The following is a 55669-nucleotide window of genomic DNA, read 5'->3' on the forward strand; positions in this document are numbered from 1 at the left end:
GGCCGGAGATTCCGGAGTAGAGCGAGCGGAGCATGGGTGGTTCCTTTCGTGAGGAAGAGCGTGAGGATCAGGCGGTCGGCGCGGGTGTCGGCGCCGGGGTGCTTGCGGGGGTGACGACGCCGAGGATGGCGTCGAGCGCGATCTTCTGATCGCCGATGCTGACGATCGGGACGGATCCCGCGTACGAGACGGAGGAGGCGACGCCGGTCTGGGTGTCGCCGTTCTTGTCGAGGTAGCTCACGGTGTGGCCGATGAGGGCCGCCGCGGCCTGCCGCATCTGCAGGGCGAAGCCCTCCTGCGCGGTGGTGTCCATGTTGGTGAGCTTCTCCATCATGGCGAGCTGCGTCGTCTGCGAGATCATCTGGTTGGTGTCCATCGGCGAGCTCGGGTCCTGGTTGCGCAGCTGCGTCACAAGCAGCTGCATGAACGCCTCGCTGTCGAGCGACTGCTTCGGCGTGCGCGTGGGTGCGGTGGAGTAGATGCCGCCCGTGGAGGCGGTATCGGCTCCGGTGATGGGGTCGACGGCCACGGTGGCTCCCTTCTAGACGATCAGGTCGATGGTGTGCGGGGACCCGTCCGCGGTCGCGGCCGGGGTGGGGCGGGTGGATGCGGTTGACGCGGAACGCCGACGCGGCTCGTCGGACGAGGGGCCGGGGTAGCCCCGTCCGTCGCCGGGCGCCTCGCGCTGGGGCGACGGCTGGTTCTGCGACGACAGGTCGAGCGAGCCGCTGAGGCCCGCGCCGGTCAGATCGCGGCGCAGGTCGGGGAGGATCGCGCGCAGCGCGTCCCGCCCCGCGTCGGTCGGGGCGAACAGCTCGACGCGGACCCCCTCGCCGCCGACATGCGCGCGGACCGTGACCGGGCCGAGGGTGTCGGGCGTCACGTGCACCGTCATGACGTGCTCCCCCGCACCGGCAGCGGCGAGGGTGAAGACGGGCCGGGCGAGCTGACCGGCGAGCGGCGGTGCGGATGCGGCGGGTGCCGGCGGCGACGCGGGCTGCGATGGGAGGGTGCGGTCGACGGCCACTGGGGCCGGCGGCTGCGCGGGGGTCGTAGCGACGGTCGCGGTGATCGGTTCCGCGAGCGGCTGCCGGGGGCGCGATGCCGGGGTGGCATCTGCCGGCTGGGGCTGAGCGGTGACCGGCACCGTCGTGGCCGTTGCCCCACTCGGGGTGGCGGAGGCCCGGGCCGCTGTGTCGGCCGCACGGGCCGACTCCCGCGGTGCGACCGGAAGCCGGGGCTCGGCGGGCGCCGTCGGGAGGGTGGTGGCACCGCCGGCTGCCGGCGCGGCGGGGACGGCGGGCTCCTGCGCCCACCCGGAGCCGCCGGACGTCGGCGCCGCTGGGGCGGCAGCGGGCGTCGCGGCCGTTTCGACGACGGGCTCGGGTGCTGCGGCGGCGGCCGGTCGAGCCGACGTGGCTGACGCATCCATCGCCCCGGCGACCTTCGGCGTCGCGACGGACGCCGCTGCCTCTGCCGTCGCCGCGGTCTGCATGGGGGCAGCCGGTGCCGCCGAGGCGACCGTCGCGACCTGGACCGCCGGCGTCATCGGAGCAGCCGTCTCCTGCGCGGGCACGTCTCCCACCGGCGCCGTCGCGGTCAGGACGGCCTGCGCGGTCGCCGCCGCAGCACCCGGTTCAGGAGTCGGCGCAGCTGCCACCGGGGTCGACAGCGCCTCCACCGTCACCGGAGCCGCCACATCCGGCTTCCCGTCCGCCGCGACCGACGATGCTCCGCCCGCCGGAGCCTCCGGGACAGGGGCCTCCTTCGTCGGATGCGCCTTCGCCGGCCGCCCGCGGTCGTGTCGCGTCTCGTGCGCGCGGTCTCCCTCCGCCTTTGGAGCGGGCGCGGCATCCTGCGCCGCCGCATCCGTCGCCCCGCGCAGGAACGCGCCGAAAGCGTCCCCCGATCCCTTCACGGGACCCGCGCTGCGCACGGCCGGCTGCGCGGTCGGCGCCGCACCAGCGACCGCCGCCGGGCTCACAGCGAGCCTCCCTGCGCGAGGGACGCGAACAGGGACCGCAGCATGTCGGCCTGCGCCGACGACGTCGATCCCCCGAGCCCGCTCAGCGCTGACGCGTACGGCGAGAGCGGGGAGCTGGTGGCCGGCGCCGCCTGCGGCACCAGGCGGCGGATCGTGACGATGTCGGAGTCGCTCATCCAGTTGTCCACGAGGCTGACGTTGCGTCCCTCGCTCGGCGCGTGGATGACCTTGCCGTCCCCGGCGTAGATGACGATGTGCTCGCCGCCGTTGGTCACGATGATGTCGCCCGGCTGCGCCTGCGCGAGCGACGGGATCTCCGTGCCGACCTTCGACTGGCCGGAGACCAGCCGCGGCACGTCGATCCCGAGATCCTTGAACACGCGCTGCACCAGGCCGGAGCAGTCGAGCCCGGAGGCGCTGGTGCCGCCGAAGACGTAGGGCACGCCGAGGTACTTCTTGGCGTCGGCGACGACGTCCGCGCCGGTCACCGTCCCGGTGGCCGGGCTGTCCAGCGCGCCCGAGAGGGCCGACGCGAAGTCGGTCGCCGACGTGCTCGACACCGCGGGCGCGGACGTCGACGAGGATGTTGCCGACGTCTTCCCGCCGTCCAGCTGCACCAGCGTCGCCTGGATCTGAGCGATCCGTCCGATCGCATCCGTGACGGTCATGCCTCTCCCCCTTCGCGGGCGCGCTGCCACGCGCCCGTCGCGATCTCGTCGATGGCGGCCTGCTCGGCACTGAGGTCGCCGGCCACGACACCTTCGCGGTGCCGGGTCTCGAGCTTCTCCAGGCCGACCGCGCGCTTCTTCGCCTCGGTGAACGCCTCCTGCGCGACCTCGGCCTGCGCGTCCGCCTGTGCGGCGAGCGCGGACAGGTCGGCCAGCATGCTGCGGCTGGATGCGCGGGCCGCCGCCATCGCGAACAGCGTGCTCGCATCCGTCGCTTCGACGGGCACCGCGTGCAGTGCGGCGATGGCGCGAGCCTGCCGCTCCCCCGCGTCGCGCCGCAGCGCGTTGGCCGCGGCGAGGTCGCTCGCCGCGTGCTCCTTCTCGATCTGCCGCAGTCGCAGCAGTCCCGCCAGTGCGAACGCCCGTGCCATCACGCGCCTCCCAGCATCCCGATCAGCGCCTCCAGGCGCGCCCACGACTCGGCCGGCAGGGCCGGCTCGCCGATTCCCTGACGCAGGAACGCGTCGATCGCGTCCGCGTGCGCGACCGCCGCATCCACCTTCGGGTTGGTGCCCGGCTTGTACGCCCCGACGTCGAGCAGGTCCTGAGCGGCGACCTTGGCGGCGAGGATGCTGCGCAACGCCACAGCCGTGGCGCGCTGCTGCGGCGTGGTCACCCGCGACGCGAGCCGGGAAACCGAGCCGAGCACGTCCACGGAGGGGAAATGCCCGATCACCGAGAGTTTCCGGTCGAGCACGACGTGCCCGTCGAGGATGGAGCGCGCCGCGTCCGCGATGGGCTCGTTGTGGTCGTCGCCGTCCACCAGGACGGTGTAGAGGCCGGTGATGGAGCCGGTCTCGCCCGTCCCCGCGCGCTCCAGCAGTTGCGCCAGCAGGGAGAACGTCGACGGCGGGTAGCCGCGGGTGGCCGGAGGCTCGCCCGCCGACAGGCCGATCTCGCGCTGCGCCATGGCGACGCGGGTCAGGGAGTCCATCATCAGGACGACGTCGGCCCCCTGGTCGCGGAAGGCCTCCGCGATGCGCGTCGCGGCGAACGCGGCGCGGAGACGCATCACCGCGGGCTCGTCGGAGGTCGCGACGACCACGACCGAGCGCGCGAGCCCGGCGGGACCCAGGTCGTCCTCGAGGAACTCCCGCACCTCGCGGCCCCGCTCCCCGACCAACGCGATCACCGAGACCTGCGCGTCGGTGCCGCGGGCGATCATCGACAGCAGCGACGACTTGCCGACGCCGGATCCGGCGAAGAGGCCGAGTCGCTGCCCGCGTCCGGCGGTCACCATGGTGTCGAGTACGCGGACCCCGAGGCCGAGGGGCTGCAGGATGCGCGCGCGGCGCATCGCGTCGGGCGCGCGGTTGCCGAGGTCGACGAAGCCGTCCGGCTCGATCGGTCCGCGCCCGTCGACGGGACGGCCGAGCGCGTCGATCACGCGTCCCAGCATCCCGCGCCCGGTCGGCACGAGGAGCGGCGCACGGACCGCTCGCGCCGGCGCACCCGCGGCCACCCCGGTCAACGGGCCGTACGGCATGACGCGCACGCGATCGGCCGTCGTCGCGACCACCTCCGCGTGCACACCGGGTTCCTCGCCGATGACGACCACGTCGCCGATCGCCGCGCGAAGACCCTCGAGCTCGGCGCCGAGACCCACCACGCCGGTCACGCGGCCGACGCGCTCGACGCCGGCGGCCGCGACGGCGGCGTCCCAGCCGGTCAGCACGGCGCTCACGAGAGCACCTCGCGAGCGCGTGCGAGCGCCTCGCCGACACGCGCATCCAGCCAGCCGCCGGGCAGTTCTCCGATCGCGTCGCCACGGGCCAGCGTCGGATCGGCGACCAGGCGCACGTCCTCCGGTGCGAGCCCGGCCGCGCGCAGCTCCTCGGCATCCGCGGGGTTCAGCCGGACGACCGGCACCGCTCCCCCGTCCGCCGCCGCCACGACGCGCTCGACCGCCGCGCGCGCAGCCGCGACGCGGTCGCCCAGGGCCACGCCGACCACAGCGGTCGCGAGCTCGAACGCCGCCTCCACGAGAGCGGACTCCGCCTCCGCGAGAAGCGGCACGGTCGCCTCCCGCAGCTCCACCGCGGCACCGCGCAGCGCCCGAGCGAGCACGGCGATGTGGTCGGACGCCTCGGCGCTCTCGGCCGCGCGCGCGTCCTCCGCGCCGGCCAGCCAGCGCTCCTGCTCCTCCGCCGCCGCACGGCGCCCCTCGGCGAAGCCGGCGGCGTACCCGCGGGAGCGGGCGGCCGCCATCGCGGCACGCTCCTGCTCCGTCTCGGCGAGCACCGGGACGGCGAACGGCTCGAAGGCGAGCGCGGCGTCACTCGACATACGCGTCCTCGTCCCCGCGCTGCACGGTGATCGCGCCGGTGGCCTCCAGGTCGCGGATTGAGCGCACGATCTCGGCGCGCGCGTCCTCCACCTGCGAGACCCGAACCGGGCCCAGGATGCGGACCTCGTCCTCCAGGATCTCCCGATTGCGCTCCGACAGGTTCATGGTGATGACCTCGGTGACCGCCTCGGTGGCGCCCTTCATCGCGACCGCCAGCACCGCCGCGTCCACACCGCGCAGCACCTGCTGCACGTCGCGGGACTCGAGCCGGACGAGGTCGTCGAACGTCAGCATCCGCGAGCGGACCTCCTCGGCAAGCTGCGGGTCACGCTGCTCGAGTGCCTCCAGCAGGGCCTTCTCGGTCGCCGCGTCCGAGCGGTTGATGATGTCGACCAGGGGCTGCACTCCCCCGACGGCGTCGGACGCCGTGCGCGAGGAGACGACGGCGCTCGCCCGCTGCTTGAGCGTCTCGGCGACGACCCGGACGGCGTCCGGGCTCGGCGATCCCATGGTCGCGATGGCGTGCGCGACCTCGGTGCGCGTGCCCTCCGGCAGGCCGGCGAGGATGCGGGAGGCGTGGTCCGAGCGCAGATGCGCCAGCACGAGGGCGCAGGTCTGCGGCAGCTCGCCGGAGAGCAGCATCTGCACCTGCGCCGGCTCGACCGCGTCCAGGAACTCGAACTGCTTGCCGGCGAGGTTCGACGCGACGCGGTTCAGCACGCCGGTGGCACGCTCGGCGCCGAACGACGCCTCCAGCAGGCCGACCGCGATGTCCCGGCCGCCGCGGGTGGTCGTCGCGCCGCGGGTCGCCAGGTCGTGGAACTCGTTGAGGGCCTTCTCGGCGACGGTCGGGTCCACGCGGCGCAGACGGAGGATCTCCGCGGTGATCTCGTCGGCCTCCTCGTCGGAGAACTGCTTCATCACCTGGGCCGCGCGCTGCTGGTCCATGTTCATGAGCACCACGGCGACCTTCTGCGCGCCGGTCAGCGTGGCGTTCATACGCCGGCCCGATCATCCATGAGGCTGCGGAGGAACTCGGCCGTGCGCTGCGGGTCGCGCTCGGCGAGGGCCTCGATCTCCGCCTTGCGCCGGGTGGCCTCAAGCTCGCCCGGGTCCGGGATGTCCGGCACCGGGTCGAGCTGCATCGGGACGGTCGGCGCGGCCTGCTCGAGCGCGATCGGGAACAGTCCGCCCTCCAGGGCGAGCGTGTCCGCGTCCTGCGCCAGCTCGGCGTTCTCCGCGGCACGGCGGCGACCGCGGCGGATGAGGATGAAGGCGATGATCGCGACGGCGACGACGGCCGCGGCGATGACGGTGGTGCGGATGATGCTGGTCAGCTGGTCGGCCGCCGCCGCATCCTTCGCCTCCTGCAGCGCCTTGGCCGCCTCGGTGGCGCCGGCCTTGCTGAACGGCACCATCTCGACGCTGACGGAGTCGCCGCGCTTGATGTCGATCCCGGCCGCCGCGTTGACGAGGCTGCGGACCTCGTTCGCGCTGACGCCGCTCACCGCGTCGGAGTTCAGTGCGACCGAGACCGTCTGCCGGTTGATGGCGCCGGCCGGGATGGTGCGCTGCTCGGTGACCTTGTCGACCGCGTTGTCCTTCGTGTTCGACTCGGAGTTGAAGGTGCCGTTGCCGTTGCCGCCGTTCGGGACGGCGATGTTGTCGGGGCCGAGGACGCCGGCGCTCGTACCGCTCCCGGAGCCCGTGTAGGTCTCCTTCTGGGTGGACTCGCTCAGCGACGGCGCGTTGGTCGGCGTCGTGTACGACTCCTCGGTCCGCTGCGCCGACTCGGTGCTGACGTCGGCCGCCACGGCGACCGTCGCGTTGCCGGCGCCGACCACCTTGTCGAGCATCTCCTGCACGGCCGACTTCACGCGGGTCTCGTAGTCGCTCGCCTGCTTGTCCGCTCCCCCGGTCGCACCTCCGCCGACCGTGCTGAGCACGGTTCCGTCGGCGTCGACGACGGCCACATCGGTCGGCTTCATGCCGGGCACGGCGGCGCTGGTGAGGTGGACGATCGCCTGCACCTGGTCGGCGCTCAGCGTCACGCCGCTCTGCGGCTCCACGAACACGGAGGCCGTCGGGTCCTTCTTCTCGGCCGCGAAGACCGTCTCCTCCGGGATGGCCAGGCGCACGGAGGCGGTCTTGACGCCCTTCATGGCGCCGATGGTGTTCGAGAGCTCGCCCTCCATCGCCCGCTTGTACGTGACGTTCTGCTGGAACTCGGAGGACGTGACGCCCATCTTGTCGAGCAGCGAGTAGCCGCCCGTGTTCGTCGCGGGCAGGCCGGCCGAGGCGGCCTTGATCCGCTCGTCGTACACCTTCTCCTGCGGCACGAGGATGGTCGAGCCGCCGTCGGTCAGCTGGTACGGCACCCCGTCGGTGCGCAGCTGGTCGACGATGGCCGAGGCGTCGGACGCGGCCACGCCCGAGAACAGCGGGGTGTACGACGGCTGGGACGCCCACATCGCGATCCCGGTCGCGCCGAGGGCCACCACGGCGATGCCGATGATCGCGATGACCCGCTGGGCCACGCTGAAGCCGCGGATCGTGTCGCCGAGCCGCCGGAAGAAACTGGTCACCTGCTGGGGCATCAGGCCTGCATCCGCATGATCTCGTTGAACGCGTCGACGGCCTTGTTGCGCACGCCGGCGACGAGTTCGAGAGTGACCTGGGCACGGGTGGACGCGAGGGTCGCGTCGTGGATGTCGTCGAGGTTGCCGGTGACCGCCTTGATGGCGAGGGTGTCACTCGTGCTCTGCAGCTTCTGAAGGTTGTCGACGGCGCCCGTGAGCGCGTTGCCGAACGACGCGGCGCCCGTCCCGGTCGTCGCCTGGGTCGCGGCGAGTCCGCTCGCGGCGCTGACGCCGGAGACGGCTCCGATGGCGGGGATGGGCATCAGTTCCTCCCGATCTGGAGCGCTGCCTGGTAGGTCTCTTTGGCGCGGTCCACGACGCCGGCGTTGGCCTGGTAGCCGCGCTGCGCCATGATCAGCGCGCCCATCTGCTCGGACAGGTCGATGTCGGGGTACCGCACGTACCCCTTCGCGTCTGCGATCGGGTTGTCGGGCTCGTAGACCATCCGCCCCTCGGCGCTGCCGTATGCGGCACCCGCGACGTAGGCGCCCGAGACGCCCTCCCCCTCCTGGGCCACGATGTACCGGGCCTGGAAGGCGGCGCCGTCGGTCGGCTTCGCGGTGTTGATGTTGGCGAGGTTGTCCGAGATGGCGTCCAGCCACTTGCGGTGCAGGGTCAGGCCGGTTCCGGCGATCCCGATGGCGTCGAAGGTCACGTTCAGCTCCTTGTGGGGATCGGTCAGGTGGTCTTGAGGGCCGCGCGGACGGCGGAGAACTGGTTGCCGGCCGCCTGGGAGGCGAACTGGAAGCGCAGAACGGTGTCGACGTTCGACAGCGTCTCGGTGTCGAGGTTGACGTTGTTGCCGTCGAGGCGCGTCGGCTCGAGGGAGCGCGCTGTCGTCGCGCTGACGTGCCCGTCGTGATCGGCGACGGAGGCGGCGAGGGCGTCCTCGAACGAGACGCGCTCGGCCGTGTAGCCCGGCGTGTTGACGTTGGCGATGTTGTTCGCGATGGCGCGTTGGCGCGCGGCGAGGCCGTCGAGGGCGCTCGCGAGGGCGGCACTGGTCACGGATTCGAGCACAGCTGCACTCCAGGGTCGGGGGCGGCCCATCCGTGGCCAGTCGATGAGCGATCCGTGCTCAGGAAGAGCTATCGGCCGCTTCTCCCCCGCCGTTAGCGCCCTAGTTCGGGGGACGTTCGGTGCGCGGTTCTCACAACGTCATCCACAGCTTGTACCCCGGTGTGAATTACAACCGTGTGTTTTCGAAGAGACCTTCGAACGAGCTACCACGCCGGTAAAATGCCCGGCCAGAGCGCTAATTCGAAACCTGAGAATCTGAGAATGCACACATCCCGCGCGTGTCCTCCACACGAGAACGGCATTCATCCACGCCTTCTCAACAGGGTTATCCACAGGTGGAGAACGTGTGGGGGAGTCAGCCGATCAGATCGAAGTAGACGGGATGCGGCCCGACCTCCGACCGGGGTACAGCGCGGACCGCGGCAAGGTGCCGAGCGGTCGTCTGACGCACGTCCTCCAGATACCGGATGGTGTGCAGCTGAGCCTCGAGCAGACGGGCCGCGCGCTCCTGCAGCTCCGGCGGGATCGGGCCCAGCGCGATCGGCGGACGCCAGGGGACCGGGTCGACGTGCGCGAGGGCGCCGTGCAGCTCGCTCTCCATCCGGTCGAGCGCATCCGACCAGCCGAGGCTGTCGTCGCGCACCGCCTCAGGCGACACCGAGGTCCCGTCCCGTGTCCGTCGCACCGGCCGCCGGCAGCAGCCCCGCGGCCTCGTGCCAGGTCTGCCGAAGCGGCTCGGCCAGCTCGATGGCCTCGCGCACCTTCGCCGGGTCGCGCTCGATCATCCCGCCCACGATGAGGTCAGCGAGGTAGCCGTACAGCTGGAGGAGACCTTCGGCGCCGTCCCACAGGTCGACCCGAAGGCTGCCCGCGAGCTCGGCGACGATCTGGTCGGCGTGGCGGAGGTTCTCCCACGCGGTCGGCCACTGCTGGGCCGAGAGGGCGGCCTCGCCGCGGCTGAGGTCGAGCAGCAGGCGGTCGTAGAGCATGGTGAGCAGTCGCGCCGGGCTGGCCGACAGGATGCTGTCGCGGTTGTAGGCGGAGAGCTTGGCCGCCGCCGAGGTGAGGACGTTCATCATGCGCTCGCAGAGGGAAGAGACGAAAGCTGGCCGGTCAGCCACGAGGACTGGGACTGCAGCTGCTGCAGCTGGACTTCGAGGTTGGCATAGGTCTTCTCGAGGGTGGAGCGCCGATCGGCGAGGCGCGTGTCCCAGTCGGTGATCTGGTCGTTGAGGTCTTTGACGGTCGACTGCTCGCCCTTGATGCGCAGCGAGAGCGAGCCGGTGTAGGTGTCGCTGGCTGCGGTGGAGGCGTCGGCGACGCGCTGGGCGATCGTGGTCAGGGCGCCCTTCACCGCATCCGGATTCGCGGCCATCGCGGCCGTGAAGACGTCCTGGTCGAACGTCACCGTGCCGTCCCGCTGGATGCTGATGCCGTAGGTCGACGGCGAGACGCCGTTCACGGGGCCGCTGATCGCATCCACCAGCTTCTGGTTGACGTCGCGCGTGGTCGAGTCGCCGGTGAACGCGCCGCCGGTGACGACCGTGCCGCCCGCGGAGTCGGTGGTGGTGGCGACGGCCTGCTTGGAGGCGATCAGCGTGAAGATGTCGTTCACGCTGGAGACGAGCGACTTGGCGGCCGCCGCGAGGCTCGCGTCATCGCGCGCCACCGTCAGCGTGACGGGGGATGTGGATGCCGCGGTCACCGTGACGGAGACGCCCGGGAGCACATCCGTGAACGTGTTGGTCGAGCTGGTGACGGTCTGCGCGGCGCCGGTGCCGGCCCACAGCGTGAGCTGCGCATCCTGGGCGGCACGCACCTGGGCCGCTCCGGGGTCGGAGAGGAGGTTCGTCGCGGTGCCGGCGGTCACATCCGCCGGGGTCCCGCGGTAGGCGGTGAAGGCGCCGGCGGCTCCGGTCTTCGTCGAGCTGAGCTGCAGGCGGTAGAGCTGCTGACCGGTCGCCGGGTCCAGACCGGCAGCGACCTGGGTGGCGCTGACGCCGACACCCGCCTGGTTGATCGCGGCGGCGACGTCGGCCAGCGAGGAGCTCCCGGCCGTCACCTGCTTCACGGTGCCGTCGGCGGCGACGAAGGTGAGCGTCGGCGGCTGGTCCGGCCACTGGGTGAGCGGGCCGGTCACCGTGACCTGGGACTGGGCCAGCTTGTCCACGGTGAAGTCGATGGTGCCGTCCACGGCGCCGGTCCCGGCGGTCGCGGTGACGGAGGTGGAGGTGGTGGTCGCGGTGTGCAGATCCGTTCCGGCCGGCTTCGCCAGCTTGGCGGCGGAATCGGCCAGGGCGGCGACCTTGCCGTTCAGGGTCTGCATCGCCGTGATGTAGGTCTGGGAGTCGGTGACCTTGTTCTTCAGCAGGGTCTGCGGAATCGCCTCCGCCTGCATGAGGCTGTTGATGAGGTCGGTGGTCTGCAGGCCGCTGATGAGCCCGTCGACGGCCATTCCCATGCGGTGGTCTCCCTCCTACGACGTGGTGCGGTGTGGTGCGGCGGCCGGGCGCGCTTTGGGGTCAGCGCCCGGCCGCCGTGCCTATCAGCGGAGCAGCTGCAGGACGCCCTGGTTGGACTGGTTCGCCTGAGCGAGCATCGCCGTGCCGGCCTGCGACAGGATGTTGGAGCGGGTGTACTTCACCATCTCCTCGGCCATGTCGGTGTCGGTGATGCGGCTGGACGCGGCCGAGAGGTTCTCCTTCGAGACGTTCAGGCTGCGCACGGCCGACTCGAAGCGGTTCTGCGAGGCACCGAGCTCCGAGCGGGCGGTCGAGATCGCGGTGATCGCGGTGTCGATCGCGGTGATGGTGGTGTTCGCCGTGGTGTTGTCGGTGACGACGAAGCCCGTGGCGCCGGTGGCGCCGGACAGCGTGCCGACCGAGGTGGCCACGTCGGCCAGGTTGACCGAGATGGTGTCGTTCGCCGTCGAGCCCGCGCCGACCTGGAAGTTCAGCGAGCCGCCCTTGAGGAGGTCGATCCCGTTGAAGTTCGTGCCGTTGGTGATGCGGTTGAGCTCCTTGCCCAGCTCGTCGGCCTCCGTCTTGATCGCCGCGCGCGAGGTCGCGTTGTTCGAGTCGTTGCCGCCCTGCACCGCGAGGTCGCGCATGCGCTGCAGGATGGAGTGGACCTCGGTGAGCGAACCTTCAGCGGTCTGCACGACGCTGATGCCGTCCTGGGCGTTGCGGGCGGCGACGGTCAGACCGCCGACCTGCGACTTCAGGCCCTCCGAGATGGCGAGGCCGGCCGCGTCGTCCGCCGCACGGTTGATGCGGAGGCCGCTGGACAGCTTCTCGAGCGACTTCGAGAGGTCGCCCTGCGTGTTGTTCAGGTTGCGGTAGGCGTTGTTCGCCGCGATGTTGGTGTTGATCTGCATACCCATGATGTTTCCTCCATGACTGGGTGGTGGTCCGCGGCCCTTCCGTGGTCCGCATCAGCCTCTATCGGCTGTCGCTGCCGTCCCGTTAGCGATGCGTCTCAGGACGCCTTCGCCGAGGTCGGCGACGTGGGGGAGAGGCGCGACACGTTCGCGACCGCGTGCTGCGCGAGACGCGCGAGATACGCGCTGCGCCGGGCCTGCGAGGTCTTCGCCTCGATGACGACGGGGTCGCCCTCGTCGGAGTAGTGGGTGGCCATCCCCTCGCGCATGAGGCGGATGGCCTCGGAGCGCTGCTGGGAGACGGCGGAGTGGGTGATGCCGAGCTCCTCGGCGATCTCGGTGACCGTGCGGTCGTCGAAGTAGATGGCTTCGACGATCATGCGCATCCGGTCGGGGAGCGCGGCGACGGCGGCGCGGACGTAGGCGGTCTGCTCGTCGGCGAGGAGCGCGTCCGCGGGGCCGGGGGTGTCGGCCACCAGCAGCGGCTCGATGGTCTCGTCGAGGGCGCTGACCGTGCGCGACGCGTCGGCCAGGCCGGCGGCGGCGGTCTCGCGGTCGACGCCGAGCGCGTCGGCGATCTCGTCGACGCTCGGGGCGCGGCCGAGGGAGGCGGTCAGGCTCTCCTGCACCGCCAGCGTCTCCTTGATGCGCTTGCGCGCACCACGGGTGGCCCAATCGGAGGCGCGGAGCTCGTCGGCGAGCGCCCCCACGATCCGGGTGCGGGCGTAGGCGCCGAACGGGACGCCGGTGCTCGCGTCGTAGGCGTCGGCCGCCTGGACGAGGGCGACCGCTCCGGCGGAGGCCAGGTCGTCACGGGACAGGTGCGTGGCGCGGGAGCACAGGTCGGAGACCAGGTAGCCGACGAGCGGCAGGTTCTCGACGACGAGCGCGTTGCGTTCGTTCCGGTTCACGCTGGGCGACCCCTCTTCATCGGACGGATACGTTGCGACGACCTCTTTCGGGAAGGACGTCTCTCGGTACTCGGGCGGTGCGGTGGACGCTCGGGCTTAGTCGGGTGCCGAGCGAGGTGCTAGGGGTCTTTCGTTGTTCACGGTAACAACTGGGGTTCGCTCAGATTGCATGCTTTCTGCCCCCATTACGGGGCAGCACGTACCCCCAGTACGGGGAATGCTGACAGTGTTCGCCATGCGGTAGGTCGTGATCGCCACGGGCCCGCGGCCGCGCCTAACATCGGGCGCAAGCGTGCCGATGGTCTGAAGAGGCGGGGACGACATCCACCGCACTTCAGACCCGAGGAGACCAGGTGCGCACATCGACTCACGAGGAAGTTGGTAGCGACATGGCCGCGAGCGAGCTCTCTGCCCAGCTGTGGAAGGAGCGCGAGCTGCTTGAGCTCCTGCTCTTCAAGCTGGAGGAGGAGCAGCTGCTGCTGATCGCCGGCAAGTCCCGGTGGATCTCGCACGCCACCCGTGAGGTCGAGCAGGTCATCGAGCGCATGCGCGCGGTCGGCCTGGCACGCACCATCGAGGTCGCCGCCGTCGCCGAGGAGTGGGGGATGGGTCCGGATGCGACCCTGCGCGAGCTCGCCACCGCCGCGCCCGACGGCATCTGGTCCGACATCTTCGGCTCCCACCTCGCCGCCATGACCGAGCTCACCGCCCAGATCGCCGAGGTGCGCGACACCAACGAGCGCCTGCTGCGCGAGGCCGCCCGCTCGACGCAGGAGACCCTGAGCTCGCTCTCGGGCGCCGGCGACGACCCCGGCGTGTACGGCGCGGGCGGCACCGGCAGCCTGGGCGACACCGCGCGCTTCTTCGACACGGAGGCCTGATGAGCACGTTCAGCGGCCTCAATACCGCCTACACCGGGCTCGTCGCCGCCAAGGCCGGGCTGGATGTGGTGGGCCAGAACCTGGTCAACGCCAACACCGCGGGCTACACCCGTCAGCGCGTCACCACCTCCGGCGTCCCCGCCCTGAACACGGTCGGGTTGTTCAGCGGGGGAGTCCGCCCCGGTCAGGGCGTCAACGTGGACGGCATCCAGCGGCTGGACGACGCCGCGGTCGACGCGCGCGTACGCAGCACCACCGCGCTCTCGGGGTATACGAACACCCGCGCGGCTGCGCTCGACGCGCTCGAGACGTCGCTGAACGAGCCGGGCACCAACGGCCTCTCCGCGTCGCTGCAGAAGTTCTGGTCGGCCTGGGGCGACGTCGCCAACCAGGCCGGGGAGCAGGCGCCCGCGGGCGTGCTGCTCGGGCAGGCGGGCAGCCTGGTCACCCAGCTGCAGACCGGCTACCGCGCCGTCGACGACCAGTGGACGGCACTCCGGTCGAACGTCGAGGGCATGGTGAACGACCTGAACAGCGCCGCGACCGAGGTCGCCGACCTCAACGGTCGCATCCGCTCCGCCCTCAACGCCGGCCAGTCGGCCAACGAGTTGATGGACCGCCGCGACCTGCTCACCACCTCCATCGCCAAGCTGGCCGGGGGAGTGGTGCGGCCGAACGACGACGGCACCGTGGATGTGCTGGTCGGCGGCAACGCGCTCGTCTCCGGCACCACGGCGAACGCCGTGAAGGCCGCCGGCGCGAATCGGATGGCCGACGCCGCAGGCGACCCGCCGCGGCTCGAGTGGGCCTACCGTCCGGGCGCCGCGATCGCCATGGAGGGCGGCTCGATCGGGGGCGCGCTCTCGACGCTCGCACCCGCGGACGCGAACGGGACCGGTGGCGTGCTGGCCGAGGCGGCCGCGAGCTACAACGCGTTCGCCGTCACGTTGGCGCAACGCGTGAACGCGGTCCACCAGACCGGCACGACGCCGACGGGCGCCACCGGCCTCGACTTCTTCGCCATCGACCCGACCAAGCCCGCCGCGCTCGGCCTCTCCGTCGTCCCGACGGGTGTCGGGCAGATCGCCACCGGCGCCGCGGGGGCCGGTGGAGCGGACGGCAGCGTCGCGGATGCGATCAGCCAGCTCGGCACCGGTGCGAACGCCGTCGACAAGCAGTGGTCGGCCTTCGTCGTCCGCGTCGGCGTGGCCAGCAAGACCGAGCAGCAGCAGTCCGACCTCGCTGACATGGCCACCAGTTCCGCCGTGAACGCGCAGCTGGCCGGAGCCTCCGTCGATCTGGACGAGGAGAACATGAACATGCTGTCCTTCCAGCACGCCTACCAGGGCGCCGCGCGCGTGATGACCGCCGTGGACGAGGCCCTCGATGTGCTCATCAACCACACCGGACTCGTCGGGAGATAGCCGTGATCAGCCGAGTGACGAACGCCACCCAGACCCTCAACGCGCAGCGCAACCTGCAGCTCAGCCTGCAGCGCCAGGCGCAGCTCTACGACCAGGCGACCAGCCGCCGACTGCTCAACAAGCCGTCGGACGACCCGACGGCCACGGCGAGCGCCATGGGCGTCCGCTCCGACGCGGCGGCCACGTCCCAGTACCAGCGCAACGTGAGCAACGGCGACGCGTGGCTGACGACCGCCGATTCCGCACTGACGTCCGTCGAGACGCTCATGCACCGCTTCCGCGACCTCACCGTCCAGGGCGCCAACGACGGCTCGATGTCGACCGAGGCCAAGGAGTCGATCGCGACCGAGCTCGACGGCATCAAGAAGAGCCTCCTGTCGCTCGCCAACACCACCTACCTGGGACGCACGGTCTTCGCCGGCAACTCGGACGCGGGCGTCGCCTTCCAGCCCGACTACTCGTTCACGGGAACCGCGGGAAGTACAGTGGAGCGCAGGATCGGCCCCGACACCACGGTGCGGGTGGATGCGGACGGAGCGGCGGCCTTCGGAACCGGCGCCTCCTCGGTGTTCGCGCTGATCGACAATGTAGCCAGCGATCTGCGGAACGGCGTCAATGTCACTCCGCGGCTGGCGCAGATCGACGACAGGATGAAGGCGATCGTGGGAGAGCACGCGGAGGTCGGCGGACGCCAGACCCGCATCGACAAGGCGAAGGACGCCCTCGCCGTCGGCGCGAACGCTCTTGAGGGCCAGCGCTCGTCGTTGGAGGATGTGGACCTCAGCAAGGTCATCCTCGACCTCAAGACGCAGGACGTGAACTACCAGACCGCGATCGCCGTCACGGCCCGCGTGCTGCAGCCGACCCTGATGGACTTCCTCCGATGAGCGCGGTCCGCTTCCTCGCGCCGCCGCCCGGCCTGGAGCCGCTCGATGACTTCACCCTCGACGCGGTCGCCGGCGCCGACGGCCTCTACACCCTCGCGTCGACCGAGCGCCCGGAGATCCGGCTGTTCACGATCGACGCCTCCCGCCACCTGCCCGGCTACTCGCCCGAGCTGCCGGACGATCGCGCTGCCGAGCTCGGCATCACGACGCCGGAGGAGGCCCTGCTCCTCGTCGTCGTGACGCCGTCGCACGAGGGCAGCACGGTCAATCTGCTCGCGCCGGTCATCGTCAACCGGGCGACGGGATCCGCCCTGCAGCTCGTGCTGGAGGACGACGCGTTCCCGGTGCGCGCCGAGCTCGCGTCGCTGGCGGGCGCGTAGCCCCCGACCGGCCCGGACTCAGCCGGCCTTCTTGGCGGGGCACGGCGCCGTCTTCTTCATGGCGTCGACCGTCTGCTGCTCCGACCAGGGCAGCGATGCCACGGCCTTGAGGCCCTTCTGCTTCGGCGGGAGCTTGGAGGCGATGGAGGCCAGGCGCTGCGCCAGCGACTGGGCGAACGGCGCACCGGGAGTCGAGTTGTTCAGGGCGACGACGACGGTCAGCCCCGACTTCGGGTCCGAGAAGACGGCCGACAGGTAGCCGGGCACCGCGCCGCTGCTCCCGCGCAGCGGGCCGAGCAGCTGGACGCCGAGACCGTAGCGCTGCCACGACTCGCCGTTGACCACCGCATCCACCTGCGCGGTGCGCGACTTCTCGCTCAGGAGGCTGCCGGTCGCCAGCGCCTGGCCGAACGTCTTGAGGTCGGCGAGGTCCGAGACCAGGCCCCGGAGGTCCAGCCGAGCGACGGCGACATCTTCGTGACGTCCCGCATCGGCTCGCAGACCACGGCGCCAGAGCCGTCGAGCCCCACCGAGTAGCCGACCGCATGGGGCCCGGGAGGCGTGAGCGAGCCGTTGTCGGGCAGAACGCTCTTGGTCATGCCCAGTCGATCGAACACGTACTCCTTGTAGAGCTGCTGCCAGCTCTTGCTCGTCGCGTTCTGCAGCGCCATGCCGACCAGGATCGCGTTGGTCGCCGAGGGACCGTACTTCTCGCCGGGCGTGCCGTACCGCTGCATCGCGATACCGTCGCTGGCGAGCTCCAGCGGGGGCCACTGGCGGGTCGGGTTCATCAGGAACTTCGGGTTCAGCGCCCCCGTGTGGTCGTTGATGCCGGAGGTGTTCTGGCACAGTTCGCGCATCGTCACGCCGTCGACGCCGACCATGCCGGGCAGCCACTTGGTGAGCGCGTCGTCCAGATCGATCCGGCCCTCGTCCACCAGCTCCAGGAGGACCGTGCAGGTCATCGGGGTCGTGTTCTGCCCGATGCGGAACGTCATGTCGGTCGTCACCGGCGTCGCACCCGAGCGGGTCGTCGTGCCCTGCGCCGTCGTCCAGCTGCCCGCCCAGGGCGCCCACACGCCCGCGAAACCGGCGGAGGCGTCGGCCAGGGTCATCGCGTCCGTCACGGCCGTCTCGAGCCGCTTCTCGACGTCCTTCGAGAATCCGCCGGGCTGCTGGGAGGGCGCGTCGGCACTTCCCGCGGACGACGTGCAGCCCGCCAGGACGAGAGCCACCAGCCCCGCGGTCGCCGCGAGCGCGAGCCGCCCGAACCTGGTGTCTCGTCGCATCCGTACTCCCCGCCTTCGGTGCTGCGTGTCCAGCGATTGTAACGTGCGGCAGATTCCTTGCCGTCGCGCAAGGGGCTGTGGCCGCAATCCGATTGGGACGACGCTTCGAAGGGAAAGTGAGGCGCGCGTCCGTGCGCCGTCCTACGGAAGGAACGACACAATGCGCAACTCACCGAATCGTCTGGTGGCCACCATCTTCGGTGCGGTCTACCTGCTCGTCGGTCTCCTCGGCTTCGCCGTCACCGGCGGCGTCGGCTTCGTCGCCACCAAGGGCGGCCTGCTGCTCGGCATCTTCGAGGTGAACCCGCTGCACAACATCGCGCACCTGCTCATCGGCGCCGCCCTGCTGATCGCGGGCCTGACGCGAGTAGCGGCGGCCAAGGCCGTCAACATCACCGTCGGAGCCGTCTACCTGCTGCTCGGCATCGTCGGCTTCTTCCTCGTGGGGACCGGCGCCAACATCCTGGCGCTGAACACCCCCGACCACTTCCTCCACCTCGTGAGCGCGATCGTCCTGCTCGGCACCGGCCTCGGCGCCGACCGCGGGACCCGCGCCACCACGGCCGCCGCCTGATCGGCGGGGCCACGGCTCCCATGAGCAGGATCACGGAGACGCTGCGCGTCGCCCCCGCCGCCTCGGCCCCTCGGGCCGTCGCAGTGGGCCCGGCGACGCGCGCGTTCCTCGCCGTGGCCGCGCTGGGGGCGGGGCTGCTTCATGCGGCTCTCGCCCCCAGCGCACCTCCTGCTCTCCTCGCAGCCTTCCTCGTGCTCGCGCTCGGCGAGCTGGTCTGGGCGGTCGCGACGCTCGCGAGGGACTTCCCGCCGGCGTTCCGTCTGATCCCCGCACTGGCCCTCCTGCCGGTCGGCATGTGGGCCGCGCTCGCCATCGCGGGCGCGACGGCCTCCGGCGGCACCGCCATCGCGCTCCCGCTCGTGCCGATGGGCGTCGCCTCCGTGCTCGATGTCGCGATCGCCGCGACCGCGGCCGTGATCGTCCGGCGCGGCCGTCGCGTCTCGGCCCCGAGCAGCTTCCTGCGCTTCTTCCTCGGCCTCGTGCTGAGCGCCTGCGCGGTGAGCGCGATCACCATCCCCGCGCTGACGCTGACGGATGCGGGCGTCGCCGCCGTGACGGTGCACCACCACCACTGACGGGCGGCCCCGCGAAGGTCAGCGGCGGGTCAGCGCGAACGACACGCTCCCGAACCGCACCACCGACCCCGGGTCGACCTCGTGCCGCGTCTGCGGATCGCAGGCGAACGTGCCCTCGCCGGGGTAGGTGATCGTCGTGCCGTTCGCCGAGCCCAGGTCCATGACCCAGAAGACGCCGTCGTACTGCCCGAAGGCGAGGTGCGCACGCGAGACGGATTTCGCGTCGTCCTCGACGGTGATCAGCTCGACGTGACCCGGGTCCTCCATCTCGGTGCCCGGGGCGTGCACGGCCGGGTTGCGGCCGATGACGCCGTTGCCGCTGGTCTCGACGTGCTGGCCGTCGCTGAAATCCATGACGAAGGTCACCGCCACGTCCGTCCCCTTCCGGTCATCGGGCCGCCGCCTGGGCGACCGGCATCGTCACCGGGCGCGCGTCGCGCATGAAGCGCTCGACGTCCGGGTCCACGGTGATGTCGCTCGGCCGCAGCGGCCGCGTCAGGTAAAGGCCCTCGAGCGTCGTGATGCGGCTCAGCGCCACATAGGTCTGGCCCGAAGTGAACGCGCGCGTGCCCAGATCGATGATCGCGGCGTCGTACGTCTTGCCCTGAGACTTGTGGATGGTGACCGCCCACGCCAGCCGCAGCGGGAACTGCGTGAACTCGGCCACCACGTCCTTCGTGAGCTTCTTGGTCTCGGGCGACCAGGTGTAGCGGAACTTCTCCCAGATCGCCGGCTCGACCTCGTGCACCTCGCCGTCGACATCCACGTAGACATTGGAGTCGATCTTGGTGACGGTGCCGATGGTGCCGTTCACCCAGCGCGGCCCGTCGCCCTGGCCGACATCGTTGCGCAGGAACATCACCTGCGCGCCGACCTTGAGCTCCAGCGTCTCGTCGGCGGGGTAGTTGCGGCCACCGAAGTCACCGCTGACCTCGGCCTTCGCGGTCAGGGCGCGGCCTGGGAGTCGGCCCAGCGCCTGCGCGTTGATCCGGTTGACCGTGTCGTTGCGGGTCGCGAGGGTGATCGTGCCGTCGTCCGGAGCGGGGCGCGCGCCGACCTCGTTCAGCCGGTCGGCGATCTCCTTCGTCACCTGCCCGTGCCGCACGGCGTTCAGCATGAAACGGAAGTCGGACTCGTGCTGCCGGTGCACCTGCAGCAGCTCGACGATCCGCAGGTCGGTCTCCTGCCAGACCTTCGCATCGAAGAACCACATCGACCGGTAGGTGTCGGCGAAGTACGCCCGCTCCTCGCTGTCGCCCGGCACGGGCGCGAGCTGGTACGGGTCGCCGAACAGCACCACCTGCACCCCGCCGAAGGGCTCGCCCGCGCGCTGCCGGGCCTGACGCAGGCTGCGGTCCACCGCATCCATCAGGTCGGCGTTGACCATCGACACCTCGTCGATCACGAGCGTGTCGATGCTGTTGAGCAGCTTGCGCAGCTCGGCGCTCTGGTCGATGGCGTGGTCGGCGATGACGCCGATCGGCAGGCGGAACAGCGAGTGGATGGTCTGCCCACCCACATTCAGCGCTGCGACGCCGGTGGGCGCGGAGATGACGAGCGACTTCTCGGTGTTCCACGACAGGTGGTTGAGCAGCGTCGACTTGCCGGTGCCCGCGCGGCCGGTCACGAAGACGTGCTCGCGCGTGTTCTCGATGAGGTCGAAGACGGCCTGCTGCTCGGACGAGAGGGAGAGACGGCCCATGCCTTCCCCTTTCCGACTCGCCCGGCATGCCGGACTACTCTAACCCCGCGAGAGGCGCGACGGCCGCTCATCCACAGGACCCTAGGATGGCTGCATGGCTGTGGGGGACTCGCGCACGCTCACGCGCGTCGTCCTGCTCTGGTCGGGCATCGGCGTGCTGCTGATAGCGGCGTTCGTCGCCGCGCTCGGCGCGGTGCAGCGGGCGTACTACAGCCCCACCGGGTTCGTCGGCGCGTTCGCCTCCTCGATCGCCGCGCATCGGCTGACGGACGCGCTGGCGATGCCCGGTGCCGCACCGACGGCGAGTGCGCTCGAGGCCGCCGCGCTGCCCACCGGAGCCTCCACGGAGCTGCTCCGGTCGGACATCCTCCCCGCCATCCGGGATGTGACCGTCGCCTCCGACACCGAGGGATCGGACCGCGTCCACACCGTCGTCGTGAAGGCGACGGCCGACGGCCGGCCGGTGACCGCGTCCTTCCGCGTGCGCCAGGCGGGGTCGGTGCTCGGGGTGCTTCCCACGTGGGAGTTCGCCTCCACACCGGTCGGGGTGTCGCGCATCACCGTCGCGCACGCGGACGACTTCCGCGTCGGACGGCACACCGTCAGCCCGCGGGCCGCCTCACCGGACCAGCCGGCCGGCGCGTTCAGCGTCTCGGCCGACTACGTCGTCGCGCCGCTCGCGCCGCTGCGGCTCTCGCACACGTCGACCTACGTCCGCGCGGCGCCCGTCGCCACCTCACCCGAGCCGGGCACGGTCACCGAGACGGTCGTGGACGCCCAGCCGACCCGGGCCTTCACCGCCGAGACGCAGAAGCAGGTGAACGCGTTCCTGGACGCCTGCGCCGCCCAGAAGGTGCTGCAGCCGGCGGGCTGCCCGTTCGGCGTCGAGATCGACGACCGCGTCCAGGGCGACCCCTCCTGGTCGATGGTGGCCTACCCGACGGTCGAGCTCCGCCCCGGGGACGACGCCTGGGAGACCGGACAGATGGTCGGCGTCGCCCACATCGACGTGACGGTTCAGTCGCTGTTCGACGGAACCGTCTCGCATCGCAGCGACGACGTGCGGTTCGCAATGAACCTGAGCCGCGTCACCGTCCGCCCGGACGGCTCGCTGGCGATCGTGGTGGCGCAGGGACCCTAGCGGACGGCCCGGTCGCGGTCGGCCATGCGCGCCAACCGCTCGTTGTACGCCTGCAGCTCGGCGTCGCCGGTGCGGTCGGCGTTCCGGTCGCGCCGTTTCGTCTCGCGCTCGTCGCTGCGGCTCCACTGGACGGCCACCACGATCGCCAGGATGACCGTCGGGATCTCGCCGATGCTCCACGCGATACCGCCGGCGGTCTGCTGATCGACCAGCGGGGAGTCGCCCCACGTGCGGCCCATCGCGCCGAACCAGTCGGCGAGCATCAGGCCGTGCATCTGCATGATCGACAGCCCGAAGAAGGCGTGGAACGCCATGGTCAGCAGCAGCAGGAGCAGCCGGAACGGATACGGCAGCCGGTACTTCACCGGGTCGATGCCGATCAGCGACTGCACGAACAGGTACCCCGTGATGAGGAAGTGCACGATCATCCACTCGTGCCCGATGTGGTCGGTCGTCGCCCAGCGGAAGATCGGCGTGTAGTAGAACGCCCACAGCGACCCCGCGAACAGCACAGCGGCGACGATCGGATTGGAGATGACCGCGGCGAAACGGGAGTGCACCGCGAGCAGCATCCACTCGCGTCCACCGCGCGAGCCGTCGCGCCGCTTCCGGATGGCCCGGGCGGCGAGCGTGACCGGCGCGCCGGGCACCAGCAGGAGCGGGACGGCCATCGTGAGGACCATGTGGGCGGACATGTGCGCCGAGAACAGGTACTTCTCGTAGACGTTCACCCCGCCGTTGGTGATGTAGAAGAGGAGCGCGATGCCCAGCGTCCACAACACCGTGCGGTAGATCGGCCACGCGTCGCCGCGCCGGCGCAGCCGCCAGACGCCGGCGAAGTAGAAGAACAGCGCGAACCCGCACGCGAGCACCCAGAGCAGGTCGAAGTTCCACGAGGTGAACAGGCGACCCCAGGTCAGCTCGGGAGGCAGCTTCTCTCCCGTGAGGATCTCGGCGGGCGTGGGCGTCGCCGCCCGCGTCTGCGGAACCGGCGTCACCGTCCGTGCGAGCGCAGCCGCCACACCCGAGGCGATGCCCATGAACGCCAGCTCGGCGACGACGATCCACCAGAAGCTGCGCGGCTCGCCGGACGCCTTGAGCCGGCCGATGAGGTAGCGGCGCTGGGTGAGGCCGAAGAGCCCCAGGACGACGAGAGCGGCGACCTTGACCAGCACCAGGATGCCGTAGGGCGTGGCGAGCTCGGCGAGCGTCCCCACCCGCAGCTCGGCGTTGACGTAGCCGGAGGCCGCGACCACCACGAAGCAGATGAGCGCGACGGTGGAGTAGCGTTCCAGCACGGTGACCAGACGGCCGCTGCCGAGGGTCTGCTTGACGACGACGAGCGTGACCAGACCGCCCAGCCAGATCGCAGCGAACAGCACATGCAGGCCGAAGGAGGTGACGGCGGCGTCGTGCCCGGCCGCCTCAGCGCTGTGCCCCTGCTGAGCCATCGGCACGACGGTCGCCATGGCGAGCAGGGTGACGAAGGCGATCGCGGTCTGATTGCGGACGGCGAAGCAGAGAACCGTGACCGCGGCAGCGATCAGTGTGATGCCGAGCCAGGCCTGGCCCAGCGAGACGCTGGTGACGAACGAGCTCAGACCGTTGGTGAAGGTCGCATCGAACGACCACGGGACGTTCGAGACGCTCACGAAGGTGAAGAGCCCGGTCACGGCGGCGGCGACCGTCATGACGCCGGCGCTCCCCGCGGCGAAGTCGAGCGCCTTGCCGTACTCGTCCCGGTCGGGCGAGAACGCGAAGCAGGCCAGCACGAGTGCTCCGACGGTGCCGGCGAGACTCAGATTGACCACGAGGGTCGCGGCGGGAAGCCCCCAGCGCACCAGCGCGCCCGGGTCCGCGAGCAGCGGAGCGTTCGCCCCGCCTCCGAACGCGAGCGCGAGGATCATGGCCGCGACGCCTGCGAGGAGCAGAGCGGCAGGGCCGATCACGCGGAGGATTGGTGGCACCCGTCCAGCCTACGTCCACCCTCCTGGACGGCCGCCCACAGTGCGTGAGCCGCTGACGCGATCAGAGCAGATGCGACGAGGGCGGCACCGCAACGCGGCACCGCCCTCGACAAGCGTTGCGAAGACTACTTGACGGCAGCCTTGAGCTTCGAGCCCGCGGTCAGCTTGACGCGGTGGCCGGCCGGGATCGAGATCTCCTCGCCGGTCTGCGGGTTGCGGCCGGTGCGGGCAGCGGTCTCGCTGCGCTCAGCGGCGAGCCAACCCGGGATGGTGACCTTGCCGCCCTTGGCGACGGTCTCGCTGATGGTGCTGAAGAACGCGTCGACGACGCTCGAGACGGTGGCCTGGCTCTGACCCGACGCCGCAGCGACGGCAGCAACGAGCTCGGTCTTGTTCAGGTTGTCAGCCATTGAGTGTCCTCCTCGGACCTTGTGCTGGATCTACAGCTTCTGTGTCTAACGGTTGAGGCCACACTGGGCCGTTACGTTTGGTCGGTTGACCGCCTCGAATGTATCAGAAACCCCCGGAAACACGCGGATTTCCGGGGGTTTTAGACGCTGGAAACAGCAAAAAGGGCGCCCGGCGGATGCCGGACGCCCTCAGAGCATGCACTCGGGCCGGATTACCAGCTCGACTTGGTGATGCCGGGCAGCTCGCCACGGTGCGCCATGTCGCGGAAGCGCACGCGGGAGATGCCGAACTTGCTGAGGTTGCCGCGGGGACGGCCGTCGACGGCGTCGCGGTTGCGGACGCGGATCGGCGAAGCGTCGCGGGGGAGCTTCTGCAGGCCGACGCGGGCGGCCTCACGGGACTCGTCGGTGCCGTTCGGGTCGACGAGAGCCTTCTTGAGCTCCGCACGCTTGGCGGCGTAGCGAGCGACGACGACCTTGCGCTGCTCGTTCTTGGCGATCTTGGACTTCTTGGCCATGATTAGCGCTCCTCTCGGAAGTCGACGTGCTTGCGCACGATGGGGTCGTACTTCTTGAGCACGAGGCGGTCGGGGTCGTTGCGACGGTTCTTCTTGGTCACGTAGGTGTAACCGGTGCCCGCCGTCGAACGGAGCTTGATGATCGGACGGATGTCCTGCTGCTTCGCCATCAGATCTTCTCCCCACGGGCCAGGAGGTCCTTGACCACGGACTCGATGCCACGGGCGTCGATGACCTTGATGCCCTTGGCGCTCAGGGTCAGGGTGACGTTACGGCGAAGCGACGGAACGTAGTACGTCTTCTTCTGGATGTTCGGGTCGAACCGGCGCTTGGTGCGTCGGTGCGAGTGCGAGATGTTGTGACCGAAGCCCGGAACGGCTCCCGTCACCTGGCACACTGCTGCCATTGCTTTCTTCTCCAATACCGTGATGCCAGGCGGCACCACCCAAGGTCACTTGTCGGCGCACGACTTCCCCTCTTCGAGAAGCAGGGGGTTTCGTACACGGCTAACGGAGTGGGAGGAGCCCACTCAGCCAAACAACCATGCTACGGCATGGAGGCGGGGCCGGCCAAATCGGCTTTGGCCGTGCACGCCGCGCAGAGGCCGAAGACGTCGACGACGTGCTGCGCCTGCGTGAAGCCGTGCGCAGCCGCCGCCTGACGGGCCCACTGCTCGACCGCATCCGCCTCGATCTCCACCGTCAGGCCGCAGTTGCGGCAGATCAGGTGGTGGTGGTGGCCGGTCGTGCACGCTCGGTACAGGCTCTCGCCCTCGGGCGACTGCAGCGAATCCGCATCCCCCTCGGCGGCCAGGTCGGCAAGAGCGCGGTAGACGGTCGCCAGCCCGATCGGCGAGCCGGTCTCGTGGAGGCTGAGGTGCAGTCCCTGCGCGCTGATGAAACCCTCCGTCGAGGACAGAGCCTCGCGGACGGCCTCCCGCTGCCAGGTGTTCCGCTTCACCATCCCAGGCTAGCCCGCCTGGCTCACGAGTCGCCGTGAAGTCGCGGCCGTCCGTCGGCGCGCGCGGCGCCCGCCGACGATTCGGCACACCACGTAGATGAGGAACGAGATCGTCGTCACGTACGGGCTGATCGGGAGCGCGCTCCCGAGTGCGAGCAGGATGCCGCCGACCACCGAGACCAGCGCGAACACCACGCTGATGATCGGAACGCCGAGCGGCGAGGACGAGATGCGCATCGCCGCGGCCGCCGGCGTGACGAGCAGCGACAGCACGAGTAGTGCGCCGACGATCTGCACCGAGACTGCGACCGCCAGCCCGAGCAGGACCATGAACGCCAGCGCGACGAACCGGGTCGGGATGCCGCGGGCGGCGGCGACGTCCGCATCCAGGCTGTCGAAGGTCAGCGGACGCCACATGAGCAGCAGGGCGATGAGGACGATCGCGCCGATCACCAGGAGCGACCCGAGCTGGGGGTCGTCGACCGACACGATCTGCCCGGTCAGGAGCCCGAATTTGTTCGCGCTGCGACCGGGATAGAGCGCGAGCGCCAGGATCCCGAGGCCGAGCCCGAACGGCATGAGGACGGCGATGATCGAGTTGCGGTCGCGCGCCCTCGCTCCGAGGACGCCGATCAGGACTGCCGCGATCAGGGATCCGACCAGGGATCCGACGACGACGTTCACGCCGAAGAGCAGTGCGATGGCCGCGCCGGCGAAGGACAGCTCGCTGATGCCGTGCACCGCGAACGCCATGTCCCGCTGCATGACGAAGACGCCGATCAGGCCGCCGACGATGCCCAGCACCGCGCCCGCGAAGATCGAGTTCTTCACGAGCAGGAGCAGTTCGCCGTAGTCGGTGAAGTCGAACAGCTGCGACCAGAGGTCCATGTGCGTCATGCGGCCGGCTCCGGGTGCGCGTCGCGCGTGTGCGCGTGGTGGTCGTGGGTCTCGGCGTCGGGGATGCCCACCACGACGATGCGGCCGCGGCTGCGGATGACGTCGACCGGCGTGCCGTAGAGGTCGGTCAGCACGTCGCTGCGCAGCACCTCGTCCGGTGTGCCGGTGCGGAAGCGGCCGCCCGCCAGGTAGAGGACGCGGTCGACCATCCCGAGCACCGGGTTCACGTCGTGCGTGACGAAGACCACCGCGCTGCCGTGATCGCGGCGGCGGCGGTCGATCAGCTCGCTGACGCCGCGCTGGTGCTGGAGGTCCAGGGAGAGCAGCGGCTCGTCGCAGAGCAGGAGGGCCGGGTCGCCTGCGAGGGCCTGCGCGACCCGGAGCCGCTGCTGCTCGCCGCCCGAGAGCGAGCCGACGGGCGTGTCGGCGTAACGGCGAGCACCGACGGCGTCGATGAGGCGGTCCACCTGCTCACGATCGCTTCGACGGGGGAGCGGGAGCCCCCAGCGGTGTCCGTTCACGCCCAGCGCCACGAGGTCGCGCGCGCGCATCGGGGTTCCGGCGGGGATCAGCTTCTGCTGCGGGATGTACCCGATGCGCCGGTCGCCGCGCCGGACGGCGTGCCCCTCGAACGCGATCTCGCCGGAGTCGAGGTGCTGCTGTCCGAGGATCGTCTTCAGCAGGCTCGTCTTGCCCGATCCGTTCGGACCGAGGACGGCGACGAACTCGCCGGCGTGGACGTCCAGGTCGAGCCCGCTCCACAGCGTCCTGTCGCCGAAACCCAGGGAGGCGTCACGCAGGCGCAGCACCACCTCCCGGTCGGAGGGCGGCGTGACGAGGTCGAGAGGCTCGGTCACTTCGCCAGAGCCGATCCGACCGCGTCCAGGTTGGACTGCATCCACTCGACGTAGTGCTTGCCGACGGGAAGCGTCTCGGTCACGGGGACGACGGGGACGCCGTTGCTCTTCGCCGCCGCGAGCACACGCTCGGTCTCCGCCCCGGTGGTCTGCTCGTTGTAGGCCAGCAGCTTCACCCGGTGGCCGCTGAACAGCTCCAGCGTGTCCTTAAGCACCACCGGGGAGACGTCGTTCTCCTCCTCGATGGCGGCGCTGAACTTCTCCGGCGTCTTGTTGACCAGCCCGATCGCGTCGAGCATGTACAGGGGGACGGGCTCGGTGATCGCGACGCCCTCGCCGGCGTGCTCGTCCTTGAGCTTCGCTTCGTCGGCCTCGAGCGCGTCGAGCTTCTGCGTGAAGGCGGCGGCGTTCTTCTCGAACGTCGACTTCTGGTCCGGATCGACCTTCGACAGCGCGGCGACGAGCGCGGCCGTGAACTTCTGGATGGTGGGGAAGTCGTACCAGACGTGCTCGTTGAGCTCGCCGTCGGTCGCCGTCAGTCCCGACAGCTCGACGACGTTCAGCACCGTCGTCCCGTCGTTCTTCGAGCCCTTCAGCAGCGTCTGCATGTAGTCGTCGTAGCCGCCGCCGTTCTCGATGACGATGTCGGCCTTCGACACGGCGAGCTGGTTCTGCGCGCTGGCCTCGAACGAGTGCGGATCCTGCGCGGGGTCGTTCATCAGCGAGGTGACGTGGATGGCGTCGCCGCCGATCGTCTCGGCGATGTCGCCGTACACGTTGGTGCTCGCGACGACGCGGAGGGTGCCGTCGTCGGAGGCCGACGACGCCGAAGAGCAACCGGCGAGCGCCAGCGCGGTCGCGGCGGCGAGGGCCAGGGTGGAGACGAGGGAACGCGTCTTCATGGAGGAGCCTGTCTAAGTCGCCGAGGCGACGTCGAGGAAGCACCCGCGGTCGCGGGCACCGGCTCAGGCTACGTCTTATTGAAAATGATTGTCAAATTCAATCGACAGTCGCCTCGACCGGTCGTGGCGATTCGTTGTGACCCCGGGTCCGTCTTCGCGCGGAGAGAGAGGTCGCCGCTGCGATCACGGCCACGAGCCCGTACAACAGAAGGCTCGGAAGAACCGCCACAAGGGCAGAGTACTTGTCGACCAGCACGCCGACGGCGAGCGCCGCGATCGAGGTGAGCCCGGACGACAGCAGCGAGACGACCGAGGATGCCCCAGCTCGGCGATGTGCCGGTACGACCTCCTGGAAGCTCGCCGAGCAGTAGACGCTGATCGCGACGTGGGCGACGACGTGAACACCGAAGCACACGAGGATCACGGCAGGAACGTCGCAGGAAGCGAACACCAGGATGGCCACCGCGTTCCCTCCGATGAGGGCAAACAGGGTTCCGCGGGGCACACGTCGTCCGGACATCAGTCTTCCGCCGATAACGCCGGCGGCTTTCATCACGGCGAATCCCAGGAGCACGGCGGTCAGGGAGCAAGCTCCTAGCCGAAGCTGCCAGAGGATCAGAGGAGCGATCAGTGCGGCATTTGCAAGGATGGAGAGCCAGGCCCTCGGGTGCGCGCTGAGCGCGCCCAGCCCTCGAAGATACCGGCGGAGCGGCTCGGACTTCGTTCGAGCGGACACTCGCCGTGGCCGGCCGACGAGGAAGACGCAGCCGGCGGCTGCCATGCAGGTCGCTCCGGCTAGCCAGATGGTCCTGGGGTCGATCGCGAACACGGCAGCGCCGATCACTCCACCGGCGAGCGACGCTGCGGCACTGATCCAGGCGATCCGGCCAATCGCGATCCGCTGCGCCGACGGTTCGTCGCTGAGCCGATTCAGCACGTACGCCGTCGAGGTTCCGGTCATTGCTGCCGCCCCGACGCCGGCCAGAACCTCTGCCACCGCGTCGGCCCCCACTCCCCAGGAGAGGAAGAACAGCAGCAGGGCAGACGTCCGTACGAGGTTGCCAAGTTGGATCGCCAGCCAGTGCGAGCGACGATCGAAGACGACCGCGGCGGGAATCTCCGAGACGGCCACGGAGATGTTGAACACTGCGACCAGCGCGCCGATCGTCGCCGGCGAATAGCCCTTGCCCTGGAAGTACAGGTTGTCGACAACTGCGAAACAGCCCACCCCGGCAGCCGACAGCATCAGGAAGGCCCAGATGGCCGATCGTTCACGTTTCACTTCTGGTACCTCACATGAAGAGGGGTCCGGTGTAGGCCGTCGCCCGCTCATCGTTGCCGTCCGCCCAATCCCGAAAGCGCTCGAGCCGCGGGAAGTACAGATCATCCAGGGGCAGGATGCGATCGCCGATGACCCGGACGGCCGCGAACGTGGCTGCATCGACGAAGGTGTGGCGGTAGAACTCGACGCCCGCTCCGGACGCACGCCGGAGAACCTCGGCCAGCGACTGCGCCGGATCCCCCTCACCGCTGATCCGTTGCGAGTCGGACCGCCAGGACACGCTGTGGACGGGGTCAGGCTCGAAGAAGGAGCTGAACATCGGACGCGCCGCGCCACTGAACCACAACGACCGCATGTCGGTGATGGACGGCCCTACTTCCCGCCCGGTGTCGAGCGACCGCATCATCTGCGCTGCTTCGATCACTGCCTTCCGCAGCGCTGCACCCAACGTCGTAGCCGCGCCCATTCCTCGAGCGGTCGCTGAGCCGCCGGCACCCGCCGGTCTTGCGAGGGTGACGTGTACGACGGGCACGTTGAAGGGGTTCGCGAGAACCCCGGCCCGGAGCCGGGCTCCTGTCGATCGCGCGAGTTCCAGCGATAGAGGGTGATCGTCGACGTCGAGTGCCGAGATCGTGCGACCAGTGCGCGCGTAGAACCAGAACGCATCGCGTTCGATCAGCTCCAGCACGGCTTGCAAGGTGGCTTCGACGAGCGATGCCCCGACCGCGGCGCCCGTCGTGCTGCTCGGGGTGGAGGAGCGGCGCCCGGCCGCCGGCGTGTAGGGGGCGTACACCAGGCTGGCGGGGAAGGGCCGCGGTCTTGCCCCGGTGAGGGAAGCAAGCATCACGTGATCCACGAGATCGCGCGAGCCGATGGGCACCGGCTCACCGTCGAAATCGCGAGCGTCTCCCCACGCGGCCCGGCTGATCCCAGCCGCCGGAATCGCCACGATCGGAGCATCCGGTTCGTCGAACCCGCCTGCTACCGCGAAGCGCTCGATCCCCTCGCCAAGGCAACTGGCGAGCGCTTGCTCACGAGTCGCCCCCTTCCCTCCTACCGGAGCGAACGTCTCCGCTTCATCGAGGAAGATCGCCGAGTCGGCGGTGCAGATTCCCTGCTCGTGTACGAGCGCGGGATTCAGGAGCACGGACGCGAACCCGAACCATCCCCGGTGCGCTGCCACGAAGGTCTCGGGGCTCGCCGATCGGGGGATACCGCTGCAAGAATCCCCGTGACATTCCCCGGCGGTTGGACCAGCCTGGGCTTCCGGAAGCAGCTGCCGACGCGCGGCTCCCGTTCGGCGGCATTCGGCACAGTCGGGCCAGGGCGCGATGACCGACCAGTTCTGCCCGATGCTCGCATTGGTGATGGCGAGAGCGACTCCGTGCCGAGCGGCTTCCTCGACCGCATCGACGCTCTCGGATGCGCTCAAGGTTCTGTCGTGCCCGTCCACCCGGGACCAGAGGATGTCGACCTTCCGCTCGAAGCACTTCGCGCACGCACCATGCGCGTTGCCCACCGCGAATATGCGGCTGTCTCTCGGGTGCGTGAAGGTGATCGACGGTTCGGTCTGGTGATGGCTTCGCAGAGGTGGCATCGGGAGGTGACGCCCGATGGCCTCGAGAATGGATTCCATTTCGATTCGGGAGGGACGTGCGGATCGACGCTTCCACGCCGATCCGCACGAGACCTCATCGGGTCACGTAACCGCCGGCCTGGCGAGTGGTGTATCCACCGGCCTGACGGGTCGTCCCATCGTGCGAGATGACGTCGTCCAGAATCTCGGAATTGATCACTTGATTTCCTTTCGTCAAGGCGCATGAGCGCCTCTACGAAGGTAGCAATCGTGATATCTGAGCGTAAACGTTTGTATTTAGGTTTGTATGCCTCAGTCGAGAAGCAGCGCAGGCTCCTCGATGATGGATGCGACGTCGGCGAGGAACCGCGACGCGACGTCTCCGTCCACCACGCGGTGGTCGAACGAGGCGCCGAGCGTCGTGACGAAGCGCGGACGCACCTCGCCGTCGACCACCCATGGCTTCTGCTTGATCGTCCCGAGCGCGACGATGCCCACCTCGCCCGGGTTCAGGATGGGCGTGCCGGTGTCCATCCCGAACACGCCGATGTTCGTCACGGTGATGGTGCCGCCGTTCATGTCGGACGGGGGCGTCTTGCCGTCGCGGGCGGTCAACGTGAGCTGCTCGAGGCTGCGGGCCAGCTCGAGCAGGGTCATCCCCTGCGCCTCCTTGACGTTCGGCACGATGAGGCCGCGCGGGGTGGCGGCCGCGATGCCGAGGTTGACGTAGTGGCGGACGATGATCTCCTCGTCCGTCCACGTCGAGTTCACGGTCGGGTTGCGGCGTACGGCCCAGATGATCGCCTTCGCCATGATCAGCAGGGGCGACACCTTGACACCGGCGAAGTCGGGCGAGTTCTTGAGCCGCTTGACGAACTCCATGGTGCGCGTCGCGTCCACATCGACGAAGAGGCTGACGTGCGGGGCGCTGAACGCGCTCGACGTCATCGCGTTCGCGATCGCCTTGCGCACGCCCTTGACCGGGATGCGCTCCTCGCGGTCGTCGGGCCACTCCGGGGTCTGGATGTTGCGGAAGACGCTCGCCTGCGTCGCCTCGCGGAGCACGTCGTCGCGCGTGATGTCGCCGATGGGCCCGGTCGGCGTCACCAGGGTGAGGTCGACGCCGAGGTCCTTCGCGAGCTTGCGGATCGGCGGCTTGGCGATGACCGGGCCGGACGGGCGCGGCCCGGGCGCAGCGGCCGCGGCAGGCTGCGAGGGCGCGGCGACGGGCGACGCGGGGGCGGCCTGAGGCGCCGGGGCAGCAGCCGGTGCCGCGGGCGCGGGGCTCTGCGCGATGCTGCCGGAGAACGAGACAGGGAGGGAGGCAGTGCCGGGGTGGGTCACCCGACGACGACGGCTGGTGCCGTGTCCGGCGGAGCCGTAGCCGACGAGCACGGCCCCGGCCTTCGGCTCCTCCTCGTGCGAGACCGTCGCGGCGGCGTCGGCGGCGACCTCCTCGGCAGGCTCCGGCTCGGGCTGCGGGGTTTCGGCTGCCTGGCCTCCCGCGGTGACGGTGAAGATCGGCGTGCCGACCTCGACCGTCTGACCCTCGGTGACGAGGAGCTCGCCGACCGTCCCCTCGAACGGCGACGGCAGCTCGACCAGCGACTTGGCGGTCTCGATCTCGACGATGACCTGGTTCACCGCGACCTGCTCGCCGGGCGCGACCTTCCACGAGACGATCTCCGCCTCGGTCAGGCCCTCGCCCACGTCGGGCAGGAGGAACTGGGACTCGCTCATGTGCGACTTCTCTCTGTCAGGGGCGCCCGGATCGGGGCGCGGCGTCAGTACGCCAGCGCCCGGTCGACGGCCTCGAGGATGCGGTCGGCGTCGGGGAGGTAGAGCTCCTCCAGCTTCGCCGGCGGGAAGGGGATGTCGAACCCGGCGACGCGCAGCACGGGCGCCTCCAGCGAGTAGAACGCCTTCTCGGTGACGGTCGCCGCCACCTCGGACGCGACCGAGACGTTCCCCGGCGCCTCCTGCGCGATGATCAGGCGGCCGGTCTTCTGCACGGAGGCGATCACCGGACCGTAGTCGACGGGGGACAGCGAGCGGAGGTCGACGACCTCCAGGCTGCGGCCCTCCTCGGCGGCGAGCTCTGCCGCGCGCAGCGCGACGCTCACCATGCCCGCCCACGCGACGATGGTCGCGTCGGTGCCGGTGCGGACCACGCGGCTGGCGTGCAACGCCGTCGGGTTCTCGTGCAGGTCGACCTCGCCCTTGGGCCAGTAGCGGCTCATCGGCTCGAAGAAGATCACCGGGTCGTCGGACCGGATGGCCTCCTGGATCATCCAGTACGCGTCGTGCGGCGTCGACGGAGCGACGATCCGCAGGCCGGCGGTGTGCGCGAAGTACGCCTCCGGCGCCTCCTGGTGATGCTCGACCGCACCGATGTGGCCGCCGTGCGGGATGCGGATGACCACCGGGAACGGCATGCGGCCGTTGTGCCGGTTGGTCATCTTGGCGAGCTGCGTCGTGATCTGGTCGAAGCCGGGGAACACGAACCCGTTGAACTGGATCTCGAGCACCGGGCGGTACCCGCGCATGGCGAGACCGATCGCGGTTCCGACGATGCCGGCCTCGGCGAGCGGGGTGTCGATGACGCGCTGGGGACCGAACTCCTGCTGCAGACCCTCGGTCACGCGGAAGACGCCGCCGAGCGGACCGACGTCCTCGCCCAGGATGATCACCTTGGGGTCGTCGGCGAGCGCGCGGCGCAGGCCGGCGTTCAGCGCCTTGACCATCGGCAGCGACTGGATGCGCGGTTCGGGAAGCGCATCGACCGGAGCCTCCGACGGCCCGGTGCCGTCATGCTCGGCGGCGGCGGCCTCCGCGCCCACCTCCGCGGACGCCTGGGCGTCGTCGTGAGCCGTCGCGGCGGCCTCCGCGGGAGCCTCGGCCGCAACGTCCTCGGTCGCTTCTGCGAGCTCCGCCGCCTCATCGTCGATCATGAACTCACGCGTCCACTCCTGCTCTGCCACGTGCTCCTCGAGCACGCGCGAGCCGGGCTCGCTTTCGATGATCTCGACGACGTCGATGGCCTGGGTGTCGAGCGAGGTGCTGTCGATCGACGACTCGTCCGCGTGGTCCGCTTCGGGCTGCCCCTCGATCAACTCGGCCTCCACGTACTCGGCGTCGCTTCTCACGTCGCTCATGCGTCACCTCCGAACGACGCCTCATAGTCTTCGAGCCAGCGTCGCTGCTCCTCCGTCACGGGATGCGGCTCACTGTAGACGTGCTCGAACATCGACGCGACAGAGGGCGTTCCCAGCTGCAGCGTGCGGCGACGGACATCGGCGGCGAGATCGGCCGCCTCCTCGTCCGCACTGTCGAAGAACGCCTGCCCGACGCCCTGCTGCTCGAGGAAGACCCGGAACCGCACGATCGGGTCACGCTCGGCCCAGTAGGCCTCCTCGTCGGCCGTCCGGTACTTGGTCGGGTCGTCGCTCGACGTGTGGGCGCCCATCCGGTAGGTCAGCGCCTCGATCATGCTCGGGCCCTCGCCGCTGCGCGCGTCGTCCAGGTGCTTCGCGGTGACCGCGTAGGCGGCGAGCACGTCGTTGCCGTCGATCTGCACGCCCGGGATGCCGAAGCCGCTCGAACGCAGGTAGAGAGGAGTGCGGGACTGGGTGCTGACCGGCACGGAGATCGCCCAGTGGTTGTTCTGCAGGAAGAACACCTGCGGGGTCTGGTAGCTCGCCGCGAAGACGAACGCCTCGCTCACGTCACCCTGGCTGGTGGCGCCGTCGCCGAAGTAGACGATGGATGCCGAGTCGCGGGTGTCGTCGCCGGTGCCGACTGCGCCGTCGAACTTCATGCCCATCGCGTAGCCGGTGGCGTGGAGGGTCTGGGAGCCGATCACGAGCGTGTAGAGGTGGAAGTTGCCCACCGCCGGATCGGTCGGGTCCCACCCGCCGTGGGTTACACCGCGCAGGAGCTCGATGATGCCGACCGGGTCGATCCCCCGGATCATGCCGATGACGTGCTCGCGGTACGACGGGAAGAGGTGGTCCTGCGGCTTGGCCGCGTGCGCGGAGCCGACCTGCGCGCCCTCCTGGCCGTGGCTCGGAACCCAGAGGCCGAGCTGACCCTGCCGCTGCAGGTTGGCCGCCTCGTGGTCGAACGCTCGCACGCGGACCATGTCACGGTAGAAGCGTCGGTAGTCGTTCTCGTCGAGTCGCTCCAGATAGGGGAGGTACTCGGCCGACGTCTCGCTCGGCTGGAAACGGCCGTCAGCGGTGAGCAGCTGGACCGTGTTCGCCGGGCGCGGGATCTCGTTCGTCGCAACCACCGTTCTAACCTAACCGCTTGCCTGGGTGCCCATTTGGTAGGTTCCGCACAATTTCACCGGCGACCTGGAGGAGTTTCTCTACAGACTCCTCTTCGCCGACGCTGATGCGGATGCCCTCCGGCGGGAACGCGCGGACCGTGAGCCCGGCGTCGAAGAACGCGTCGTTGGCGGCAGCCGTCTGCTCCCCCGTGGCCAGCCAGACGAAGTTGCCCTGCGCCACCGGCACGTTCCAGCCCTGCTCGATGAGGGCGTCGCGCAGGCGGTCGCGCAGCATCGCGATGCGCGCCACCCGCTCCATCAGCTCGTCCTCCGCGTCGATGGATGCGAGCGCGGCCACGCGTGCTGCATCCGTGACGGACAGCGGGATGGCGGCCGAGCGGGCGGCATCCAGTACCGGTGCGGGACCCACCGCGTAGCCGACGCGGAGTGCCGCCAGCCCGTAGGCCTTCGAGAACGTGCGCAGCACGACCAGGTTGGGGTAGCGGGAGAGCAGCGGGATGCCGTCGACCGCGTCGTCGTCGGTCACGAACTCGTAGTAGGCCTCGTCGAGCAGCACCAGGAGGTCGGAGGGCACGCGCGCCATGAACGCCTCGAACTCCGCCGCGGTCACCACCGTGCCCGTCGGGTTGTTGGGGGAGCACACGATCACGACACGGGTGCGGTCGGTGATCGCGTCGGCCATGGCTTCCAGCTCGTGGCTGCCGTCGGCGCGGACCGGCACCTGCACGCTCGTCGCGCCGGACACCGTCACCAGGCCCGGGTAGGCCTCGAACGAGCGCCACGCGTAGACGACCTCGTCGCCGACGCCGGCCGCCGCCGCGATCAGCTGCGCGAGCAGGGCGACCGAGCCGCTGCCGAGGTGCACCTGGTCGATGCCGACGCCGTGCCGCTCCGCCAGCCGTGCACGCAGATCGCCCCCGGTCGCGTTGGGATAGCGGTTCAGCTCGCGGAGGGTCGCCGCCACAGCGTCCACCACCGAGGGCAGAGGCGGGAACGGGTTCTCGTTGCTCGACAGCTTGAAGCCATCGGCCGGCGCCGGTCGCCCCTGCCTGTAAGGAGGGACGCTGACGATCTCCGGACGGAGCTTCACGCCGAGCGTGTCTTCGGAACTCACAGACCCAACTTAGCCGCGCCCGCATACCCCGAGGGGAATCACCTAGATCTGTGGATGGCGCCGAAGCATGGTGAGACGAATGGAGGAGTTGAGGAAGGCGAGCCCGACGAGCACGGGAAAGACGGCCGTCGCGCCATCGTCGAAGGTCCGGGGTGGTTCGATGACGAGCTGCACCACTCCGAGCAGATAGACGCCGGACAGCCACCAGCCCGCAAGGGGTCGTGCGGTGAGGCGCCACCACGCCCGCGGCGGCGCGATGGGCTCCCCGGGCCCGCGGAACGACCGCGCGACCGCGATCAGCAGCGCTGTCGACACGAGGCGCAACAGGATCACTCCGAGTGCCCCCGTCAGCACCGGACTCACCATCCAGATGATCACGGCGTTGAGCGCCGTCATCACCACCAGGACGGCGAACTTCTGGCCCGGGTTCATCACGCGCAGCGGCCACCAGCGCATCGGAGGATAGGTCACAGGGCCGTCGAGGGGCGGCGGGGCGGCGAGTCCGTCGGGCGAGTCCACGCTCCAGACCCTAGCGCCACCCCTGTACCCCGGCCCGACGCACTGCCAGGATGTGGGCATGCGATTCCTGCTCAGACTGATCATCAACGCCTTCGCCCTCTGGCTCACGACGCTGATCGTCAGCGGCGTCACCGTGAAGCCGTACGCCCCCGACACGACGGCCCTCGTCCTGACCTACCTGCTGGTCGCACTGATCTTCGGTGTCGTGAACGCGATCATCGGCACGGTCATCCGCGTCGTCGCGTTCCCGCTCTACATCCTGACGCTCGGGTTGATCTCGCTGCTCGTCAACGCGTTCCTCCTCTTCATCGTGTCGTGGATCAGCGACGCCATCGGGTTCGGACTGCACATCGACGGATTCTGGTCCGGCGTGCTGGGCGCACTCGTCCTCGGCATCATCGCCTGGCTGCTCGGGCTGATCTTCCGGCCCGCCCGCCGGGACTGAGGTCGGCGGCCCGCTCGCGCGTGCGGGAGAATGGTGGGGTAATCGCCGCCTGATCCCGCGAGGAGCACCATGTCCGCCCTGCCTCCCCAGCCGCTCAGCCCGCTCGACGGCCGCTACCGCTCCGCCGTGCTCGGGCTCGGCGACCACCTCTCCGAGGCCGGTCTGAACCGTGCGCGCGTGCAGGTCGAGGTGGAGTGGCTGATCTACCTGACCGAGCACCGGATGTTCGGCTCGTCGCCGCTCACCGACGAGCAGAAGCACGCCCTCCGCACCCTCGCCGACGACTTCGGGCAGCCCGAGATCGACCGCCTGGCCGAGCTGGAGGCGACCACCCGCCACGACGTCAAGGCCGTCGAGTACCTGGTGCGCGAGCGCCTGCACGCGCTGGGCCTCGACCACATCGCCGAGCTGACGCACTTCGCCGCCACCAGCGAGGACATCAACAACCTTTCGTACGCGCTGACCGTCAGCGCCGCGGTGCGCGAGACCTGGCTCCCGAAGTTCCGTGCCGTCATCGGCGAGCTGCGCGCGCAGGCGAAGCAGTACCGCGACGACGCCATGCTCGCCCGCACGCACGGCCAGCCGGCGACCCCCACCACCATGGGCAAAGAGCTCGCGGTCTTCGTCCACCGGCTGGAGCGCGTTCGCGCCCAGATCGAGGCGGGCGTCCACCTCGGCAAGTTCAGCGGCGCCACAGGGACCTTCGCCGCGCACCTCGTCGCCGACCCGGACGCCGACTGGCCCCGCATCTCGCGCGAGTTCGTCGAGAGCCTCGGCCTCGACTGGAACCCGCTGACCACCCAGATCGAGTCCCACGACTGGCAGGCGGAGCTGTACTCGCGCATCTCGCACGCCAACCGCATCCTGCACAACCTGTGCACCGACATCTGGACCTACATCTCGCTCGGCTATTTCCGCCAGGTCCCCGAGCCCGGCGCGACCGGCTCGTCGACGATGCCGCACAAGGTCAACCCGATCCGCTTCGAGAACGCCGAGGCCAACCTCGAGCTGTCGAGCGCTGTGCTGGACTCGCTGGCCGCCACCCTCGTCACGAGCCGGCTGCAGCGCGACCTCACGGACTCGACCACGCAACGCAACATCGGCGTCGGGCTGGGCCACTCCCTCCTGGCGCTGGACAACATCGAGCGCGGCCTAGGTCAGATCGCGATCGACCGCACCGCCCTGGCCGAGGATCTCGACGCGAACTGGGAGGTGCTCGCCGAAGCCATCCAGACCGTGATCCGCGCGGAGGTCACGGCCGGCCGCTCGACGATCTCCGACCCGTACGCGCTGCTCAAGGAGCTGACTCGCGGCAAGCGGGTGGACCACGCGGCGCTCACCGAGTTCGTCCAGGGCCTCGAGATCGGCCGGGCGGCGAAGAACCGCCTCCTCGCGCTCACGCCCGCCGGGTACGTCGGGCTCGCCTCGGAGCTGGTCGACTACCTCTAGCCGACGTCAGTGGCCGCGCGGGCGGTCGTCCCCCTCGGGACGGGCCTGCGCGGCCTTGGCGCGCGCTTCCGCATCCTGCTCGTGGATGTCCTCCACCTCGGCCTCGGTCGGCTTGAACGCGAGCGCGAACAGCGCCAGCAGCACGAGCGCCACAATGAACGTCACGCCGAAGCCGACCCCGGCGAGCACGAACTCGCGCGTCGCGATCAGCACGATCAGACCGACGAACACGGCGAGACCGGCGGAGATGGCGAGCAGTTCGACCGGCAGGAAGCGGTCGCGGCGGGTGGGCTGCAGATTCTGGGTCACTCGGGGTCTTTCTTGTCGCGAGAGGTCACGATCCGCTCTCCGCTCCGCGGGAGGCCTCACCGGCGCGTGCCGCGCCGCGCAGCGTCGCCGCGCCGATGCCCTGGAACACGCCGACGACGACCGCCCACGCTCCGAACAGCCCGATGGCCAGGACGGCGTCGGCCGGGATGAACAGCAGCACGAGCGCGAGGATCGCGGTGATGGCGCCGATGGTCAGCCAGTCGCGGGCCGCAGCATCGCGACGGCGTTCCCGGATGCCGTTGTAGAGCTCCAGGAAGCCGGTGAGCGCCGCCCACACGGTCACGAGATAGAGGAAGAGGCCGAGGCCGGCACCCGTCAGCGACAGGGCGAGCACGCCGGCGATGACGCCGATGGCGCCCTGAACGGCGAAGAGGGTGCGGGTGAGGCGGCGGCCGGCGAGCATCCAGCTCAGGATGGCCGTGGCCAGGCCGTCCACGATGGCGAAGACGCCGAAGACCACGAGCCCGAAGGTGGCGGTGTGGGCGTCCCGCGTGAACGTGATGACCGCGCCCGCGGCGAGCGCGACGACGGCTCGGACGGCGGGAACGACCCAGTACCGGCTGTGCGCGTGGATGCTCGGACCCTGGGCAGGGACGGCGGTAGCCATTCGGCGACCTCTTTCGTACGGATTCGCCATCCAGTCTAGTCGGCGGCTTCCTGCGCGTTCGCCCCATCGGGACGCGCTCCGCCGCTAGCATCGCGGCATGCGGATCGGTTTCGCTGCGCTGCGCGCGGTGGTCTTCCTGCTCATGGTTGCGGCCGTCGTCGCCCAGCTCGCCACCAGCATCCGGAACACGAGCGACCGCGGCGGCAGCGTCCCCGCGCTGCTTGTCAACTTCTTCAGCTTCTTCACGATCGACTCGAACGTACTGGGGATCGTCGTGCTCGGAATCGGCGCCGTGCTGCTGGTGGTCCGGAAGGGCAACGACCCGGCCTGGTTCACCGGGCTCCGGGCCGCTGCGACCACCTATCTGGTGACCACGGGAGTCGTGTACAACCTGCTGTTGCGCAACATCCCGCTCCCGCAGGGCACGACCGTCGGCTGGTCGAACGAGGTGCTGCACGTCGTCGCGCCGGCGTACCTGCTCATCGACTGGCTGTTCGCGCCGGGCCGGACTCCGCTGCGACTGCGGAGCGTGTGGGGGATCGCCGTGTTCCCTATCGTGTGGGCGGTCTACACGCTCGTGCGTGCGCCGTTCGCGATCGAGCCGGTGACCGGGACGTCGCCGTGGTACCCGTATCCGTTCCTGAACCCGGCGACCAGTCCGAACGGCTATCTGTCGGTGGCGTTCTACGTCGTGCTTATCGCGGTCGTCATCCTGGCGGCGGGCTACGGCGTGGTGTGGGTCTCGCGGCGCTGGAGCGTCAGACGGCCTTCGCCTTCGGATGGCGTGGGCGACGCGGCTCCCGATCCTCAGCGCGCGCCCACAGGATGACCGCGGCCAGCCCGCCGACGGCGAGCAGGAAGGCGCCGGTCGGCGTGACCGTGTCGGCGATGCCGCGCTGGACGAGCATGGCCGATGCGATGCCAGCGAGCGTCCCGCCGGTCGCCACGACGGCGAACACGTGGGAGACGGCTCGGGTCGCGCCTCCAACCACCAGCCCGCGGATGACGAGGGACACCGCGCCGACCAGCCACAGCGTCGCGACCGGGAAGGCCATCAGAAGACCGAGCGGATCGCGCAGCAGTACACCCGGGATGACGTAGATCACGGCGGCCGCGAGCAGCAGCACGACGCCCAGCAGGGAGAAGGCGCCGGCCCGCGCGCCCTCGGTCCGCAGGCCGAGGATCGGCCGCAGCAGTGACGGCCAGGTGAACGCGAGCGCGAACGCCACCAGCGCGAGCGCCACGCTGCCCGCACCCTGCAGGAGGGGGAGGAGGATCTCCGTCATATCCCCATTGAACGCCCGGATCGGCGCGCGGGCGTCCTCCCGCAGGATGATTCGTCCCGGAGCGAGCCGAAAACGCGGGCGTGCCGGTCGGAATAGTGCAGCCGGGCGTGCTGTTCGGCCAAGAGGCCGTTCTGGAGCGCACCTGTCGCATCCGACCGGCCGTCTCGCTTTCTACGAACCGAAAGGCATCCTCTCGATGGATCTGTTCTCCCCCGTCTCTCTCGGCGACCTCCACCTTCCCAACCGCGTCGTGATGGCACCGCTCACGCGCACGCGTTCGGGCGACGCCGGCGTCCCGGGTCCGTTGGTGGCGGAGCACTACGCCCAGCGGGCGAGCGTGGGCCTGATCATCTCGGAGGGCACCTACCCGAGCCACGAGTCGCGCGCGTACCCGGGGCAGCCGGGCATCGTCACCGACGAGCAGATCGCCGCCTGGAGCGCCGTGGCCGACGCCGTGCATGCCAAGGGCGGCCGCATCGTCATGCAGCTCATGCACAGCGGACGCGTGTCGCACCCGTCGATCAACGGCCAGGACCGCGTCGTCGGTCCCAGCGCCGTCGCCATCGCCGGTGAGGCCCACGGCCCGAGCGGCAAGGTGGCCTACCCGGTGCCGCACGCGCTCACCACGGAGGAGCTGGCGATCGTGCGCGACGAGTTCGTGACGGCGGCGAAGAACGCGATCGCCGCCGGGCTCGACGGTGTGGAGGTGCACGGCGCCAACGGCTACCTCCTGCACCAGTTCCTCTCGCCGGTCTCGAACATCCGCGACGACCAGTACGGCGGCAGCCCGGAGGCGCGCGCTCGCTTCGTCGTCGAAGTGACCACGGCGATCGCCGAGGCGGTGGGCGCCGGTCGGGTGGGTATCCGCCTGTCGCCGATGCACAACATCCAGGACGTGTTCGAGACGGACCTCGCCGACGCCACCGCCACGTACGAGGCCGTGGTCGACGGAATCGCTCCGCTCGGCCTCGCGTACGTGAGCGTTCTGCATCGCGAGCCCACCGGTGCTCTCGTGCAGGACCTCCGCGAGCGCTTCGGCGGCCCGTTCATCGTCAACAGCGGCTTCGGTTCGCTCACGACGCGCGACGAGGCGATCGCCCTGGTCGAGGACGCGCACGCGGATGCGGTGGCCGTCGGCCGCCTGGCGATCGCGAACCCGGACCTCGTCGAGCGCTGGAAGGGCGAGCACCCGGAGAACGAGCCCGACGCGGCGACCTTCTATGGTTCCGGCGCCGAGGGCTACACGGACTACCCGCGGTTGAGCGCGTGACCACCACCTCCTTGGAGGGCACGGTCGCCATCGTCACCGGTGGCGGCCGTGGGCTCGGTCAGGCCATGGCACGTGGACTGGCCCGCGCCGGCGCGAACGTCGTGATCTCGGCAGCGAGGCAGGCCGAGGAGATCCGTAGAGTCGCGGACGCCATCAACACGGATCTCGGCGCGGCCCGCGTGCTCGCGCTTCAGGCGGATGTGACCCGGGAGGCCGACTGCCGGCGCCTGGTGGATGAGGCGGTCACCGCCTTCGGAGGGCTCCACATCCTGGTCAACAACGCGGGCCGCGGCATGAAGTACGTGAGCGATGCGTTCCTGACGGAGCCGACACGGTTCTGGGAGGTCGATGGCGACACGTGGCGGACCATCGTCGACACCAACGTCAACGGTCCGTTCCTCATGGCCAAGGCAGCGGTGCCGTATCTGCTGGAGCAGGGCTGGGGCCGCATCGTCAACATCACCATGAACCACGACACCATGCGCCGCGCCGGCTTCTCGCCGTACGGTCCGTCGAAAGCCGCGCTCGAGTCGGAGACGGTGATCTGGGCCCAGGACCTGGCCGGGTCGGGCATCACGGTGAACGGACTGCTCCCCGGGGGCGCCACCGACACCGGCATGATCCCCGAGGGCGTCTCCGCGGCGGTGCGCAGCCGGCTGCTTCAACCGGAGGTGATGGTCGAGCCGCTGCTGTGGCTCGCCTCCGACGCCTCCGCGGCTGTGACCGGCGCCCGCCTGGACGCCGCACGATGGGACAGCACCCTGCCGCCGAATCAGGCGGCAGCGGCCGCGCTGGAGCCGGCGGGGTGGGCCAACCAGTCGCACTGACCGGTCAGACCGGCGCCATGTCGGTGAACCGTGAGTAGTGCCCCTGGAAGGCGACCGTGACCGTGCGGGTGGGACCGTTGCGGTGCTTGGCGACGATGAGGTCGGCCTCGCCCGCGCGGGGGTTGTCCTTCTCGTAGGCGGACTCGCGGTGGAGCAGGATGACGACGTCGGCGTCCTGCTCGATCGAGCCCGACTCGCGGAGGTCGCTCAGGGCGGGGAGCTTGTCGGCGCGCTGCTCCGGGCCTCGGTTCAGCTGCGAGAGTGCGATCACGGGGACCTGGAGCTCCTTGGCGAGCAGCTTGAGGGCTCGCGAGAACTCGCTGACCTCCTGCTGGCGGCTCTCGACGCGCTTGCCGCTCGTCATGAGCTGCAGGTAGTCGATGATGACCATCTTGAGGCCCACCCGCTGCTTGAGGCGGCGGCATTTCGCGCGGATCTCGACCAGCGTCATGTTGGGGCTGTCGTCGATGTAGAGCGGAGCGTCGTTGATGCGGCCGCGGGTGGAGGCGATGGTCGTCCAGTCGCGGTTGTCGACCGTTCCCTTGCGCATGTTCTGCAGCGGGACGGACGCCTCGGCGGAGAGGAGGCGCATCGCGATCTCACTGCGCCCCATCTCGAGCGAGAAGAAGATGGTGGGCATTTCGTGCTTGATCGCGGCGGCGCGGGCGAAGTCGAGCGCGAGCGTCGACTTTCCGAGCGCGGGTCGCGCCGCGACGATGACCATCTGGCCGGGGTGCAGGCCGTTCGTGAGCTCGTCCAGCTCGGAGAACCCGGTCGGGACGCCCGTCATCGAGCCGTCCTTGTGCTTGGCGGCCTCGATCTCGTCGATGGCGACCGTGACGGCCTCGGTGAGCGGGACGTAGTCCTCGGTCTCCTGCGTGCCGGTGACGGAGTAGATCTCCGCCTGGGCGTTGTTCACGAGGTCGAGGACCTCGCCCTCGGCCTTGTAGCCCATCTGCGTGATGCGGGTGCCCGCTTCGACCAGACGGCGGAGGAGCGCCTTCTCGGCCACGATGTTGGCGTAGTAGCCGGCGTTGGCGGCGGTCGGGACGAGGCTGGTGAGGGTGTGGAGGTACTCGGCACCGCCGGCGCGCGACAGCTCGCCGATCTTGGTCAGTTCGTCGGTGACGGTGATGACGTCGGTCGGCTCGCCGTGCGAGTACAACGTCAGGATCGCGTCGTAGATGATCTCGTGCTTGGGGATGTAGAAGTCGGTGCCGCGCACGACCTCGACCACGTCGGCCACCGCGTCCTTGCTGAGCAGCATTCCGCCGAGAGCGCTCTGCTCGGCGAGTAGGTCGTGCGGAGGGGTGCGCTCGGGAGAGCGGGCTTCGCCCTGGTCACGTCCGTCGGCGAGACCGATATGGGCGATCGTCACGTTCTCTCCTCACTGTTTGCACGGCTTCCCTCGACTCATTCTCGGGAGGACCTCCGACACCCTATGAACGCCGGTTCCCCATCCACAACTCAGCTTGTGGATAAAACTGGGGAAAATCTGCGCGAAACGCCGTGGAGCGTGTGTAGAAGGTGTGTGGAAACCTGTGGACAACAAATGAGCTTGCCGGTCCAAATGCGGCCTGACCGGGGTTTTTACTTTCCCCAGGCTGTGTGTAAAAAGTTCTTTGAAGCCTGTGTTCAAGCTTCTGTACGGGGTGGGGGAACCTGTGCACAAAGTCCCTTAACGAGGTGTAGCGGCGGGACTCGCCCGCCGCTACACTCGTGCCTATTTGTCTTACTTGGCAGCAACCACCTGGAGGGAGATCACGGCCGAGAGGTCGTCGTGCAGACGCACGGTCGCCTCGTGGTCGCCGACCACCTTGATGGGGTTGGGGAGCTCGATCTTGCGCTTGTCGAGCTCGCCGATGCCGGCCGCCTTGACGGCGTCCGCGACATCGCCGGTCTTGACCGAGCCGAACAGACGACCCTCGCGACCGGCCTTGACGGTCAGCTTGACGCGGGTGGCCTCGAGCTTGGCCTTGAGGTCCTGAGCCTGCTCGATCGTGTGCAGCTCGCGAGCGGCGCGGGCCGCCTTGATCTGCTCGACCTGCTTCTCGCCACCGCGGGTCCACGCGATCGCGAAGCCCTGGGGGACGAGGTAGTTGCGGGCGTAGCCGTTCTTGACGTCGACGACGTCACCGGCAGAGCCGAGGCCGGTGACCTCGTGCGTGAGAATAACCTTCGACATGTCGTTGCTCCTTAGCGGCCAGAGCCGGCGTAGGGGAGGAGCGCCATCTCGCGCGCGTTCTTGACGGCGCGGGCGATGAGGCGCTGCTCCTGAACGGAGACACCGGTGATACGGCGGGCGCGGATCTTTCCGCGCTCCGAGATGAACTTGCGCAGGGTGGCGACGTCCTTGTAGTCAATGACGCCCACGCGAACGGACTTCGCGGGAGCGGCGTTCTTGCCGTCCTTGCCCTTGCGGATCGGCTTGCGGCGGTCGCCGCTCGACTTTCCAGCCATGGTTTCCTTTGCTTTCCGCCCGTCCGGTGCTGTCACCGGCGAGCTGATGATGTGTGCCCCTCGACCGAGAGGCGAGTCTCGTTAGAAGGGGGTCTCGTCGTTGTAGGAGCCCGGAGTGTTCCAGACATCCGCACCGGCGGACGGGTCCGCCGGAGCCGACGCGGCCCACGGCTCCTCGACAGCGGGGGCGCCGCCGCCGAAGCCGCCCGGGCGACCGCCCGAGGACTGGGCGCGGGTGACCTGCGCGGTGGCGTAGCGCAGCGACGGGCCGATCTCGTCGATCTCGAGCTCGATGCTGGTGCGCTTCTCGCCTTCCTTCGTCTCGTAGGAACGCTGCTTCAGGCGGCCCTGCGCGATGACGCGCGACCCCTTCGTCAGCGAACCAGCGACGTGCTCAGCGAACTCGCGCCAGACGCTGGCGCGGAGGAAGAGAGCCTCGCCGTCCTTCCACTCGTTCGCCTGACGGTCGAACGTGCGGGGGGTGGACGCGATGGTGAAGTTGGCGACTGCCAGCCCGTTCTGCGTGTAGCGCAGCTCGGGGTCGGCCGTGAGGTTGCCCACCACGGTGATGACGGTCTCGCCGGCCATGGGACTAGGCGCCGGCCTTCTCGGAGGTGGCGGCCTTGCGGGCGGCCTTCTCGTCGGCACGCTTCTGAGCGGCGGCGATCTGGGCGATCGCCTCCTCGGCGCGGAGGACCTTGGTGCGCATGACGGCCTCGCTGAGCTTCAGCTGGCGGTCGAGCTCCTTCGTGGTGTCGCCCTCAGCGGTGAGCTGGACGACGGCGTAGATGCCCTCGGTCTTCTTGTTGATCTCGTAAGCCAGGCGACGACGTCCCCAGATGTCGACGTTGTCGATCGTTCCACCGTCGTTGCGAACGACGTTGAGGAACTTGTCAAGGCTCGGAGCCACGGTGCGCTCATCGATCTCGGGATCGAGGATGACCATCAACTCGTACTGATGCATGACTAACCCACCTCCTCTGGTCTCAGCGGCTGCAGACGTTCTGCAGCAGGAGGGTGTCATAGACGCGCCCAGGGCAGGCTTCCGCCCGGGCAACTTATCAAGGGTAACGGATGTCTCGGTCATGCTCCAACTCTCGCCGGAGCAGACCGCGAAAGACGCGGTCAGGGGAAAACTGTGGAGAACAGGCTCGCAGCGTCACTTGTGGACAGGCGCGCTCAGCGGGACTCCCACCAGGCGAGCAGGCGCCGTGTCGCCTCCTCCTCGCCGAGCGACCCCTCGTCGAGGCGCAGCTCCAGGAGGAACTTCATCGCCTGCCCCACCTCTCTTCCCGGTCGCAGACCCAGGATGCTCATGACCTGCTCGCCGTCGAGGTCGGGGCGGACCGCGTCCAGCTCCTCCTGCTCCTTCAGCTCCTGGATGCGCGATTCGAGGTCGTCGTAGGCGAATCCGAGCCGATCGGCCTTCCGGCGATTGCGCGTCGTCACGTCGGCGCGGGTGAGCATGTGCAGTCGTTCGAGCTGGGGACCGGCGTCGCGAACGTAACGGCGCACGGCGGAGTCCGTCCAGGCGCCGTCCGCGTAGCCGAAGAACCGCAGATGCAGCTCGATCAGCCGGGCGACGGCGTCGATGGTCGCCTTGTCGAAGCGCAGCGCAGTCAGCCGCTTCCTCGCGAGCTTCGCGCCGACGACGTCATGGTGGTGGAAGCTGACCGCTCCGCCCGGCTCGAACCGTCGGGTGGCCGGCTTCCCGATGTCGTGCAGGATGGCGGCAAGCCGGAGGACGAGGTCGGGCGCCTCCCCCGGATGCCGCTCCTTCTCGTATCCGATGGCCTGGTCCAGCACGGTGAGACTGTGCTGGTACACGTCCTTGTGGTGGTGGTGCTCGTCGGCCTCCAGCCGCAGGGCCGGGATCTCGGGGACCACGAGTTCGGCGAGACCGCTGTCGACCAGCAGCTCGAGACCGGCACGCGGCTCGTCCGCCATCAGGAGCTTGCTGAACTCGTCACGGACGCGCTCGGCGCTCACGATCTCGATGCGGTCGGCCATCGCCGCCATCGCGGCGCGCGTCTCGTCGTCGACGGCGAAACCGAGCTGTGCCGTGAAACGCGCGGCGCGCATCATCCGCAGCGGATCGTCACCGAACGAGATCTGCGGCGTGCTGGGCGTGCGGAGCACCCCCGCGATGAGGTCCTCGACCCCGCCCGACGGGTCGACCAGCCGCACCTCGGGAAGGCGCAGGGCGAGCGCGTTGACCGTGAAGTCGCGCCGCATCAGGTCGCCCTCGAGTGTGTCGCCGAACTCCACCTCGGGCTTGCGGGTGGTGCCGTCGTAGCTGTCGCTGCGATACGTCGTGATCTCGACGGTGTCGTCGCCGAGACGCGCGCCGATCGTGCCGAACTGGCGGCCCACGTCCCAGACGGCGTCGGCGACGGGGGAGACGATGCGCAGGATGTCGTCGGGGCGCGCGTCCGTCGTGAAGTCGAGGTCGTGCACCTGACGGCCCAGGAGCGCGTCGCGCACCGGCCCTCCGACGAGCGAGAGCTCGTGTCCCACGGCCGCGAAGGCGTCGGCGAGGCGGGCGACCGACGGCGTACGAGCGAGGTCGCCGAGGCGTTCGAGGGATTCGGCGACGCTCTGCATGGTGCCCCAGTTTAACGGCCCCGCTCGCCGGCCTCTCAGGGGGTGACCTCTACAATCGTCGTCATGGAGGCCGAGTCGGGATCGCGCGTCGACGCATGAGCGCAGCCTCCTCCACCCTCCGCGGGGGTGCGTCGTTCCGCGCCCGCGTCCGCCGGATGGCCGCCGCGATCGCCGTGGGAGCGCTGGCGACCCTGACCGCCACGACGGGTGCCTCCCTGCCGGCGAGCGGCGCAACGCCGGGCCCGACCCCGGCGCCGCCCGCATCCGCCTCCGACTCCGCCCTGACGGCGACCGTCACCGCGGACGACGGGGGAGTGGTCACCGCGGGCAAGGCGCTGGGGGTCTCCGTCACGGTGTCGAACCCGACCGACACGGCTTACACCTCCGGATCGGTCGGACTCTGGATCGATCCGTCGCCGCAGGAGGGACGCAAGGCGCTGGCGACGTGGCTCGCCTCGACCGACAAGCCCGCCGATGCCGTCGCCCTCGGCGAGGCGCAGCTCAACACCCTCGAACCCGGCTCGAGCACGGTGGTCCGGGTTACCGTCCCGGCCGCATCGCTCCCGTTCTCGGCACGCACGTCCTCCGGGGTGTTCGGGATGGGCGCGACCGTGCGGGCTGGACAGGCGGACGCCGAGCCGCGCGGCTCGGTCGTCTGGTATCCGGGCGGCAGCGCGACGCAGTCGAGCATCAACGTCGCTCTGCCGATCGTCACGCCCTCCGGCTCGGACGGCCTCATCGCCGCAGACGACCTCGCGACCTACACCGCACCGAACGGCATCCTGACCAGAGAACTCGACGGCCTGATCGGCCACACCACGGTGACCGTGGGCATCGACCCGATGATCATCGCGTCCATCCGGCTGCTCGGCAACGCCGCCCCGGCGAGCGCGGTGGACTGGCTCACCCGCTTGTCCGAGCTGCCGAACGACACCTTCTCTCTCGGTTACGGGGACGCCGACACGGTCGGGCAGATCCAAGCCGGACTCCCGGCCCCGCTGGCCCCCACCTCCCTCGCCTACGCGATCGATCCCAAGAACTTCACGCCGGCGCCCACCCCGGTGGGCGAGCCCTCCACGGCCACCCCGACAGCCACCCCGCGTACGTCGACGACTCCGACTCCCACGCCGACGGCCACGCCCGGTCCGGTCGTGCCCGACCTCAAGACGCTGCTCGCGTGGGACTACACGCTCTCCGGCATCAGCTGGCCCGGCGACAAGACCGTCCGCCGCGCCGATCTCGCCCCACTGGCGGCTGTGGGGCTCACGACCACGATCGTCTCCGGCAGCAACACGAACGCGGCCGACCTGTCGACGACGCCCTCCGCACCGGTCGGCGGCGGCAACGACCGCATCCTCCAATCCGACCAGGCGCTCAGCGACGCCCTGGCTCAAGCCGTCTCCGCGCCGAGCGACATCGCATGGAACTCCGCGATGACGAAGGTCAACGCGCAGCTGGAGCTGATCAGCCAGGAGTCCGGCGACGCCCGGCGCCTGCTGGTCGCCCTCGATCGCTCCTGGCCGTCGAGCGGCACACAGCTGGAGCGGACGCTGAACGCCCTGTTCTCGTCGCCCTGGTCCGCACCCGCATCGTTCTCCTCCGTGGCCCAGGCCCCTGCCAGCGCCGGTCTCGACCTGGTGGACGCGCCGGAGTCCGCCGACCGCATCACGAACATCCGGGCGCTGGTCCAGGACGAGGGATCGCTCGGCCAGTTCGCCACGGTGCTCGACGACCCGACGCGGCTCACCGGGCGCACACGCGCCCAGCTGCTCACCCTTCTGGCGGTGTCCTGGCAGAACCCCCGCACGGACTGGCCCGCGGCCGTGACGGCAGCGCGGAAGGCGACGGTCGCGACGTTGCACTCGATCCACATCCTGCCCACCGAGAACGTCAACCTCGTGAGCGCGCAGGGCTCCATCCCGTTCACGGTGAGCAACGAGCTGCCCGACGACGCGGCGACGATCGTGCTCACCGCATCCCCGTCCAACAGCCGGCTCGAGGTCGACCAGTCGACGACCAAGCGCATCCTGAAGGATTCGCGGGCGACGGTCCTGATCCCGGTGAAGGCGAAGGTCGGCAACGGCCAGGTCGTGCTCTCGCTGCAGCTGTACAGCCCGACCGGAGTGCCGATCGGGGACCCGACGTCGGTGACGGTGGATGTGCACGCCGACTGGGAGGGCATCGGCGCGCTGATCTTCGGCATCCTCCTCGTTCTGCTGTTCGGCTTCGGGATCGTGCGCAACATCCTGCGCCGACGCTCGAAGGGCGCCGAGGACGCAGAGGCGGAGCCTGCGGAAGCCGAGGGCGAGGATGGCTAGCGTCGGCCGCGCCAGTGCGCTCCTCGCCTCCGGAACACTGGTCTCGCGTCTCCTCGGCTTCGCCAAGGCGTGGCTGCTGGTTCAGGCGATCGGCGTCGTCTCCTTCGCCGCGAACGCGTACGGTACGGCGACCGCCATCCCGAACAGCCTCTACGCGATCATCGCCCAGGGCATCCTCAACGCCATCCTGGTGCCGCAGATCGTGCGCGCCTCGGTCAACCCGACGGCGGTCGCGCGTACATCAACAAGCTCGTCACCCTCGGGATGGTCGTCTTCGCGGCCGTCGCCCTCGTCGCGACCTTCCTGGCGCCCGTCCTCGTCGCACTGTTCGGCGTGCCGGAGTCGCAGCGTGCGCTGGCTACCGCGTTCGCCTACTGGTCCCTTCCGCAGATCTTCTTCCTCGGCCTGTACACGCTGCTGGGCGAGGTGCTCAACGCCCGCAAGTTCTTCGGCCCGTTCACCTGGGCGCCGGTCGTCAACAACATCGTCGCCATCGTCATGCTGGGGGCCTTCATCCTGGCGTTCGGGGCCTTCGCGACCGGTAACCCCCATAGCCAGTGGGCGCTCGGGATGATCGCCCTTCTCGCCGGGGGAGCGACGCTCGGCATCGCGGCCCAGGCGCTCATCCTCTTCCTCTTCTGGCGCCGGGTCGGGCTGCGCTTCCGCTTCGACTTCGGTTGGCGCGGCGTCGAACTGGGCACCGCTGGAAAGGCGGCCGGCTGGACCTTCGCCATGCTGATCGCGACGCAGGTCGCGGGCGTCATCGAACTGAACGTCTCGAACTCGGCGGGCGCCGCGTACGCGGGCTCCTTCGCCATGCAGAACGCGTGGCTCATCTTCATGCTCCCGCACGGCATCATCGCCGTCTCGATCGTCACGGCCTTCTACACGCGGATGGCCGAGCACGCGCACCGCGGATCCGTCCAGGACTTCCGCCAGGACTTCTCCTCCGCGGCCCGCTCGATCATGTTCCTGATCGTGTTCTCCTCCGCCGCCCTCATCGTCACCGCGTACCCCATCGCGAGAGTGTTCACCTCGGACTACCAGGCCATGGGTCTCGTCCTCATCGCGTACCTCGTCGGCCTCGTACCCTTCTCCCTGGTGTTCATGGCGCAGAGGGCGTTCTACTCGCTCGGGGACACGCGCACGCCGTTCCTCTTCACGCTCGCCCAGGTCGCCGTCATCATCGCCGGCGTGCTGCTGTGCTTCCTGGCACCGCCGCAGACGCGAGCGGCGTCGGTCGCCCTCGTCGTGTCGATCGCCAGTGTCGTGCAGGCGGTACTCGCCTTCGCGCTCCTGCGGCGGCGGACCGGGGGAGTGGACGGAACCCGCATCCTCGGCTCTCTGTGGCGCTTCGTGCTCGCCGGCGTCGCCTCGATCGCCGCCGGCGCCGGCTTCCTCGTTATCCTCGGCGGTGTCGGCCCAGGCGCCTTCCCGGTCAGCGGCCCGATCGCAGCGATCATCGCGACGGCGGTGATCGGCGTCGTCATGCTGGTCGTCTACGCGGGCTTCCTCGTCATCCTCCGGTCACCCGATCTCGAGGCCGGTCTCGCGCCCATCCTGAACCGGCTCGGAGGGCGCACTCGCGCGTCCAGGTGACACGGAATAGCATCCGCCTAGGATGTGTTCTACAGGTCGACACCTCCAGACGAAGGTGTCAGGACAGATCAGGAGTTCCGCTGTGCGGCAGATCATCATCATCGGTTCCGGCCCTGCCGGTTACACCGCGGCCATCTACGCGGCCCGCGCCAACCTCAAGCCGCTGCTGATCGCCTCCTCCGTCGAGGCCGGTGGCGAGCTCATGAACACCACCGAGGTCGAGAACTTCCCGGGCTTCCCCGAGGCCGTCATGGGACCGGACCTCATGTTCAAAATGCAGGCGCAGGCCGAGAAGTTCGGCACCGAGATCGTCCTCGACGACGTCGTGTCGGTCGACCTGACCGGCGAGGTCAAGAGGGTCACCCTCGGCTCCGGCGCGGTGCACGAGGCGCTGGCCGTGATCTTCGCGACCGGCTCGGCCTACCGCAAGCTGGGTCTCGCCGACGAGGAGCGACTGTCCGGACACGGCGTCTCCTGGTGCGCCACCTGCGACGGCTTCTTCTTCCGTCAGCGCACGATCGCCGTCGTCGGAGGCGGCGACTCCGCGATGGAGGAGGCCACCTTCCTCACGCGCTTCGCCGACAAGGTGTACGTCATCCACCGCCGCGACAGCCTCCGCGCCTCCAAGATCATGCAGGACCGCGCGTTCGCCAACGACAAGATCGAGTTCATCTGGAACTCCGAGGTCATCGGCATCGGCGGCGACGAGCAGGTGCAGGATGTCCAGCTGCGCAACCTGGTCACCGGCGAGGAGAGCGAGCTGCAGCTGCAGGGCCTCTTCATCGCGATCGGCAACGACCCGCGCGTCCACCTCGTCCACGGCCAGCTCGACCTGACCCCCGAGGGTACGATCGCCGTCCAGGGCCGCACCTCGAAGACCAACCTGCCCGGCGTCTTCGCCGCGGGCGACGTCATCGACCCCACCTACCGCCAGGCGGTCACCGCCGCGGCGTCCGGTACGGTCGCCGCGCTCGACGCGGAGCACTACCTGACCACGCTCCCCAAGAACTTGCTCGACAGCGCAGCGGATGGCGCGTCGGGTGACCTCGAACTCACGACCACCGCATAAGGAGAAACAAGACAATGTCAGCAGCACGTTCGGTCACGGACTCCAGCTTCGAGCAGGACGTCCTCAACAGCGAGAAGACCATCCTCGTGGACTTCTGGGCTGAGTGGTGCGGTCCGTGTCGCGCCGTCGGCCCGATCCTCGACCAGATCGCCTCCGAGCACGCCGACAAGATCGAGATCGTCAAGCTCAACGTCGACGAGAACCCGCAGACCGCTGCGAAGTACCAGATCACCTCCATCCCCGCGATGAAGGTCTACCAGGGTGGCGAGGTCGTCAAGACCGTCATCGGCGCCAAGCCGAAGCCCGCCCTCGAGGCCGACCTGGCCGCCTACCTCGCGTAGCGCGACCCGTCCTCTTCAGACCCGTCCGGCGCTCACCCGCCGGGCGGGTCTTTTTCGTACCCGCCGACGGTCACCGATTTTCCCGCCGGTGCGCCGCCCCCATAGCATTGCTCAACGGCAGAGAAACGGAACCCACACGTGATCGAACAGGGGACCCCGCAGCAGCGGGGCAACAATCTGGACCCGTGGTACAACCACTACGCACAGCGCACCAGCGGCCTGGCCGCCAGTGAGGTCCGAGCCCTGTTCGCCGTCGCCAGCCGACCCGAGGTGGTCTCGCTGGCCGGCGGCATGCCGTACGTGTCCGCCCTCCCGCAAGACCTGGTGGTCGGGGCGATGGATCGGGTCATGCGCGAGCAGGGCGCCGTCGCCCTCCAGTACGGTTCCGGGCAGGGCGTTCCGGCCCTCCGCGAGCAGATCCTGGAGGTCATGGCGCTCGAGGGCATCAGCGGCAGCGCCGATGACGTCATCGTGACGACCGGGTCGCAGCACGCGCTGGAGCTGTTCAGCAAACTGTTCCTCGACCCGGGGGACGTCGTGCTCGCCGAAGGCCCGAGCTACGTCACGGCGATGGTCATCTTCAAGTCGTATCAGGCGGAGGTGGACCACGTCCCCTCCGACGAGCACGGCCTCATCCCCGAGGCCCTGCGGGAGCACATCGCCCGTCTCAAGGCCGCGGGGCGCACCCTGAAGTTCCTCTACACGGTGCCGACGTTCCACAACCCGGCCGGTGTGACGCTCACCTGGAAGCGCCGGCTCGAGATCCTCGAGATCGCACGCCAGAACGACATCCTCGTGCTGGAGGACAACCCCTACGGGCTGCTCTACTTCGAGGAGAAGCCCCCGGCGGCCATGCGCTCGGTCGAGAAGGACGGCGTCGTGTACCTGGGCACGTTCTCGAAGACACTCGCCCCCGGCTTCCGCGTGGGATGGGCGCTCGCGCCCCACGCCATCCGCGAGAAGCTCATCCTCGCCAACGAGGCGGCCGTGCTGAGCCCGAGTTCGTTCAGCCAGCTCGTGATCTCGCAGTACCTGAGCGACGCCGACTGGAAGGGCCAGATCGACACCTTCCGCGGCGTGTACCGCGAGCGCAAGGAGGCGATGGTCTCGGCGCTGGCCGAGCACCTGCCCGAGCTCAGCTGGACCGACCCGAACGGCGGGTTCTACGTCTGGGTCACCCTGCCGCCGCACCTCGACTCCAAGGCGATGCTTCCGCGCGCCGTCACCGAACTCGTGGCCTACACTCCCGGCACCGCGTTCTTCGCGGATGGATCGGGCGCGCAGAACATCCGACTGTCCTTCTGCTACCCGACGCCCGAGAACATCCGTGTCGGCGTTCGCCGTCTCGCCAACGTGATCGGCGGGGAGCAGGATCTGCTGGATACCTTCGCCGGCACTGGCCCGCTTGACGCGTCGCAGCGTCGAAGCCGGACAAGCGCCAATCCTCCTACCGACCTTCGTTGACGAGAAAGGCCTGATCATGGCACAAAATGGCGCACTTGAGATCGTCGTTCTCGCTGGCGGAATCTCTCACGAGCGCGACGTATCGCTGCGCAGCGGGCGCCGTGTCGCGGACGGCCTGAATGCGCTGGGCCACCGGGTTTCGCTCCGTGATCCGGATGCGTCCCTCCTCGCGTTCCTGGACGAGAGCCGACCGGACGTCGTGTGGCCGGCACTCCATGGGGCGAGCGGAGAGGACGGAGCCCTGCGCGGACTCCTGGAGCTGACGGGGGTGCCGTTCGTCGGCTCGCGCGCGGATGCGTCTCGCCTCGCGTGGTCGAAGCCGAACGCCAAGACGATCGTCCATCGCGCCGGTGTGGCCACCCCGGCATCTGTCACGCTTCCACAGGAGACCTTCCGCGAGCTCGGCGCCGGGAGCGTCCTCGAGACGGTTCTAGCCGGCCTGACGCTCCCGGTGGTCGTCAAGCCGGCACAGGGCGGATCGGCACAGGGTGTGACGATCGTCGCGT

The 55669-nt window shown here is 69.7% G+C and carries 61 protein-coding genes and 2 pseudogenes (2 of these 63 only partly in view); 18 read left to right on the plus strand and 45 right to left on the minus strand.

Annotated features, from left to right (window positions below; all coding sequences use genetic code 11):
- The 17 genes from A0130_10920 to A0130_11000 all read right to left on the minus strand — a co-directional run.
- Positions 1 to 34, minus strand: the 5' end (the start) of a protein-coding gene (locus tag A0130_10920) for a flagellar hook protein (GenBank protein ANF32118.1). 1139 nt of this gene lie to the left of the window's left edge; the window shows 34 of its 1173 coding nt (coding positions 1–34); the start codon lies at positions 32 to 34; its stop codon lies off the left edge, out of view.
- Between the two features lie 33 nt (positions 35 to 67).
- Positions 68 to 529, minus strand: a complete 462-nt coding sequence (locus tag A0130_10925) for a flagellar hook capping protein (protein ID ANF32119.1) — start codon at positions 527 to 529, stop codon at positions 68 to 70.
- Between the two features lie 12 nt (positions 530 to 541).
- Positions 542 to 1984: a hypothetical protein gene (locus A0130_10930; protein ID ANF32120.1), complete on the minus strand. Its 1443-nt coding sequence runs from the start codon at positions 1982 to 1984 to the stop codon at positions 542 to 544.
- Complete coding sequence (locus tag A0130_10935) at positions 1981 to 2652, minus strand: hypothetical protein (protein ANF32121.1); 672 nt, start codon at positions 2650 to 2652, stop codon at positions 1981 to 1983. Before A0130_10935 ends, A0130_10930 begins: the two co-directional genes overlap by 4 nt.
- On the minus strand, positions 2649 to 3083 hold the full coding sequence (locus tag A0130_10940) for a hypothetical protein (GenBank protein ANF32122.1): 435 nt from the start codon (positions 3081 to 3083) through the stop codon (positions 2649 to 2651). The genes A0130_10935 and A0130_10940 overlap by 4 nt, the downstream gene beginning before the upstream one ends.
- Positions 3083 to 4396 (minus strand): EscN/YscN/HrcN family type III secretion system ATPase, encoded by a 1314-nt coding sequence (locus tag A0130_10945; GenBank protein ANF32123.1) that lies wholly within the window; start codon positions 4394 to 4396, stop codon positions 3083 to 3085. Before A0130_10945 ends, A0130_10940 begins: the two co-directional genes overlap by 1 nt.
- Positions 4393 to 4998 carry a hypothetical protein gene (locus tag A0130_10950; GenBank protein ID ANF32124.1) on the minus strand — a complete coding sequence of 202 codons (606 nt, stop codon included), beginning with the start codon at positions 4996 to 4998 and terminating at the stop codon, positions 4393 to 4395. The genes A0130_10945 and A0130_10950 overlap by 4 nt, the downstream gene beginning before the upstream one ends.
- Positions 4988 to 5998, minus strand: coding sequence for a flagellar motor switch protein FliG (locus tag A0130_10955; GenBank protein ANF32125.1), 1011 nt, complete (start codon positions 5996 to 5998; stop codon positions 4988 to 4990). The genes A0130_10950 and A0130_10955 overlap by 11 nt, the downstream gene beginning before the upstream one ends.
- Positions 5995 to 7596 (minus strand): flagellar M-ring protein FliF, encoded by a 1602-nt coding sequence (locus A0130_10960; GenBank protein ANF32126.1) that lies wholly within the window; start codon positions 7594 to 7596, stop codon positions 5995 to 5997. The genes A0130_10955 and A0130_10960 overlap by 4 nt, the downstream gene beginning before the upstream one ends.
- Positions 7596 to 7901, minus strand: coding sequence for a flagellar hook-basal body protein FliE (locus A0130_10965; GenBank protein ANF32127.1), 306 nt, complete (start codon positions 7899 to 7901; stop codon positions 7596 to 7598). The genes A0130_10960 and A0130_10965 overlap by 1 nt, the downstream gene beginning before the upstream one ends.
- Complete coding sequence (locus A0130_10970; protein ID ANF32128.1) at positions 7901 to 8293, minus strand: flagellar basal-body rod protein FlgC; 393 nt, start codon at positions 8291 to 8293, stop codon at positions 7901 to 7903. The genes A0130_10965 and A0130_10970 overlap by 1 nt, the downstream gene beginning before the upstream one ends.
- 23 nt (positions 8294 to 8316) lie before the next feature.
- Positions 8317 to 8658, minus strand: coding sequence for a flagellar biosynthesis protein FlgB (locus A0130_10975; protein ANF32129.1), 342 nt, complete (start codon positions 8656 to 8658; stop codon positions 8317 to 8319).
- 355 nt (positions 8659 to 9013) lie between these two features.
- Positions 9014 to 9343, minus strand: a complete 330-nt coding sequence (locus A0130_10980; GenBank protein ID ANF32130.1) for a hypothetical protein — start codon at positions 9341 to 9343, stop codon at positions 9014 to 9016.
- Positions 9306 to 9734, minus strand: coding sequence for a flagellar export chaperone FliS (locus tag A0130_10985; protein ANF32131.1), 429 nt, complete (start codon positions 9732 to 9734; stop codon positions 9306 to 9308). The genes A0130_10980 and A0130_10985 overlap by 38 nt, the downstream gene beginning before the upstream one ends.
- Positions 9734 to 11119 (minus strand): hypothetical protein, encoded by a 1386-nt coding sequence (locus A0130_10990; protein ANF32132.1) that lies wholly within the window; start codon positions 11117 to 11119, stop codon positions 9734 to 9736. Before A0130_10990 ends, A0130_10985 begins: the two co-directional genes overlap by 1 nt.
- Positions 11120 to 11203: 84 nt before the next feature.
- A complete protein-coding gene (locus tag A0130_10995; protein ANF32133.1) occupies positions 11204 to 12040 on the minus strand; it encodes a flagellin in 837 nt (278 codons plus the stop codon).
- Between the two features lie 95 nt (positions 12041 to 12135).
- Entirely contained in the window at positions 12136 to 12948 is an 813-nt protein-coding gene (locus A0130_11000) for a flagellar biosynthesis protein FliA (GenBank protein ID ANF32134.1), read from the minus strand.
- 389 nt (positions 12949 to 13337) lie between these two features.
- Here A0130_11000 and A0130_11005 point away from each other — a divergent pair, with 389 nt between their 5' ends.
- Genes A0130_11005 through A0130_11020 form a run of 4 tightly spaced genes read left to right on the plus strand, consistent with a single transcriptional unit; the run spans position 13338 to position 16520 of the window.
- Positions 13338 to 13829, plus strand: coding sequence for a flagellar biosynthesis protein FlgN (locus tag A0130_11005; protein ANF32135.1), 492 nt, complete (start codon positions 13338 to 13340; stop codon positions 13827 to 13829).
- Positions 13829 to 15253 carry a flagellar hook-associated protein FlgK gene (locus tag A0130_11010; GenBank protein ID ANF32136.1) on the plus strand — a complete coding sequence of 475 codons (1425 nt, stop codon included), beginning with the start codon at positions 13829 to 13831 and terminating at the stop codon, positions 15251 to 15253. Before A0130_11005 ends, A0130_11010 begins: the two co-directional genes overlap by 1 nt.
- Positions 15254 to 15255: 2 nt before the next feature.
- The gene (locus tag A0130_11015) at positions 15256 to 16140 is read left to right on the plus strand and encodes a flagellar hook-associated protein 3 (GenBank protein ID ANF32137.1); all 885 of its coding nucleotides are present in this window, start codon (positions 15256 to 15258) and stop codon (positions 16138 to 16140) included.
- On the plus strand, positions 16137 to 16520 hold the full coding sequence (locus A0130_11020) for a flagellar assembly protein FliW (GenBank protein ANF32138.1): 384 nt from the start codon (positions 16137 to 16139) through the stop codon (positions 16518 to 16520). The genes A0130_11015 and A0130_11020 overlap by 4 nt, the downstream gene beginning before the upstream one ends.
- A gap of 18 nt (positions 16521 to 16538) precedes the next feature.
- On the opposite strand, the pseudogene A0130_11025 reads toward A0130_11020, so the two are convergent.
- A pseudogene (locus A0130_11025) lies at positions 16539 to 17809 on the minus strand (hypothetical protein).
- A 160-nt stretch (positions 17810 to 17969) separates the two neighbouring features.
- Between A0130_11025 and A0130_11030 the strand changes: the two are divergent.
- Positions 17970 to 18383 carry a hypothetical protein gene (locus A0130_11030; GenBank protein ID ANF32139.1) on the plus strand — a complete coding sequence of 138 codons (414 nt, stop codon included), beginning with the start codon at positions 17970 to 17972 and terminating at the stop codon, positions 18381 to 18383.
- A 29-nt stretch (positions 18384 to 18412) separates the two neighbouring features.
- Positions 18413 to 18958 carry a hypothetical protein gene (locus tag A0130_11035; GenBank protein ID ANF33397.1) on the plus strand — a complete coding sequence of 182 codons (546 nt, stop codon included), beginning with the start codon at positions 18413 to 18415 and terminating at the stop codon, positions 18956 to 18958.
- 18 nt (positions 18959 to 18976) lie between these two features.
- Here A0130_11035 and A0130_11040 read toward each other — a convergent pair whose 3' ends face one another.
- Positions 18977 to 19330, minus strand: coding sequence for a hypothetical protein (locus A0130_11040; GenBank protein ID ANF32140.1), 354 nt, complete (start codon positions 19328 to 19330; stop codon positions 18977 to 18979).
- Positions 19331 to 19346: 16 nt separating this feature from the next.
- Positions 19347 to 20660 carry a helicase gene (locus A0130_11045; protein ANF32141.1) on the minus strand — a complete coding sequence of 438 codons (1314 nt, stop codon included), beginning with the start codon at positions 20658 to 20660 and terminating at the stop codon, positions 19347 to 19349.
- A gap of 94 nt (positions 20661 to 20754) precedes the next feature.
- Here A0130_11045 and A0130_11050 point away from each other — a divergent pair, with 94 nt between their 5' ends.
- Positions 20755 to 21801: a hypothetical protein gene (locus A0130_11050; GenBank protein ANF32142.1), complete on the plus strand. Its 1047-nt coding sequence runs from the start codon at positions 20755 to 20757 to the stop codon at positions 21799 to 21801.
- Here A0130_11050 and A0130_11055 read toward each other — a convergent pair.
- The 16 genes from A0130_11055 to A0130_11130 all read right to left on the minus strand — a co-directional run bounded on the left by A0130_11055 (position 21798) and on the right by A0130_11130 (position 37031).
- On the minus strand, positions 21798 to 23750 hold the full coding sequence (locus A0130_11055) for a copper transporter (protein ANF32143.1): 1953 nt from the start codon (positions 23748 to 23750) through the stop codon (positions 21798 to 21800). The genes A0130_11050 and A0130_11055 overlap by 4 nt on opposite strands.
- 143 nt (positions 23751 to 23893) lie before the next feature.
- The gene (locus tag A0130_11060) at positions 23894 to 24178 is read right to left on the minus strand and encodes an integration host factor (GenBank protein ANF32144.1); all 285 of its coding nucleotides are present in this window, start codon (positions 24176 to 24178) and stop codon (positions 23894 to 23896) included.
- Positions 24179 to 24390: 212 nt separating this feature from the next.
- Positions 24391 to 24696, minus strand: coding sequence for a 30S ribosomal protein S14 (locus A0130_11065; GenBank protein ANF32145.1), 306 nt, complete (start codon positions 24694 to 24696; stop codon positions 24391 to 24393).
- Positions 24697 to 24698: 2 nt separating this feature from the next.
- A complete protein-coding gene (locus A0130_11070; GenBank protein ID ANF32146.1) occupies positions 24699 to 24866 on the minus strand; it encodes a 50S ribosomal protein L33 in 168 nt (55 codons plus the stop codon).
- On the minus strand, positions 24866 to 25102 hold the full coding sequence (locus A0130_11075; GenBank protein ANF32147.1) for a 50S ribosomal protein L28: 237 nt from the start codon (positions 25100 to 25102) through the stop codon (positions 24866 to 24868). Before A0130_11075 ends, A0130_11070 begins: the two co-directional genes overlap by 1 nt.
- Before the next feature lie 140 nt (positions 25103 to 25242).
- Positions 25243 to 25659: a transcriptional repressor gene (locus tag A0130_11080; protein ANF32148.1), complete on the minus strand. Its 417-nt coding sequence runs from the start codon at positions 25657 to 25659 to the stop codon at positions 25243 to 25245.
- A 6-nt stretch (positions 25660 to 25665) separates the two neighbouring features.
- Positions 25666 to 26553, minus strand: coding sequence for an ABC transporter permease (locus A0130_11085; GenBank protein ANF32149.1), 888 nt, complete (start codon positions 26551 to 26553; stop codon positions 25666 to 25668).
- Positions 26550 to 27410 carry an ABC transporter ATP-binding protein gene (locus A0130_11090; protein ID ANF32150.1) on the minus strand — a complete coding sequence of 287 codons (861 nt, stop codon included), beginning with the start codon at positions 27408 to 27410 and terminating at the stop codon, positions 26550 to 26552. Before A0130_11090 ends, A0130_11085 begins: the two co-directional genes overlap by 4 nt.
- Entirely contained in the window at positions 27407 to 28312 is a 906-nt protein-coding gene (locus A0130_11095) for an ABC transporter substrate-binding protein (GenBank protein ANF32151.1), read from the minus strand. The genes A0130_11090 and A0130_11095 overlap by 4 nt, the downstream gene beginning before the upstream one ends.
- A gap of 97 nt (positions 28313 to 28409) precedes the next feature.
- Positions 28410 to 29558 (minus strand): hypothetical protein, encoded by a 1149-nt coding sequence (locus A0130_11100; protein ANF32152.1) that lies wholly within the window; start codon positions 29556 to 29558, stop codon positions 28410 to 28412.
- 46 nt (positions 29559 to 29604) lie between these two features.
- The gene (locus A0130_11105; protein ID ANF32153.1) at positions 29605 to 31230 is read right to left on the minus strand and encodes a hypothetical protein; all 1626 of its coding nucleotides are present in this window, start codon (positions 31228 to 31230) and stop codon (positions 29605 to 29607) included.
- Between the two features lie 252 nt (positions 31231 to 31482).
- Entirely contained in the window at positions 31483 to 32910 is a 1428-nt protein-coding gene (locus A0130_11110; protein ID ANF32154.1) for a branched-chain alpha-keto acid dehydrogenase subunit E2, read from the minus strand.
- A gap of 44 nt (positions 32911 to 32954) precedes the next feature.
- Positions 32955 to 33914 (minus strand): pyruvate dehydrogenase, encoded by a 960-nt coding sequence (locus tag A0130_11115; GenBank protein ANF33398.1) that lies wholly within the window; start codon positions 33912 to 33914, stop codon positions 32955 to 32957.
- 407 nt (positions 33915 to 34321) lie between these two features.
- Positions 34322 to 35461, minus strand: coding sequence for a pyruvate dehydrogenase (acetyl-transferring) E1 component subunit alpha (locus A0130_11120; GenBank protein ANF32155.1), 1140 nt, complete (start codon positions 35459 to 35461; stop codon positions 34322 to 34324).
- Positions 35462 to 35465: 4 nt separating this feature from the next.
- Positions 35466 to 36575, minus strand: coding sequence for an aminotransferase (locus tag A0130_11125; GenBank protein ID ANF32156.1), 1110 nt, complete (start codon positions 36573 to 36575; stop codon positions 35466 to 35468).
- Between the two features lie 42 nt (positions 36576 to 36617).
- On the minus strand, positions 36618 to 37031 hold the full coding sequence (locus A0130_11130) for a hypothetical protein (protein ID ANF33399.1): 414 nt from the start codon (positions 37029 to 37031) through the stop codon (positions 36618 to 36620).
- Positions 37032 to 37152: 121 nt separating this feature from the next.
- On the opposite strand from A0130_11130, the gene A0130_11135 reads away from it, so the two are divergent.
- Positions 37153 to 37539: a hypothetical protein gene (locus A0130_11135; protein ANF32157.1), complete on the plus strand. Its 387-nt coding sequence runs from the start codon at positions 37153 to 37155 to the stop codon at positions 37537 to 37539.
- Positions 37540 to 37608: 69 nt separating this feature from the next.
- Positions 37609 to 38988: an adenylosuccinate lyase gene (locus A0130_11140; protein ANF32158.1), complete on the plus strand. Its 1380-nt coding sequence runs from the start codon at positions 37609 to 37611 to the stop codon at positions 38986 to 38988.
- A 6-nt stretch (positions 38989 to 38994) separates the two neighbouring features.
- On the opposite strand, the gene A0130_11145 is transcribed toward A0130_11140, so the two are convergent.
- Both A0130_11145 and A0130_11150 read right to left on the minus strand, forming a co-directional pair.
- Positions 38995 to 39297, minus strand: coding sequence for a hypothetical protein (locus A0130_11145; protein ID ANF32159.1), 303 nt, complete (start codon positions 39295 to 39297; stop codon positions 38995 to 38997).
- Positions 39298 to 39322: 25 nt separating this feature from the next.
- Positions 39323 to 39925 (minus strand): hypothetical protein, encoded by a 603-nt coding sequence (locus A0130_11150; GenBank protein ANF32160.1) that lies wholly within the window; start codon positions 39923 to 39925, stop codon positions 39323 to 39325.
- A gap of 97 nt (positions 39926 to 40022) precedes the next feature.
- On the opposite strand from A0130_11150, the gene A0130_11155 reads away from it, so the two are divergent.
- Positions 40023 to 40754 carry a hypothetical protein gene (locus A0130_11155; GenBank protein ANF32161.1) on the plus strand — a complete coding sequence of 244 codons (732 nt, stop codon included), beginning with the start codon at positions 40023 to 40025 and terminating at the stop codon, positions 40752 to 40754.
- On the opposite strand, the gene A0130_11160 is transcribed toward A0130_11155, so the two are convergent.
- Complete coding sequence (locus tag A0130_11160) at positions 40684 to 41211, minus strand: hypothetical protein (GenBank protein ANF32162.1); 528 nt, start codon at positions 41209 to 41211, stop codon at positions 40684 to 40686. The genes A0130_11155 and A0130_11160 overlap by 71 nt on opposite strands.
- A 196-nt stretch (positions 41212 to 41407) precedes the next feature.
- Here A0130_11160 and A0130_11165 point away from each other — a divergent pair, with 196 nt between their 5' ends.
- Together A0130_11165 and A0130_11170 are read left to right on the plus strand one after the other, a co-directional pair.
- Positions 41408 to 42481: an alkene reductase gene (locus A0130_11165; protein ID ANF32163.1), complete on the plus strand. Its 1074-nt coding sequence runs from the start codon at positions 41408 to 41410 to the stop codon at positions 42479 to 42481.
- Positions 42478 to 43308: a short-chain dehydrogenase gene (locus A0130_11170; GenBank protein ANF32164.1), complete on the plus strand. Its 831-nt coding sequence runs from the start codon at positions 42478 to 42480 to the stop codon at positions 43306 to 43308. Before A0130_11165 ends, A0130_11170 begins: the two co-directional genes overlap by 4 nt.
- Positions 43309 to 43312: 4 nt before the next feature.
- On the opposite strand, the gene A0130_11175 is transcribed toward A0130_11170, so the two are convergent.
- From A0130_11175 to A0130_11200, 6 genes are all read right to left on the minus strand, one after another.
- Positions 43313 to 44686, minus strand: a complete 1374-nt coding sequence (locus tag A0130_11175; GenBank protein ID ANF32165.1) for a replicative DNA helicase — start codon at positions 44684 to 44686, stop codon at positions 43313 to 43315.
- A gap of 354 nt (positions 44687 to 45040) precedes the next feature.
- Positions 45041 to 45493, minus strand: coding sequence for a 50S ribosomal protein L9 (locus tag A0130_11180; GenBank protein ID ANF32166.1), 453 nt, complete (start codon positions 45491 to 45493; stop codon positions 45041 to 45043).
- 11 nt (positions 45494 to 45504) lie between these two features.
- The gene (locus A0130_11185; protein ID ANF32167.1) at positions 45505 to 45768 is read right to left on the minus strand and encodes a 30S ribosomal protein S18; all 264 of its coding nucleotides are present in this window, start codon (positions 45766 to 45768) and stop codon (positions 45505 to 45507) included.
- An 81-nt stretch (positions 45769 to 45849) separates the two neighbouring features.
- Entirely contained in the window at positions 45850 to 46356 is a 507-nt protein-coding gene (locus A0130_11190) for a single-stranded DNA-binding protein (protein ANF32168.1), read from the minus strand.
- A gap of 4 nt (positions 46357 to 46360) precedes the next feature.
- Positions 46361 to 46732, minus strand: coding sequence for a 30S ribosomal protein S6 (locus A0130_11195; GenBank protein ANF32169.1), 372 nt, complete (start codon positions 46730 to 46732; stop codon positions 46361 to 46363).
- A gap of 215 nt (positions 46733 to 46947) precedes the next feature.
- Complete coding sequence (locus tag A0130_11200) at positions 46948 to 48372, minus strand: CCA tRNA nucleotidyltransferase (GenBank protein ID ANF32170.1); 1425 nt, start codon at positions 48370 to 48372, stop codon at positions 46948 to 46950.
- A 155-nt stretch (positions 48373 to 48527) separates the two neighbouring features.
- Here A0130_11200 and A0130_11205 point away from each other — a divergent pair, with 155 nt between their 5' ends.
- From A0130_11205 to A0130_11230, 6 genes and pseudogenes are all read left to right on the plus strand, one after another.
- Positions 48528 to 50690, plus strand: a complete 2163-nt coding sequence (locus A0130_11205; GenBank protein ANF33400.1) for a hypothetical protein — start codon at positions 48528 to 48530, stop codon at positions 50688 to 50690.
- Positions 50683 to 52289: pseudogene (locus A0130_11210) on the plus strand (hypothetical protein). The gene A0130_11205 and the pseudogene A0130_11210 overlap by 8 nt, the downstream one beginning before the upstream one ends.
- 82 nt (positions 52290 to 52371) lie before the next feature.
- Positions 52372 to 53358 (plus strand): thioredoxin-disulfide reductase, encoded by a 987-nt coding sequence (locus A0130_11215; protein ID ANF32171.1) that lies wholly within the window; start codon positions 52372 to 52374, stop codon positions 53356 to 53358.
- A gap of 14 nt (positions 53359 to 53372) precedes the next feature.
- Positions 53373 to 53699, plus strand: coding sequence for a thiol reductase thioredoxin (locus A0130_11220; GenBank protein ID ANF32172.1), 327 nt, complete (start codon positions 53373 to 53375; stop codon positions 53697 to 53699).
- A 138-nt stretch (positions 53700 to 53837) separates the two neighbouring features.
- Positions 53838 to 55163: a GntR family transcriptional regulator gene (locus tag A0130_11225; protein ANF32173.1), complete on the plus strand. Its 1326-nt coding sequence runs from the start codon at positions 53838 to 53840 to the stop codon at positions 55161 to 55163.
- A gap of 16 nt (positions 55164 to 55179) precedes the next feature.
- Positions 55180 to 55669: the 5' portion of a D-alanine--D-alanine ligase gene (locus A0130_11230; protein ANF32174.1), read on the plus strand. It continues 467 nt past the right edge of the window; only the first 490 of its 957 coding nucleotides appear in the window; the start codon lies at positions 55180 to 55182; its stop codon lies beyond the right edge, outside the window.

Source organism: Leifsonia xyli (genome assembly GCA_001647635.1).
GTDB classification, from domain to species: Bacteria; Actinomycetota; Actinomycetes; order Actinomycetales; family Microbacteriaceae; genus Leifsonia; species Leifsonia xyli_A.

Bases quoted from the DNA above. Each gene is read 5' to 3' on its own strand.
- A0130_10935 (ANF32121.1), bottom strand. From the start codon at position 2,652: ATGACCGTCACGGATGCGATCGGACGGATCGCTCAGATCCAGGCGACG.
- A0130_10940 (ANF32122.1), bottom strand. From the start codon at position 3,083: ATGGCACGGGCGTTCGCACTGGCGGGACTGCTGCGACTGCGGCAGATC.
- A0130_10950 (ANF32124.1), bottom strand. From the start codon at position 4,998: ATGTCGAGTGACGCCGCGCTCGCCTTCGAGCCGTTCGCCGTCCCGGTG.
- A0130_10955 (ANF32125.1), bottom strand. From the start codon at position 5,998: ATGAACGCCACGCTGACCGGCGCGCAGAAGGTCGCCGTGGTGCTCATG.
- A0130_10960 (ANF32126.1), bottom strand. From the start codon at position 7,596: ATGCCCCAGCAGGTGACCAGTTTCTTCCGGCGGCTCGGCGACACGATC.
- A0130_10965 (ANF32127.1), bottom strand. From the start codon at position 7,901: ATGCCCATCCCCGCCATCGGAGCCGTCTCCGGCGTCAGCGCCGCGAGC.
- A0130_10985 (ANF32131.1), bottom strand. From the start codon at position 9,734: ATGAACGTCCTCACCTCGGCGGCGGCCAAGCTCTCCGCCTACAACCGC.
- A0130_10990 (ANF32132.1), bottom strand. From the start codon at position 11,119: ATGGGAATGGCCGTCGACGGGCTCATCAGCGGCCTGCAGACCACCGAC.
- A0130_10995 (ANF32133.1), bottom strand. From the start codon at position 12,040: ATGGGTATGCAGATCAACACCAACATCGCGGCGAACAACGCCTACCGC.
- A0130_11005 (ANF32135.1), top strand. From the start codon at position 13,338: ATGGCCGCGAGCGAGCTCTCTGCCCAGCTGTGGAAGGAGCGCGAGCTG.
- A0130_11010 (ANF32136.1), top strand. From the start codon at position 13,829: ATGAGCACGTTCAGCGGCCTCAATACCGCCTACACCGGGCTCGTCGCC.
- A0130_11020 (ANF32138.1), top strand. From the start codon at position 16,137: ATGAGCGCGGTCCGCTTCCTCGCGCCGCCGCCCGGCCTGGAGCCGCTC.
- A0130_11030 (ANF32139.1), top strand. From the start codon at position 17,970: ATGCGCAACTCACCGAATCGTCTGGTGGCCACCATCTTCGGTGCGGTC.
- A0130_11045 (ANF32141.1), bottom strand. From the start codon at position 20,660: ATGGGCCGTCTCTCCCTCTCGTCCGAGCAGCAGGCCGTCTTCGACCTC.
- A0130_11050 (ANF32142.1), top strand. From the start codon at position 20,755: ATGGCTGTGGGGGACTCGCGCACGCTCACGCGCGTCGTCCTGCTCTGG.
- A0130_11060 (ANF32144.1), bottom strand. From the start codon at position 24,178: ATGGCTGACAACCTGAACAAGACCGAGCTCGTTGCTGCCGTCGCTGCG.
- A0130_11065 (ANF32145.1), bottom strand. From the start codon at position 24,696: ATGGCCAAGAAGTCCAAGATCGCCAAGAACGAGCAGCGCAAGGTCGTC.
- A0130_11070 (ANF32146.1), bottom strand. From the start codon at position 24,866: ATGGCGAAGCAGCAGGACATCCGTCCGATCATCAAGCTCCGTTCGACG.
- A0130_11075 (ANF32147.1), bottom strand. From the start codon at position 25,102: ATGGCAGCAGTGTGCCAGGTGACGGGAGCCGTTCCGGGCTTCGGTCAC.
- A0130_11080 (ANF32148.1), bottom strand. From the start codon at position 25,659: ATGGTGAAGCGGAACACCTGGCAGCGGGAGGCCGTCCGCGAGGCTCTG.
- A0130_11085 (ANF32149.1), bottom strand. From the start codon at position 26,553: ATGACGCACATGGACCTCTGGTCGCAGCTGTTCGACTTCACCGACTAC.
- A0130_11095 (ANF32151.1), bottom strand. From the start codon at position 28,312: ATGAAGACGCGTTCCCTCGTCTCCACCCTGGCCCTCGCCGCCGCGACC.
- A0130_11100 (ANF32152.1), bottom strand. From the start codon at position 29,558: ATGCTGTCGGCTGCCGGGGTGGGCTGTTTCGCAGTTGTCGACAACCTG.
- A0130_11105 (ANF32153.1), bottom strand. From the start codon at position 31,230: ATGGAATCCATTCTCGAGGCCATCGGGCGTCACCTCCCGATGCCACCT.
- A0130_11110 (ANF32154.1), bottom strand. From the start codon at position 32,910: ATGAGCGAGTCCCAGTTCCTCCTGCCCGACGTGGGCGAGGGCCTGACC.
- A0130_11115 (ANF33398.1), bottom strand. From the start codon at position 33,914: ATGGTCAAGGCGCTGAACGCCGGCCTGCGCCGCGCGCTCGCCGACGAC.
- A0130_11130 (ANF33399.1), bottom strand. From the start codon at position 37,031: ATGCGCTGGTGGCCGCTGCGCGTGATGAACCCGGGCCAGAAGTTCGCC.
- A0130_11135 (ANF32157.1), top strand. From the start codon at position 37,153: ATGCGATTCCTGCTCAGACTGATCATCAACGCCTTCGCCCTCTGGCTC.
- A0130_11140 (ANF32158.1), top strand. From the start codon at position 37,609: ATGTCCGCCCTGCCTCCCCAGCCGCTCAGCCCGCTCGACGGCCGCTAC.
- A0130_11150 (ANF32160.1), bottom strand. From the start codon at position 39,925: ATGGCTACCGCCGTCCCTGCCCAGGGTCCGAGCATCCACGCGCACAGC.
- A0130_11155 (ANF32161.1), top strand. From the start codon at position 40,023: ATGCGGATCGGTTTCGCTGCGCTGCGCGCGGTGGTCTTCCTGCTCATG.
- A0130_11160 (ANF32162.1), bottom strand. From the start codon at position 41,211: ATGACGGAGATCCTCCTCCCCCTCCTGCAGGGTGCGGGCAGCGTGGCG.
- A0130_11165 (ANF32163.1), top strand. From the start codon at position 41,408: ATGGATCTGTTCTCCCCCGTCTCTCTCGGCGACCTCCACCTTCCCAAC.
- A0130_11180 (ANF32166.1), bottom strand. From the start codon at position 45,493: ATGTCGAAGGTTATTCTCACGCACGAGGTCACCGGCCTCGGCTCTGCC.
- A0130_11185 (ANF32167.1), bottom strand. From the start codon at position 45,768: ATGGCTGGAAAGTCGAGCGGCGACCGCCGCAAGCCGATCCGCAAGGGC.
- A0130_11190 (ANF32168.1), bottom strand. From the start codon at position 46,356: ATGGCCGGCGAGACCGTCATCACCGTGGTGGGCAACCTCACGGCCGAC.
- A0130_11195 (ANF32169.1), bottom strand. From the start codon at position 46,732: ATGCATCAGTACGAGTTGATGGTCATCCTCGATCCCGAGATCGATGAG.
- A0130_11200 (ANF32170.1), bottom strand. From the start codon at position 48,372: ATGCAGAGCGTCGCCGAATCCCTCGAACGCCTCGGCGACCTCGCTCGT.
- A0130_11205 (ANF33400.1), top strand. From the start codon at position 48,528: ATGGCCGCCGCGATCGCCGTGGGAGCGCTGGCGACCCTGACCGCCACG.
- A0130_11220 (ANF32172.1), top strand. From the start codon at position 53,373: ATGTCAGCAGCACGTTCGGTCACGGACTCCAGCTTCGAGCAGGACGTC.